Below are 42,888 nucleotides of genomic sequence, written 5' to 3'. Positions count from 1 at the left end.
ACTGGCGCGAAGTATTGAAAGATGCACAGTGGTTCCACTGGACAGGCATCACTCCGGCCTTGTCGCAAGGCGCTGCCGATGCATGTCTGGAAGCCATCAAGGTGGCCAATGAATTGGGCGTAACCGTATCCACCGACCTGAATTACCGCAAGAATCTGTGGAAATACGGCAAAACAGCCTCCGAAGTCATGCCGGATTTGGTAGCCGGTTGCGATATAATTCTGGGCAACGAAGAAGATGCAGAAAAGGTATTCGGCATCAAGCCCGAAGGCTTTGATGTGGCTCATACGGGCGGCGAAGTGAATGCTGCCGAATTTGAATCGGTATGTACCCAGTTGCAGAAGAAGTTCCCGAGAGCCAGAAAAGTGATTATCACCTTGCGCGGTTCCATCAATGCCAACCACAACACTTGGGGCGGTTGCCTGTATTCGGACAAGCTGTATCAGTCTAAGCGTTACGACATTACCCACATTGTGGACCGTGTTGGCGGCGGCGATTCGTTTATGGGCGGATTGATTTACGGGCTAATCAGCTACCCGGCAGATGACCAGAAGGCTTTGGAATTTGCAGTAGCGGCCTCGTGCCTGAAGCACACCATCTATGGCGACTTCAACCTGGTAAGCGTACCGGAAGTAGAAAACCTGATGAAGGGAGACGGTTCGGGACGCGTTTCGAGATAAATTAAAAACAACTAAAAAAATAAAAATGAAAGAACTAAATAAAAGTACGGTAGAAAAGAAAGAACTACCTAAAAAAATTCTACAGTTTGGTGAAGGTAATTTTCTTCGTGCATTTGTAGATTGGATGATTGACAAGGCGAATAATACGGGTGTGATGAATCACGGTGTTGTTGCCGTACAGCCGATTGCCCAAGGTCTGGCCGAATTGCTTCGTAAACAGGATTGTATGTATCATGTTTATCTTGAGGGAATTAAAGACAAGAAGCCGGTAAAAGAGGTGGCTTTGGTAAAAAGTATTGTGGATGCCTTGAATCCCTACGATCAATATGCCGAATACGAAAAATTGTTTCTGAGCGGCGAGCTGGAAATGATTATCTCGAACACAACCGAAGCCGGTATCCGTTACGAAGAAGGAGACGATTTGAATGCGCTGCCTCCTAAATCTTATCCGGCTAAAATGACGGCGCTGTTGTACAAACGTTTCAAAAAATTCAACGGCGACCCGAATAAGGGACTGTTGGTTATTTGCTGCGAATTGATTGAAGACAATGGATCGACTTTGCGCGAATATGTATTGAAACATGCCGAAGCCAACAAGCTGGGCGCGGATTTTATCAACTGGGTGAAAACCTCCATCCATTTCTACGACACGCTTGTTGACCGCATCGTGCCCGGATTCCCACGCGAAAATATCGACGAAATAAAAGCCGAATTGGGATTCAATGATAATCTGGTGGTAAAAGGCGAATATTTCCACGTGTGGGCTATTGGCGGCGACCCGATTATCAAGGAAAAATTCCCCTTGGATAAAGCCGGTTTGAATGTGTTGTTTATGGAGAGCATTAAGGATTTCCGCGCCAAAAAAGTGCGTATTCTTAACGGCGCTCATACGGCGATGGATCCTATTGCATTGCAACTGGGCTGTCAGACGGTGATGGATGCATTCAACATCCCCGAAGTAGAGAAGTATATCAACGAAATGGTTGCAAATGAAGTTCTTCCCGTCATAAACGAAGACCCTGAAGAATTGAAAATCTTTGCCGCCAAAATAGTAGAACGCTTCTACAATCCGTATTTGAAACATTACCTGAAAGATATTTCGCTGAATTCAATATCGAAATGGGAAGCCCGCGATTATCCTACCGTGTATGACAACTACAAGAAGCTGGGCAAGAATGCCAACCTGGCAATCTTCTCGTTTGCAGCCTTGTTGGTGTTGTACAGCGGAAAATCGGAAGTAGAATTTACGCCGAACGATACCCCTGAATTCCTCCAGTTTATCCAATCGACATTCGATGCCAAAGACATTAAAGCTTGGGTTAGCGGTATTGTGAACAACAGGCAAATATGGAAAGAAAACTTTGCCGAAGTGCCTTTCTTCATCGACGAAGTAACGAAGGATGTGGAAGCAATTCTTGGAAAAGGAATAAAGGAAGCTCTGAAAGAGATTATCTGATTCTTGGAAATAAATGACTGTCATCCCGTGCTTGACACGGGATCTCCTGACAAAGGTTCAAAACAGGCGCCTTTGTCAGGAGATTGCGGGTCAGGCCCGCAATGACAGTTCTAATAATTAATAAACTAAAAAAATAAAATTATGGCTATAGGTTGTTTGTATTGTGATAAAAATCAAACGCTGGACGATTTGATGATTAAAATAGCTGATTTGGGCGTGTCAACGGTTTTTCTGTTCAAGGAACAAACCTATCACGGACGGTGTCTGGTTGCCTACAAAGATCACGAGGTAGAATTATTCCAATTAAGTGATGCCGGTTTGTTGGCATACATGAAGGATGTGAATAAGGTAGCGGCGGCTATGAAAAAGGTATTGAACGCCGAAAAAATCAATTATGGCGCTTATTCCGACAAATTGAAACACCTGCATTTTCACCTGATACCGAAGTATGTTGACGGGCCGGATTATGGCGGTGTATTTGCCATGAATCCGCAACAAAAATACTTGACCGATGCCGCATACGCCGACTTGGTTGGTAAAATAAAGAAAGAGCTGGAACATGAGTAAGTATTTGGTAATAAGCCTTTCGGACAATGTTGCTGTTGCAATAGAAGATCTGAAAGAAGGCGATGTTGTAACTGTCAATGCTTCGGCAATTACGATAAAAAATCAGATTGATACCGGCCATAAGTTTGCCATTCGCCCGATAAAAAAGGACGAAAATGTCATAAAATACGGCTATCCTATTGGTCATGCCTTGTCCGATATTGCGGTGGGTGAGCATGTGCATACGCACAATGTGAAAACAAACCTGCACGACAATCTGCAATATTCCTACGTGCCGGTGCATCCCAAACTCAGTATTCCCAAGAGTAACCTGACCATCAACGCCTACTTGCGCGCCGACGGACAGATGGGCATACGCAACGAGTTGTGGATTGTGCCCACGGTTGGGTGCATCAACGGACAAGCCCAGGCAGTTGTTGAACGGGTGAAGAAAGAACTGGATGTCAGCCATATAGACGATATACGCGTTTACACCCACAACTATGGCTGCTCGCAATTGGGCGCCGACCACGAATCAACGAAAAAAGCGCTGGCCGCCCTGACAAAACATCCGAATGCAGGCGGTGTGCTCGTTTTCAGCTTGGGTTGCGAAAATAACCAGCAATCCGATTTCAAAAAAGCAATGGGAAGCTGGGACGAAGACCGTGTGAGGTTTATTATTGCCCAAGAGGTGGAAGACGAGATAGAAACAGGATTCCAGTTGATGAAAGAACTTGTCGAAAACATGAAGAAAGACAAGCGTCAGCAACTGCCTCTTTCGCTGCTAAAAGTAGGACTGAAATGTGGCGGTAGCGACGGCTTTTCGGGAATTACAGCCAATCCGCTGGTGGGACAACTTTCCGACTGGTTGATAGGGCAGGGTGGAACAAGTATTCTGACCGAAGTCCCCGAAATGTTTGGCGCTGAGACAATTCTGATGAATCGCGCCAAGAATGAAACCGTATTTAATGAGACCGTTTCGTTGATCAATAATTTCAAAAACTATTTCCGCAAGTTCGACCAGGAGATATACGAAAACCCATCGCCGGGGAATAAAAAAGGCGGCATCACCACGCTGGAAGACAAATCGCTCGGTTGCACCCAAAAAGGAGGAAATTCGGAGGTAGTAGCAGTGCTGGATTATGCCGATCCCGCAACCGTACAAGGCTTGAACCTGCTGAATGCGCCGGGTAACGACCTGGTGGCCGCTTCGGCTTTGGCCCTGTCGGGTTGCCAGCTGGTACTGTTCACCACAGGACGCGGAACCCCATTCGGCAGCTTCGTACCCACCATGAAAATATCGACCAACTCAAGACTGTACGCCTTTAAGCATAACTGGATAGACTTCAATGCCGGCGTATTGCTCGAAGGTCAAAGCATGGAAAAAGTATTGAACGATTTCGTGAACTTCATAGTAGATGTCTGCAACGGCAAACACCTGAAACACGAAGAAACCGGATTTAAAGAAATTGCCATATTTAAAACAGGGGTAACACTTTGATTAATGGTTAGTGTGTAGATGGGCGCGGAGAGGTTTTTTCGCGCCTTTTTTTGTTGGCTGGCGCGGGGATTGTAGTGTTTGTTGCACAACTGCACAGTAAGGCTTTCAGCCTTAGCAAAACGAACCAAAAAGGCGCGAAGAAAAAATCTCCGCGCCTCCCCGTATAAAATCGTAAATATTAATCAACCGTTAACTTTCACCTGCTTCCCTTCCCATCGGCCAAAGGCGGCGATGGCTATAAAGCATATTAGTGGCAGGACGAATGAGATGCGTACTGATGACAGCGATTCGAACCATGTGGCTTCGTCTATCAACAATCCTTGTAGGGGTGGCATGAGGCAGCCGCCACCGATGGCTAAAATCAATCCGGCGGAAGCCAGTTTGGCATCGTCTCCCATTCCTTTCAGGGCGATTCCGTAAATGGTGGGGAACATCAGCGACATGCAGGCCGAGATGGCTACGAGGCAGTATAAACCTGTTATGCCGTGTATAAAAATGGCGCTCAATGTAAATGTGCAACCACCTATGGCTAAAACAGTCAGCAAGGCGCTTGGTTTGATGTATTTCAACAGGTAAGTGCAGAAAAACCGGCTGGAAACAAAAATTCCCATCGCTACCATATTGTAACCCTGTGCGGTGGCTTTGCTCATGCCCAATTCGGCTTCGGCGTACTGGATGATAAATGTCCACACCATAATTTGCACGCCCACATAGAATGTTTGCGCGATGACCGCCCAAATATATCGTTTATTTTTCAGGAGCCGTTTTGCAGTGGCTTTTGTCGAAGAATCGGTTGCATCATCAGTTGAGTAAACCACTTTCGGCAGCTTGGCGATGGCAAAAATGATGAAGAACAACAGCACAACTCCTCCCAGCATCAGGTAAGGCCCGCCGACTATATCCAGATCGGATTGTTGGATGACTGCGAGCGCTTCGGGGTTTGTATCGCCCAATGCTATTCGCTCGGCTTCGGTGGCCGTATTTAGTTTGGCCAGGATGAACTCCTTGGCTATCAACATCCCCGTCAGCGAACCGATGGGGTTGAATGCCTGTGAAAAATTGAGGCGGCGCGTAGCCGTTTCTTCCGGCCCCATCGACAGGATGTAGGGATTGGAGGTGGTTTCGAGGAATGCCAGTCCGCAGGTCATGATGAAATAGGCAATAAGAAACGCCCAGAAAGCCATGGCATTACCAGCCGGAATAAAGAGAAAACACCCCAGGGCATACAGTCCCAGTCCCACCAGAATGCCTTTCTTGTAATTGAACTTCTGAATAAAAATTGCTGCCGGTATAGCCATAAAACAATACCCGCCATAAAATGCAAACTGAACCAGCGAACTCTCGAAATTGGAGATCAGCAGGATGTTTTTGAACGCGGCGACCATTGGGTTGGTAATATCGTTGGCAAATCCCCACAACGAAAAAAGGGAGGTAACAAGAATGAATGGAAATAAATAGTTTTGCCCATTTTTTCCACGAAAAAAAGATTTACTTTCTTTTTGCATGATAAAGGTATTAGTTCAAGCTGTTGAATTACGCCAACAGTTTTTTTTTATTCGTATAAAATTAACGCTACGAATATACAATCTATTTGCTAGATAGCAAATTTTGTATAGGTCATTTTCCGGTTTTCCTCGTGTTTTGTTGCTACAACAAGGATTCGGTCAATGAAAATATCCGGTCAACAAGTGTCCATTTTTGCTCGGAAGATTGTCCTTTTTCCACCATTTGAAATTTGGAGACAAACTCTTCCCATTCGGCCTGACGCTCGTATGTCGCCAAACGTCCAAAGGCTTCATCCCAATCGAAATCGAGGGGCGTTTCTACCAGCATAAATGCCAAATCATCCATCACATATATCTCCATATCCAAAATACCGGCTCTGCGGATTCCCTGAGGAATTTCTTTCCAGATATTTTTACTGCTGTGCCAGAATTTATATTGCTCCAAGGTCTCCTTATTCAGTTTAAGGAACTGGCAATAACGCTTGACGGCAGGAGAAGCTGCTCTTTTATATCCTGATTTTAGATTCATATCTTCAATGATAGCCCCCTAAGTCCCCCTACGGGGGATTTAGGAGGCTGTTTATTATTTACTTATAAAGTGGCCCATAAGTCTGGCAGGCGCGGTAGTCCGCTCCTTCCTTATCCATGCCGAATGCGCCCCATGATGCGGGACGGAATATGGCGTTTTTATCCACATTGTGCATACTCACCGGAATCCGCAACATGGATGCCAGCGTAATCAGGTCGGCGCCGATGTGCCCATAGCTGATGGCGCCGTGATTGGCTCCCCAGTTATTCATCACCGAATACACATCCAGGAAGTTGGCGTCTTCGGTCAGGCGAGGGGCAAACCAGGTAGTAGGCCAGCCTTTGTCGGTTCGGTCGTCCAATATTTTGTGGGCTGCAGGGTCTATTTCCACTGTCCAGCCTTCCGCTATCTGAAGCACGGGGCCTAATCCTTTTACCAGGTTCAGGCGAACCATGGTGCAAGGCATACCATCACGTGTCAGGAATTTGGAAGAAAAGCCACCCCCACGGAAATATTCGCGATTGGCCGGCACCCAGGATGTAGCATCGAGGCAAGCTTTGGCTTCGGCTTCCGATATATCCCAGAATGGTTTCATGGCCGGTTTGCCGTCCTTGTCGCTCTGACGACCCGAACCATCCAATGAGGCGGCGCCGGAGTTAATCAGGTGGATGATACCGTTTTTAGCCGTACCGGTCAGTTTTTTCCCTGTTACACGTTCCACCGATTCGGGGCTCCAATAGGTGCGCACATCGGCAAATATTTGAGCGGTGTTGGTCAGCAAGTAACCAAATAGCATGGCTGTACCATTCAAGGCATCGTTTTCGGTTGCCAAAACGTATGGCGCACGAATGCCGTTCCAGTCGTAAGATGAGTTGAGCAGCGCTTCGGTGAAGTCTCCATTCGGATAGAAATCCGTCCACTGCCGTTGTCCCTGGAATCCGGCTGCTATGGCATTGTGTCCCAGCGATTCTTCGCCAAATCCCATTTCTTTCAGTTTCGGATTGCCTTCCAACAAGTCGCGGACGATTAGGGTCATTTTAACCACAAATTCCCAGTCGGAATCTTTTCCGGCACGGTCTTTCTGCAAGTCCCCCCGGTTACAAATATCTTCGTATTCTTTGCAGTTGGCTTTGGCCCAGGTCAGGGCTTTTTGGTATTCGTCTTTATCGTAAATGCCCAAGGTCATGCGGCGGATAATTTCCACTTCGTCGATGCCTTCGCAGCGCATACCCAGGTAGTCCTCAAAGAAGTCGGTGTTGACAATCGAACCGGCAATGCCCATACATACGGCTCCTATCGAGAGGTAAGATTTACCCCTCATGGTGGCCACGGCCAAAGCCGCTCTTGCAAACCGCAGGAGTTTGTCGGTTACATCGGCAGGGATAGTAGTGTCGGTTTGGTCTTGTACATGCTGCCCGTATATGCCGAATGCCGGAAGCCCTTTTTGCGCGTGGGCGGCCAGTACAGCTGCCAGATAAACGGCGCCGGGGCGTTCGGTTCCGTTAAATCCCCAAACGGCTTTTACGGTATGCGGGTCCATATCCATGGTTTCGCTGCCATAACACCAGCAGGGAGTAACGGTGAGTGTAATACCTACGTTTTCTCTTTTGAATTTTTCGGCACATGCGGCCGACTCGGCTACACGCCCGATAGTTGAATCTGCGATAACGCACTCAACGGGCGATCCATCGGGGTATTTCAGATTCTTTGATAGTAATTCAACTACGCTTTTTGCCATGTTCATGGTTTGAGTTTCCAGCGATTCGCGTACACCGCCCATGCGTCCGTCGATAGTCGGACGGATTCCTATTTTAGGCCATTGTCCTTGTAATTTTTTTGTTGCCATGATATTTTTTAATTAAGATTATAACCTGTTTAACTATATGACTCAGATTGCTAGCAAAGTTAGAACTAAAATCTGTCAACGACTTTCACTATTTCGATAAATAAATAGCATTATTTCGATATTATATGGCGCTGGAGTTGTTCTATTTGCTAAATATAAGTACATTTACGCGCTGTTGCCATACTATAAAAACGATGTATCTATGCGCTATATTACCGAAAATCCGAACCTGATTTTGTTGAATGTGGGCTATTCGGACATGAATGCCAACTGGAACTGGAAAGATGTTTACAGCCCTTTTGCCCGTATTTATTATGTGAAAGGCGGCATGGCGAGAACCCGAATAGGCAATAAAACCTATACGCTGGAGCCGAATCATTTATACCTGACTCCTCCTTTTACCCTGCACGATGATGAGTGCGACAGTTACTTCTCGCTGTTTTATATCCACTTCTACGAAAAATCAATAAACAAGGAACCTATTTTCGATGTCTATGATTTTCCGATGGGTATAGAGGCTACTATACTGGATTTATTGCTGACCGAAAGACTGCTGGAGATTAATCCCGACAGGCATCTCCGGCATTTCGACCCCGAACTTTACGATAATTTTCCGACTTTCTCCGAATACATTGCCAACAACAGCAAAATGCCTGTTCACACGCTTGTTGAAACGCAAGGTATTTTGCACCAGCTAATGTCGCGGTTTCTGGAGCAAGCAAAAATAAAAGACGGGAAAAAGGACGCCCGTATAAATAAAAGCCTCCTGTATATACACGAAAACCTCGATAAAGATATATCGGTAGGCGATTTAGCCAGCATTTCCTGCATATCGGAAGACCACTTTATACGGGTGTTTAAAAATAACATGAATTGCACCCCAATGAAATACATCAATCTGAAGAAGATTGAAAAAGCCCAATTACTACTCCTCACCACCGACATGCCGATAAGAGACATCGCCATGGAACTCCTTATCGAAAACATTTCCTATTTCAACAAGCTATTTAAACAATATACGGGAAAAACTCCCGGACAGTATCGGGAGGAATATAACCGGTAGAATAATGTGCTGATTTGCTAATGTGCTGATGTGCTAATGTGTTGATGTGTTGATGTGCTGATGTGCTAATGTGTTGATGTGCTAATGTGCTAATATGAATAATATGCTGATGTGAATAATGTAGGGTTGTGGCGTGCCGCCAGTCGTGGTCGGAAGATTGTAAATTTCTATGATATAATTGTTTAAGATGCTGCAATCCCTTAGGATTGCATCGCTCGGTAGCATAGAAGTAACCCAACGAGGACGCATTCCATTCGGAATGCGACCCCTGTTAAGCCTAATTTTTCTACCGAGCGAAGCATTCCTACGGAATGATGCTAATAACATGCAGCTTTATATTTGTATAACAAATAATTACAATCTTCCGACCACGACTAGCGGCACGCCACAATCCTACATTATTCACATCAACACATCAACACATCAGCACATTAGCACATCAACACATCAGCACATCAGCACATCAACACATTAGCACATCAACACATTATTTTTCTTATTGTCCATTTTAACAAATATACCATAAAAAGAAAAACGCTTGCCGGATTCTTGCAAACCCTTTATACTTAACAATATCTTAATGTGTGTAGTACAATATAGTTGTTTTTCTTATTGTATTTGATATGATATATAATGTATTGTGTCTCAATTATTTAATGATTTTTTTGTTTGTTTATCAAAAACAATAAATTATATTTGCCTTGTCGAATTTTAAATGAAACCATGAAAACAAATTTTATTCATACTTATGTTTCGATAGACTGCGTGGTGTTTGGGTTTGATAACGACCAACTCAATATTTTGCTTGTTGAGCGCAACACCGATGAAGTGAGAAGCAGAGACTTGAAACTTCCGGGTAGTTTGATTTTTGATGACGAAGATGTTGATGCTGCCGCCAACAGGGTGCTATCCGAACTCACAGGGATAAAAAATATGACCTTGCGCCAGTTTCGTTGCTTTTCTTCGCCGAACCGCGCGGCCAATCCCAATGACATCAAGTGGCTGAATACGGCATACAAACCCAATATAAACAGGCTTATAACAGTTGCTTATCTGGCATTGTGCAAAATAGACCGCAAACTAAACAACGTTTCAAAATATAAATCGTCCGAATGGCGCCCCATAGGCAAACTTCCTCACATGCCCTTCGACCACAATCAGATAGTAGAAGAATCCTTGGTCGAAATCAGAAGTTGGATTGAACGCGATCCGGCGATTGTTTTCGAGCTGTTGCCCCAAAAGTTTACTATCAGTCAGCTGCATCGCCTTTACGAAGCGATTTATGTGAAAAATATCGACATCCGCAATTTTCACAAAAAAGTGGCCGCCATGTCGTATGTCATTGCTTTGGAAGAAAAACAAAAAGACGTATCGCATCGTGCGGCGCGCTACTATAAATTCGATAAGGTTGCATACAATAAACGGAAAACAAATATTCAATAATCACTTTATAAACTAAAAATCATGTATTTATTAGGGTACGATATAGGAAGTTCATCGGTAAAAGCGTGCTTGGTCGATGCCAATTCGGGCAAAATAGTTGCCTCTGATTTTTTTCCGAAAGTAGAAATGCCGATTATTGCCGAAAAACCGGGTTGGGCAGAACAAGACCCCGAATCGTGGTGGGCAAATCTCAAATTAGCCAACGAATCGGTTTTGAAACAGTCGGGCGTTGCTCCCGAGGATATTAAAGCTATCGGTATTTCGTGGCAAATGCATGGCCTGGTATTGGTCGATAAATACCAGAAAGCGCTGCGTCCGGCAATTATCTGGTGCGACAGCCGCGCCGTTCCTTATGGCGAAAAGGCTTTTGAAGCAATAGGCAAAGAGAAGAGTTTATCGCATTTGCTCAATTCTCCGGGAAACTTCACGGCGGCAAAACTCGCCTGGGTAAAGGAAAATGAGCCACAAGTCTATGCAAAAATCGACAAGTTTATGTTGCCCGGCGACTATATCGGCATGAAGTTGACAAACGATATTGTTGTTACGGTCGAAGGTCTTTCGGAAGGTATTTTCTGGGATTTCAAAGAAAATAAATTATCGACCGATGTATTGAATTACTTTGGCTTTGAACAAAGTTTTGTGCCGGAAATCAAACCGACATTTGGCGTACAAGGCTTGGTTTCGGCTGCCGCTGCGGCAGAATTAGGCCTGAAGGAAGGTACGCCGGTTTGTTATCGTGCGGGCGACCAACCCAACAACGCCCTTTCTCTAAATGTATTCAATCCGGGCGAAATAGCTTCAACGGCGGGCACTTCGGGCGTGGTTTACGGCGTATTGGGACAGGTGAATTACGATCCCCAATCGCGTGTAAACACTTTTGCGCACGTCAATCATACGGCGGAACAAACGCGTTTGGGCGTATTGTTGTGCATCAATGGCACAGGAATCCTCAATTCGTGGATTAAAAAGAATATCGCGCCCAGCGGAATTTCTTACAACGATATGAACAGCTTGGCATCGCAATCGCCAATCGGAAGTAAAGGCATTTCGATAATTCCGTTTGGAAATGGCGCCGAGCGTATGTTGGAAAACAAGGAGACCGGATGTTCTATTCACGGCATCAATTTTAATATTCATAATCAACCGGATATTATTCGTGCCGCGCAGGAAGGCATCGTTTTTTCTTTCCAATACGGAATGGAAGTTATGGCGGGCATGGGGATGGACATCAGCCTGATACGTGCAGGAAACGCCAATATGTTCCTCAGCCCGATTTTCAGGCAAACATTGGCCAGCATCAGCGGCGCAACGATTGAGTTGTATAACACCGATGGAGCTGCCGGAGCCGCCAAAGCTGCCGGAATAGGAGCGGGGATATACGCCTCCAACAAAGAAGCTTTTGCCTCGTTGGAAAAACTGGCTGTGATAGAACCCGAAAATGATAAGAAAGACCAATACGGGGAAGCTTATTTGCGTTGGAAAGAGTTATTAAAATAAAAGAAATCATCAGCATGAAAAATAGCATTGTTGTTCTACTGGGTATAGTTTGCCTTTGCATTTCCTGTTCTAACGAAACAAAAGAAATAAAATGGCTAAGCACAACTGCCGATTCGCTTTTTATCGAAAAAACGGATATTCGGATGTCTTCCGCTGCCGATACGGACAAAAAAGCGGATGTAGCTGTGTTGCTCGATACGCCTCTCCAATCCATTGATGGCTTTGGCGGCTGTTTCAACGAGTTGGGCTGGACTACATTGTCGGCATTGAACGAATCCGACCGCCGGATTATTATAAGCGATTTGTTCGGAAGAGACGGAATGAATTTCAGCTATTGCCGCTTACCCGTCGGCGCGAACGATTTTGCCCGCGATTGGTATTCTTTCGACGAAACGGATAAGGATTTCGGGATGGAACATTTTTCCATTGATAACGACAAGGAAACCATCATCCCCTTTATTAAGGAGGCTTTGGCCGTCAATCCCGGATTGAGGTTGTGGGCCTCTCCATGGAGCCCTCCCACTTGGATGAAGTACAATAAAAATTATGCTTGTCGCCCCAATGCGGATGTCAATGAACTGAAAGGAGACCCCAGCCAGGACTTGGAAGGAACAAATATGTTTATTCAGGATTCACTCTACTTTAAAGCCTACGCCCTGTATTTCCGCAAATTTATCGAAGCTTATCGGGCTGAAGGTATAAACATCGAAATGGTGGCTCCTCAAAACGAATTCAATTCGTGTCAAATATTCCCGTCGTGTACATGGACAGCCGCAGGGCTAAACACATTTGTCGGCGAATACCTTGGGCCACAGATGAAAGACCTGGGCGTCAGGGTGATGTTCGGTACAATGGAGCGAGGCGATCAGCTATTGGTTGATACCATCATGGAAGGCAGGAGCGGTGAATACATTTCCGAAATTGGTTTTCAATGGGGTGGTAAAAAAGCCATCGAAGGCATCCATAAAACATATCCCGACATGAAATTGATGCAGTCGGAAAGCGAATGCGGCGACGGACAAAACAGTTGGGAATATTGCTTCTATATCTGGAATTTGATGAAACATTACTTCAACAATGGAATTTCGTCCTACATGTACTGGAATATTTCCCTGGACATTGATCCGGCCAAGAGCCGTTGGAAATGGCCGCAAAATTCGCTTATATCCGTTGACCAAGAGGCTAAAACCTACAAATACAATCCCGAATATTACCTGATAAGGCATTTCAGCAAGTTCGTGAAACCCGGCGCCGTGTTCCTGGCTTTGGATGGCGAATACAAAAATGCTTTGGCTTTCCGCAATCAGGATGGCTCGGTAGTGGTGATTTTTGCCAACGAAGAAGCTGCTGCCAAGGAATTGACGATTCGGGTTGGCGAGCAATCGGTAACAGTGAACGCGCAAGCTAATTCAATCAATACACTTATATTATAATAGCATAGATGAAAATCCGCAGGCTTATATTCCTCACACTATTTTTAACCGGCATTAGCTCATTAACAGCTCAACCGCGCTACACCGATGCAACTTTGCCCTTGGAACAGCGCATAAAAATACTGTCAGAACAATTAACACTTGAGGAAAAAATAGACTTGTTGTGTGCCAAAGCTCCGGCTATTCAGCGATTGGGCATACCCGAATACGACTGGTGGAGCGAAGGCTTGCACGGTGTTGCGCGGGCAGGAAAAGCCACCGTATTCCCCAAACCCATAGGTATGGGCAGCATTTGGGATGCGAAACTGATTGAACGTATCGGCGAGGCTGTTTCGGATGAGGCCAGGGCCAAATACCATGCGGCATTGCGCAACAAGGGCTATTCGGAACGTTACGAAGGCTTGACCTATTTTTCGCCGACACTAAATATTGCCCGCGACCCGCGTTGGGGACGAACATCCGAATGTTTCAGCGAAGATACCTATCTTACGGCAAAAACCGGCGCCGCTTATATAAAGGGACTGCAAGGCAACGACCCTCGCTACTTGAAACTGGCGGCAACATCGAAGCATTTTGTTGCCAATAACGAAGAAAACAGACGAAACAACGGTTCGGCAACGGTAGATGAGATTTCTCTCCGCGAATATTACTTTCCGGCCTTCCGCGAAAGTATCGAAAACGGAAAAGCGGCCTCGGTTATGGGCGCATACAATGCCTTGAATGGCGTACCCTGTTGCGCCAACAAGTTTCTGTTGACCGATGTGTTGCGCACCGAATGGAATTTCGACGGCGTTGTTATATCCGATGGTTCGGCTATCGGGCGCATCTCCTCCGACCACAAATATTGTAGCAGCTTTGAAGAAGGGGCGGCTCTTGCATTGAAAGCCGGTTGCGATATGGCGCTTCGGGACGAATACCGGCAAGGACTTCGGGATGCATACAAAAAAGGCTACATTGCCCTTGAAGATATTGACAGAGCGATTTACCGGGTGCTGAAATTGCGTTTCCGCTTGGGAATGTTCGATTTGCCCGAAAATGTTCCATACAGCCGCATTCCCGAAAGTGTAATAGAATCTGCCGAACACAGGGAACTGGCCTTGGAAGCGGCACGGAAATCAATTATCCTGCTGAAAAATGACCGGTTATTGCCCCTCGACCCGAAAAAGAAAATACGACTGGCGCTTATCGGACAGGCCTTTGTGCAAAATTATTACGGCGATTATAGCGGTGTGCCCGAGCATAACCTCACATTGAGAGAAGCTATCCGGCAGCTTGCAGGCGAAAATGGCCAGATTCAATGGCTGTCGGATGCAGTTGAAAAACAGGTTATTCCTTCTACTCAACTGGTCAGGGATAGCAAATACGAGTACGATGGCCGGTTGGGACTTACAGCCGCTTATTACGGAACAGCAGATTGTACCGGTTCACCCTTGCTGGAACGCCACGAGTTAACGCTCGATTTATCGCCGATGAAGGATAATACGCTCAAAACAGAGAACATACAATCGGCCACGTGGAACACCTCTTTGTCGCCAAACCTGACGGGAGAATACACCATTTATTACACTGGCGCAGGCGATACCCGCATTGTACTGGGCGGCCAAACGGTATTGGATAAGAACGTAAACGGTACGGAGTCATTCAAAGTAAACTTGGAAGAAGGCAAGTTGTATCCGCTACAAATACGCTCTGGTAATATCCGAAAGAATGATACATACCGCCTGAGTTGGTCGTTGCCGCTGCAAAAAGATGCCTTAACGCCCGAAACTTTGGCTGCCCAATCGGATGTGGCAGTTGTTTTTGTGAGGGACGATGGCGCATCGGAAGGCCGCGACCGCAGCACATTAGCGGTTAGCCCCGAACAGCAAAAACTGATTGAGCGCGTGGCAAAGGCCAATCCGAATACGGTAGTTGTGATGGGAAGCAGTACGCCCTTGATGATAAAGGAGCTAGTCGGTCAATCGAAAGCATTTTTGAATGTCTGGATTGCCGGTCAGGGTGAATCTCAGGCTATTGCTGAAATTTTGTTCGGAAAAACAAATCCTTCGGGAAAAACGCCCGTTACTTTTTTTGAAAGGGAAGAATTATTGCCGCCCTTGGACGATTATAACGTTAAAAACGGTCGCTCGTATCAATATGCTACTGATAATGTGTTGTTCCCGTTTGGCTATGGATTAAGCTATACGCACTTCAACTATCGTGCCCTGAAACTGGATAAGTCGCGCCTCAAAACCGGTCAGACTGCATTCCTGACAATTGATATATCGAATGACGGAGAGTTTGACGGCGAAGAAGTTATTCAATGCTACGCCGATAACCCGGATTGGAAAGCATCGGGATTGCAAAAGAAACTAATCGCTTTCGACCGCGTATTTCTGAAGAAAGGCGAACGGAAAAAGCTGAAACTGGCTGTTGATACAAGCGGTTTATCGCGCTGGAATACAACAAAACAACGCTGGGAAGTTTCGCCGGGTAACTATACCATACAGGCAGGAGGAAACTCGGTGTCGGCAAGCAAAACAAGTGTTTCATTCACTATTCAGTAAAAAAAACAGATGAAAACAAAAAGCAATACATACCGAAAATTAAATTGGATACTTGCCTTGATGGCCGTATTCACCGTTTTTGCAAATGCACAGCACAATCCGTTCATTACCCACATGTACACTGCCGACCCATCGGCGCGTGTTTGGGCCGATGGCCGGCTATATGTATATGCCTCGCACGATATTGCCCCGCCCAAAGGTTGCGACTTGATGGACAAATACCACGTATTTTCGACCGACGATATGGTAAACTGGACAGACCATGGCGAAATTCTGCGGGCAAGTCAGGTATCGTGGGGAAGAAAAGAAGGCGGTTTTATGTGGGCGCCCGACTGTGTTTACAAAGATGGCGTGTATTATTTCTACTTCCCGCATCCCAGCGAAACAAAAACCGATAATAGCTGGAGAATAGGCATAGCAACCAGCACAAAACCGGCAAGCGATTTTACCCTAGTAGGATACATCCCCAACATTGATTCGATGATTGACCCTCATGTGTTTATCGACGATGACGGCCAAGCCTATTTCTATCATGGTGGCGGCGGCGCCTGCAAAGGCGGAAAACTGAAAGCCAATATGCTGGAGATTGATGGCGGAACCAAACTGATGGAAGGTCTGGTCGATTTTCACGAAGCGACATGGGTGCACAAGCGCAACGGCATTTACTACCTTTCGTATGCCGATAATCACGATGCAAAAGATGCCAAAAACAGGATGTGCTATGCTACGAGCAACAATCCGCTCGGCCCTTGGAAATACCAGGGGATATATATCGAACCGACCGATAGCTATACCAATCATGGTTCGATAGTGGAATACAAAGGGCAATGGTATGCTTTTTACCACAACAGCGCCTTGTCTGATCATTACTGGCTGAGGTCGGCCTGTGTTGACAAGCTCTACTACAACGAAGACGGAACAATTAAAACAGTTATACAAACCAAATAAGTTTAATTAAATAATAAAAAATTATGGCTACAAAAGAATTTTTTTCAGAAATTGGAAAAATCAAATTTGAAGGAAAAGACAGTAAGAATCCACTAGCTTTCCGCTATTATGATGCAGAAAAAGTAGTGTATGGTAAAAAAATGAAAGACTGGTGTAAATTCTCCATGGCTTGGTGGCACACACTTTGTGCTGACGGTGGCGACCCATTTGGCCCCGGTACAAAATCATTCCCCTGGTCAAAAGGTGCATCGGCTTTGGAAATTGCAAAACAACGCTTGGATGCAGGTTTTGAGTTTATGCAAAAAATAGGCATCGAATACTATTGCTTCCACGATATAGACCTGATTGAAGAAGGCAACTCGATTGAAGAATACGAAGCCAATGTGAAAGCCATCGTTGCTTATGCGAAACAAAAACAAGCCGAAACAGGCATCAAACTGCTTTGGGGAACAGCTAACGTGTTCAGTAACAAACGCTACACCAATGGCGCTGCTACCAATCCCGATTTCGATGTTGTGGCTCGTGCCGCCGTGCAAATCAAGAATGCCATTGATGCAACCATTGAATTGGGCGGACAAAATTATGTGTTCTGGGGTGGCCGCGAAGGTTACTACTCGTTGTTGAACACCGATATGAAACGCGAAAAGGAACATTTGGCGCAAATATTGACCATTGCGCGCGATTATGGCCGTTCTAAAGGTTTCAAAGGAACTTTCCTTATCGAACCTAAGCCAATGGAACCTACTAAACATCAATACGATGTGGATTCGGAAACCGTTATCGGCTTCTTGCGTGCACACAATCTGGACAAAGATTTCAAACTGAATATTGAAGTCAATCACGCAACTTTGGCCGGTCATACATTCGAGCACGAATTGCAAGCCGCTGCCGATGCAGGCCTGCTGGGTTCTATCGACGCTAACCGCGGCGACTCTCAAAATGGCTGGGATACCGACCAGTTCCCTATCGACATCAACGACTTGACACAAGCTTGGTTAGTTATTCTGCAAGCCGGTGGTTTGGGCAATGGCGGTACAAACTTCGATGCTAAAACTCGTCGCAGCTCTACCGATCTGGAAGATATTTTCATCGCTCACATCTCGGGTATGGATGCATTCGCACGCGCCTTGGAAACTGCCGCTGCTATCCTGGAAAAATCGCCTTACAAAAAATTGCTTACCGACCGCTACGCTTCTTTCGACGCAGGCGAAGGCAAGAAATTTGAAGAAGGCAAATCATCGCTCGAAGACTTGGTGGCTTATGCCAAAAAGAATGGTGAACCAAAGCAAATCAGTGGAAAACAAGAGCTTTACGAAGCTATCGTTAATATGTACATCTAAATAATTGAGAATTGAGAATTGGCTGACGCTTCGTAATAGCCTTTGCATAATTCTCAATTCTCAACTCTTAATTAAATTAACTATCATGGGAAATAAAAATGGTTTTAATTTAGGCTATATCATTCCGATTACTTTAGTCGCCACTTTGGGTGGTTTGTTGTTCGGATACGATACGGCCGTTATTTCTGGAGCCGAAAAAGGGCTGGAAGGTTTCTTTTCGCAGGCTACAGATTTTGAATACACAAAGGGTTTGCACGGTTTTACTGCGGCAAGCGCTCTGATTGGGTGTGTATTGGGTGGTTCAATATCGGGTATTTTTGCCTCCAGATTCGGACGGCGCAACTCGCTTCGCTATGCATCCGTCATGTTCTTTTTATCGGCCTTAGGCTCTTACTGTCCCGAGTTTCTATTCTTTGAAAAAGGGGATGCCTCTTTTAGCCTGTTGATTGCCTTTAACTTGTATCGTATTTTAGGCGGTATCGGCGTAGGTTTGGCTTCGGCTATTGTTCCGATGTACATTGCGGAAATTGCGCCCTCGAATATTCGGGGAACCTTGGTTTCCTGCAACCAGTTTGCCATTATTTTTGGTATGTTGGTGGTGTATTTCGTCAACTATTTAATCCTGGGCGATCATGTTAATAACGTTTCCGACCCATGGGTAGTATCCACCGGTTGGCGTTATATGTTTGGTTCTGAGGCGTATGTAGCAGGAGTTTTCGGACTATTATTGTTCTTCATACCCAAAACGCCTCGTTATTTGGTTTTGATTGGTCAAGTTCCTCAGGCTTTGAGTGTTTTGACAAAAATTAATGGCGAATCGAAAGCAAAAGAAATTCTTGAAGAGATTAAATCAACCTCGAAAGAAAAAACAGAAAAACTGTTTGCTTATGGCGCCGCTGTGGTTATCATCGGTATTTTGTTGTCGGTATTCCAACAGGCCATCGGTATCAATGCCGTGTTGTATTTCTCACCACGTATATTCGATAGCGTAGGAGTGGATGGAATGCTCGGAACCGTTATAATGGGTATTATAAATATCGTGTTTACGGTTGTAGCTATCCTTACAGTCGATAAATTCGGACGTAAACCCTTGCTGATTATCGGTTCGGTTGGCATGGCAATCGGTGCATTTTCTGTTGCTATTTGCGATAATTTTGCAGTGAGTGGTATTCTTCCCGTAATTTCCATTATCGTCTATGCGGCGTTCTTCATGATGTCGTGGGGTCCGATCTGCTGGGTGCTAATCTCCGAAATTTTCCCGAATACTATTCGTGGTAAAGCAGTAGCTATTGCGGTTGCATTCCAATGGATATTCAACTTCCTGGTTTCATCAACCTTCCCGCCACTCTACGATTTCAGTCCGATGGTGGCTTATGGTTTGTATGGTACAGTATGCGTACTGGCCGCCCTCTTTGTGTGGAAGTTCGTGCCCGAAACCAAAGGTAAAACACTGGAAGACATGAGTAAACTGTGGCGAAAATAACAGATTCTATTATTTTAAGTTGATTATATTAGTGAATATCCTGCCGTGTATTAAAATCGCGGCGGGATATTTTTTTTCCGTAGGGGGCGTGGCGTGCCGCGACCATAACGTTGTTTTGGCTCACCAGCAAAACTATGTGTTTAAACCCTCGAAATCATAGCCCATCGGGCTTACATATCAATAGAAAACAGTCTCATCCCCCTCATAAATTGTCCGTAGGACATTCACCTGCTCATTGGTGTATCCCCTACGGGGAAGAATGGCGAATTGTAATGCTATTTTTCTATTGATATGAATGTCCTACGGACTCATGTAAATATGCAGGCGGGGTAGTTGCAGCGACTCATAAATATAAATCACCCCTTGATATTGTTGCGGGCTTATTGGGGTCATATCCAGCGTAGGGTAGGCTATTAAATCGGCAGCATCTAATTTAAAACCGTCATTCTTACAATAAAATGTATAGGGCGCTACATTGTCCATCTTGCACTTGTTCTCGGCGCCAATCCAGGAACTATTGGTATAAATCAGAGTGATGCGCAGTTTGGCGCAGGCGCGCACCAGCATCACGGTGGGCGGATTGCCGGTTGAAGCGCTACTTAAATCGGTATCTAAGGACTGTCCATACATCGGTAATCCTTCACCGGTGGTCAGTCCGTTGGCGGAGGTAGCTTGCGGCGTTTTCAGGGCTTTGATGTCGCTTACCGTCAAGATGGCGTTCAATGCCAGAATGTCGGCACAGTTTGCTATCACATAGATGTCCTTTTTCACCAGCGTAGCAGGGTCTAAAGGCAGGTTTACCAATTTGCAGTTTTTAATAGAAGCGCCGCTGACGGGCGAATACGCCTGGTGAACAAATTTATCGGAAATAGTGTTGGAACCCGCATCGGCCAAAAAAATGCTCAGGTTTTTAATCTCGTATTCTTCGGGCAGATTATCATCGTCATCCGAAGCGCTTGCCCTTAAAGGCGAAAGCAAAAGAGATATGCCGGACGATTCTTCCGGTAAAAATCCCTTATCCTCTTCGCAACCCGAAAGAAAGAAAACGGCGAAAAATAAAATCAGATATAGTTTAGTCGCATTCATTTTATTTCATTCTACACTTCTCACACAACGCGAAACCGTTGAGGAAAAATTATACCGTTGAAACTGCTGATACAATACCTTATCATAGTTAGCAGGGTCGCTGTAATTTAGGATGGATAAGCCTGCTTTTGTCGGCCCCCAGTAATTTTTATTGTCCGGTTTCAGTTTTTCTCCGCAAGTTGCGCAACCATCGGGGCTTGTTCTTTCTGCCGTGTATTTTGTATAGTCGAAATAGGCATATCCGGCTCCCAGGGTTGCTTCCAGCGCCCATTTGTCCGACAGGTTCCAGCGGTAGCCGTACGAAATTCCAGCGCCGGTCAGCCAGCCTTCGTAGCGATAATCATCAATAATGTGCGCCGTGTTGAATTGACCTCCATGCAAGTGCAATCCCCAGAAAGAGCCGGAGAACGATTTGCGTTGCCAATAGCGCAATTCGGGTTGGATGAGCCAGTGTTTGAGTTTCTTGCCACCCGAAAAACTCCATGGATTGTAGTTAAAAGGAATGTCAAGTGTTAGTCTGTTGTTTAAGCGAAACTCGATGCCGAGATTCAATGTGGTGGTTGCATCGTATAACAAGTTGCTTTTTAAGGCTACTTGAGGTGTGCTGAACGTAGTATCTACTTCTGCAACTTGGGCTGGCATACCGGAAATATTATCCAGATTATTCCCCGGAAAACGTACAGGAATTTATGCATCTACCAATAATTTATTAAGATTGTAACTATTCTTAAAAATTCATCACAAACATAACGTATCCGTACTAATTACACAAACTATCTACAAATTAATTCGATAAATTTAGAGTAATTTAACCTTATTACTATTTTGAATGTCCATTTAACGTGTAAACATCGTATAATTGAAAAAGTTCACGGAAATTTGTTCTTTTTTCGGGAATTGTTACCGGCAATTTTCACCATCCGCATAAAAATAGAAAAAGGTTGTCATCGCGACAACCAATCTCCTTTGTTAACCTTAAATCTAATACTATGAAAAACACATCACAAATATAGTGTGTACGCACAAATTATCAAAACTATTTGTAAACTAATTCGATGTGTTTAGAATAGTTTAACCTTGCCGAATGTTAAAATCTAAATTTCTTTAAGAACTTCAATCCGCATCTTCACATCCGTCAAGGGTTTATCGTGTTGATTGACACGGATATTCTGTATTTTATCCACCACATCCATACCCTCAATAATTTCGCCGAAAACGCTGTATTCTCCATCCAGATGCGGCGCGCCGCCAATGCTTGCATAATCGCTTTTTTGTGTTGGGCTGAATGCTGTTTCATCTTTCCTGTTTCCGGCTTCTGCTATGGATTGGGCTATCAGGTTGTTTCGGAATTGGGTTAGCTTTTCTTTTTCGCCGCCACGGTACAATTCTTTGATGGTATCCTTGTGCTGTGCCTGCAATTCGCCCAAAATAGCTTGCTTGAGTTTCTCGAAGCGTTGTTTTTCCAGCAGAGCTAATTCGGCTTCCGAAAACACCGCGCCTGTTACAATGTAGAACTGGGAGGCAGAGGACGCTTTTTCGGGATTGACGTTATCCCCCAAGCGGGCAGCGGCCAGTGCGCCTCTTTTATGGTAATATTCGGGATACACAAATTCTGCCGGCACGGTGTAGTCGGGGGCATTAGCCAGGTCGTCTTCCCGCAGCACGCTGGTTCCCGATGCATAATCGCCGCCTTGTATCATAAAATCTTTTATAACACGGTGGAATAACAAATCGCGGTAAAAATCTTCTTTCACCAGTTTTATAAAATTGTCCCGGTGGAGGGGCGTTTTATTATACAGTTTGGCAACAATGTCTCCAAAATCGGTTTGAATAACGACTTTTTTCTCTTCTTTTTCTGTGTTCATAATGTGGTTTTCAGTTGATGTATGTACGGTATTTAAAAAAACCTTCAAATTTACAATTAATTAGTAATTAAAGATACCGCTATATTGTAAAATTATTTTTACCTTTGCATTTCAGATATTCTTATGAGTTAAAATGTTTGGGTATTTGATAACAAATTGTAATGATTGCAAATTCTTTAAAAATAAAGAAAGGAATGAGTTATTTTCTGAATATCTCATTCCTTTTTTATTTATCTCAAACCTGTGTGATTCGAATCATTTTCTTTTAGGTCAAAATATAATTTTATAGCAAATGCAGACAGACAAGCCTGTTCTATTAATTCTTGATGACGAAACAGTTTTTGAAGGGAAGTCTTTTGGCTCGGAAAAAGCTGTTGCCGGCGAGGTGGTATTCAACACAGCAATGGTTGGCTATCCCGAGAGTTTGACAGACCCTTCCTACCTGGGGCAGATTTTGGTAGTTACTTTTCCGCTGGTTGGTAATTACGGCGTTCCCGAAAACGTGTTCACCAACGGTATTTCAAATTTCTACGAGTCGGAACGAATTCAGGTTACCGGACTTATCATTTCAAATTATTCGCACGAATATTCGCACTGGAATGCAAAGAAAAGCCTGGGAGAATGGCTGAAAGAAAACGATGTGCCCGGAATTTATGGCATTGATACGCGTGAGTTGACAAAGCGCCTGCGCGAAAAAGGCTCGATGAAAGGCAAAATTGTCTTCAAGGATGTCGGCGAAATTGATTTTGTTGACCCCAACCTCGAAAATCTGGTGGCAAAAGCAAGTTGCAAGGAAGTAATCACCTACGGAAACGGCAGTAAAAAAGTGGTGTTGGTTGATTGCGGCGTAAAGCACAACATCATCCGCTGCCTGCTGAAGAGGGACATCACACTGATACGCGTACCCTGGGATTATGATTTCAACCAGTTGGAATACGACGGCTTGTTTATCTCCAACGGACCGGGAAATCCCGATCATTGCGAAATCACCGTCCAAAACATCCGCAAGGCAATGGAAAAAAACAAACCTATCTGCGGAATATGTATGGGAAACCAGTTGCTGTCGAAAGCCGGAGGCGCATCGGTGTATAAGCTGAAATACGGGCACCGCAGCCACAACCAGCCGGTGAAGATGGTGGACAGCAACAAGTGCTTCATCACTTCCCAAAACCACGGGTTTGCCGTAGCCAACTCTTCGCTGGGAAAAGACTGGGAACCCCTGTTTATTAATCTGAATGATGGAACGAACGAAGGTATAAAGCACAAAACAAAACCTTTCTTTTCGGCACAGTTTCATCCCGAGGCTGCCAGCGGCCCCACAGATACCGATTTCTTATTTGATTTGTTTTTCGAAAAGTTATAAAAAATAACCCTTATGGATATAAACATAAAAAAAGTATTAGTACTGGGGTCGGGCGCCCTGAAAATAGGCGAGGCCGGAGAGTTTGATTACTCGGGCTCGCAAGCCTTGAAAGCCCTGAAAGAGGAGGGCATCGAAACCATATTGATAAATCCGAATATCGCGACAGTACAAACCTCCGAAGGTTCTGCCGATAAAATATATTTTCTGCCGATTACGCCCTATTTTGTTGAAAAGGTAATCAAAAAAGAAAAACCCGAAGGCATACTTCTGGCTTTTGGCGGACAAACAGCCCTGAACTGCGGCGTACAACTCTTCGAGTCGGGTATATTGGAGAAGTACAACCTCCGGGTACTGGGAACACCGGTTCAGGCCATTATCGACACCGAAGACCGCGAATTGTTTGTCAGGAAACTGGACGAAATTGAGGTAAAAACCATTAAAAGCATTGCCGTCGGCGCCATTGATGGCGCGATAAAAGCGGCTGCTGAACTGGGCTATCCCATCATTGTGCGTGCTGCATACGCGCTTGGTGGTCTTGGCTCGGGCTTTTGCGACAACGAACAGGAACTGCAACTGCTGGCCGAAAAGGCATTCTCTTATTCGTCTCAGCTCCTGATCGAGAAATCGCTGAAAGGCTGGAAAGAAGTGGAATACGAAGTTGTTCGCGATAAATACGACAACTGTATGACAGTGTGTAACATGGAGAACTTCGACCCGCTCGGTATTCACACCGGGGAGAGTATCGTGGTGGCGCCATCTCAAACACTCACCAACTCGGAGTATCATAAACTGCGCGAACTGTCTATCCGCATCGTCAAACACATCGGTATAGTCGGCGAATGTAACGTTCAGTACGCTTTCGACCCTCAATCGGAGGATTACCGCGTTATTGAGGTCAATGCGCGGCTCAGCCGTTCGTCTGCGCTTGCTTCCAAGGCAACCGGTTATCCTTTGGCGTTTGTTGCGGCTAAATTGGGGCTGGGATATGGGTTGTTTGAACTGAAAAACTCGGTAACAAAATCCACCTGCGCCTTCTTTGAACCGGCGCTGGACTACATTGTTGTAAAAATACCGCGTTGGGATTTGGGTAAATTCCATGGCGTATCCAAGGAAATTGGTTCGAGCATGAAATCCGTTGGCGAAATTATGGCTATCGGACGTAGCTTTGAGGAGGCCATCCAAAAGGGATTGCGCATGATAAACGTGGGTATGCACGGTTTTGTCGCCAATAAAAATCTGGTTCAACAAAATCTGGACGATGCCCTGAAAAATCCGACCGACAAACGTATATTCTGCATTGAGCAAGCCTTTGAACAGGGTTACTCGATTGAAAAAATACACGAGCTGACGAAAATCGACAACTGGTTTCTCCAGAAGCTGCATTACATATTCAAATGCTCGAAAGAGTTGGAGAAATACACCGAAATACAGGCGATTCCGCTCGAGCTTATCCGCTCGGCCAAACAAATGGGATTCTCCGATTTTCAGGTAGCGAAAATCGTTTGCGAGAAGTCCGGTTTGGTAGAACAGGCCGCACAAAACCTGCGCGAAATACGCAAGCAAAACGGAATTGTTCCGGTGGTGAAGCAAATTGATACGCTTGCCGCCGAATATCCGGCACAGACAAACTACCTCTACCTGACTTATAACGGCACCGCCAACGATGTGAATTACCTGGGCGACAAACGCTCGGTAATAGTGCTTGGATCAGGCGCTTACCGCATTGGCTCATCCGTTGAGTTCGACTGGTGTTCGGTAAATGCCCTGCAAACGGTGCGGAAGGAAGGATACCGATCGGTGATGATAAACTACAATCCCGAAACCGTTTCCACCGACTACGATATGTGCGACCGCCTCTACTTCGACGAGTTGACCTACGAGCGTGTGATGGACATTATCGAATTGGAAAACCCGCACGGCGTTATTCTCTCGGTAGGCGGACAAATACCCAATAACCTGGCTGTCAGACTGGACGAAGCCAATGTAAACATACTGGGCACCTCGGCCAAAAACATTGACAACGCCGAAGACCGGCACAAATTCTCGAGTATGCTCGACCGGATTGGGGTTGATCAGCCACGCTGGAAAGAGCTAAGCTCGCTTGACGACATCAAGGGTTTTGTGGAAGAAGTTGGCTATCCGGTGCTGGTTCGCCCCTCGTATGTGCTTTCGGGCGCTGCCATGAATGTCTGCTCAAACGAACAGGAGTTGATTAACTTCCTTCAGTTGGCTGCCGATGTATCGAAAAAGCATCCGGTGGTGGTGAGCGAATTTATCGAAAACGCCAAAGAAATAGAGCTGGATGCCGTGGCAAACAAAGGCGACATGATTATGTACGCCATATCCGAGCACGTGGAGTTTGCCGGAGTACACTCGGGCGATGCCACCATACAGTTCCCCGCCCAACGCCTCTACATCGAAACGGTTCGCCGGGTGAAGAAGATTGCACGCAAAATTGCGCAGGAGCTCCAAATATCGGGGCCTTTCAATATCCAGTTCCTGGCAAAGAACAACGAAATTAAAGTCATTGAATGTAACTTGCGGGCTTCGCGTTCGTTCCCGTTTGTGTCGAAGGTGCTTAAAATAAACTTCATTGACCTGGCAACGAAGATTATGCTGGGATTACCCGTAGAAAAGCCGAACAAGAGCGCTTTCGACCTCGATTATGTCGGAATCAAAGCCTCCCAATTCTCTTTCTCCCGCTTGCAAAAAGCCGACCCCGTACTTGGCGTGGACATGGCTTCGACAGGAGAAGTAGGATGTATCGGCAACGACTTTTACGATGCCATGCTCAAATCAATGCTCTCGGTAGGCTACCGCATTCCCGAAAAAACAGTGCTGTTCTCCACCGGCCCGGCAAAATCCAAAGTCGAATTGCTGGAAGCGGCGCGTTTGCTTTATTCCAAAGGCTACGAGCTGTATGCAACGGGCGGTTCTCAACAATTCTTGGAAGACAACGGAATACCTGCCACCCGGGTATATTGGCCAAATGACGACAAACAGCCCAGCGCATTGGAACTGATTCAGAATAAGAAGATTGACTTGGTGGTGAATATCCCCAAAGATTTCACGACAAACGAATTGGATAACGGCTATAAAATCAGGCGGGCGGCCATTGATTACAATGTTCCGCTGTTGACAAATTCCCGTCTTGCATCGGCGTTTATTCAGGCATTCTGCAAATTGGATGTGAATGACATCGAAATTAAGCACTGGAACGAATACGAATAAAGAACAAATTATGAGAACGACAAATAAACAAACTATGCGATGTTGTATAAATTTGAAGAGGTTTTAAATACGCTAAACGAAGAGATTAGCGCCTTGCGGTTCGGGCAGAATCCCCAATCCTTGTTCGACCCCATAAGCTACATCCTTTCGCTGGGAGGAAAACGCCTGCGTCCGGCGCTAAGCTTGATGTCGTATAACTTGTATAAGGACGATGTGAGAACAGCCTTGCCCGTAGCTTTGGCCATTGAAATTTTCCATAACTTCACCTTGTTGCACGACGATTTGATGGATAGAGCGGATGTTCGGCGCGGAAAAGAAACTGTTCATATCAAATGGAATGACAACACCGCCGTTTTGTCGGGCGATGCCATGCTGATAGAGGCTTACGTGAAAATTGCCGGGGTTGACGCAAAATTCCTGCCGCAAGTCTTAAAACTGTTCTCTACCACAGCAACCGAAATTTGTTGTGGTCAGCAACTCGATATGGAGTTTGAACAACGCCTGGACGTAACCATCGCCGAGTACCTGGAAATGATTCGCCTGAAGACTGCCGTATTGTTGGGTTGTGCCCTGAAAGAGGGCGCTATTCTGGCCGAAGCAAGCGAAGAAGATGCCGATAATTTATACCAGTTCGGGATAAACATCGGCTTGGGATTTCAGTTGATGGACGATTTGCTGGATGTGTATGGCAATCCCGAAACTTTTGGAAAGAAGATAGGAGGCGATATTTTATGCAACAAAAAAACATTCCTGCTTATCAATGCCCTTCGGAATGCAAGGAAGAAAGAGCTATTGCTGCATTGGATCAACAAAACGGAGTTCGAGCCCGAGGAAAAAATTGCCGCTGTAACAAAAATATACGATGAACTGGGATTGAAAGAAATAACCAGACAACTGGTTATTGACTACTACAATAAAGGCATCAACTGCCTGAACAAGGTGAATGCAGCCGCCGACAACAAACAAGAACTGAAGGCATTGGCCGAACTGCTGCTGTCGCGTAACTCATAAAGCTATTTCGGTGAGAATAATAGATACACATGCGCACATTTACCAACCCGATTTTGAGGGAGACGTGGATGCTGTCGTTGCACGGGCAAAGCAAGCCGGTGTAGTCAACATACTCCTGCCCAATATCGACTTGGAGTCTATCGACCGGCTGCATAAATTATCCGACAGTTACGCAGGGTACTGCTTTCCGATGATGGGATTGCACCCAACCAGCGTATCGGGCAACTGGCCATCCGATCTGGAGTTTCTAAAAGCACAATTCGCCCACCGCAACTACATCGCCATCGGCGAAATAGGCATCGACCTCTATTGGGACAAAAGCTTTGAAAAGGAGCAAATACTCGCCTTCGAGCAACAACTGCGCTGGAGCATCGAATACGACTTGCCGGTCGCCATCCATTCGCGCAATGCCACAGCCCAATGCATCAAAAGCATTTGCAACATAGGAGCCGAAAACCTGCGAGGCGTTTTCCACAGTTTTGGCGGAAGCGAAGAAGAATTAACGGAAATACTCGCGCTCGGTAATTTTCTGCTGGGAATCAACGGCGTTGTAACATTCAAAAACTCCACATTGCCCGAAACATTGAAGAAGACAGACCTGTCGCACATCATTATAGAAACCGATGCGCCCTACCTTAGTCCTGTTCCTTACCGTGGCAAGCGCAACGAACCGGCATACACCACAAAAATGCTGGAAAAACTAGCCGAAGTCTATCACACTACTCCCGAAGAAGTAGGAGAGCAAACATCGGAGAATGTGAGAAAGTTGTTTGGGATATAGCCTCTATTTTGCCCGTTCCACAATTTTTTCTATCACCTTCACCGGAGAGGCGTATTTTGTGTAATAGGCTCTTGCATTTTCTTCCAGTCTGGTTCTCAACTCATTATTGGTCAGTAGCCGGTCTATTGCCTGTTCTATTTCGGTTTCATCGTTCGCCAAATAAATGTCTTTGCCGTGTTGGAGTGGGGCGGGGAGCTCGTTTATCAAGCTGGTCGATATGATGGCTTTCCCTATACAAAGAAATTCGCCCAGTTTCCAGCCATGACAATTAAGCACAGCCGACGTATTGAATACAAATATCGAATTTTGTATATTTTTCAGGTACGATTTGTTTGAAAGGTAGCTGTTGAAAATCAGTTTTGATGGAATATTCTGGGGAACAGCGACATTCTTGTTGACGAAAAAGCCGCCATCAAAATTTATTTTGTCGTTCCGTGCACAGGATAATATGTAATGCTGGCGAAAGAGATTGGTGGCATTTTCGCCTGCCCAAAAAGTAGAAACAAAAAAGACGTAATTCCCTCTGTCGGAGGCCGTATGGTTGGTATAACTTTGAAGCGGTTGCCTTTTTAATAGCGATAAATAATTGCGAATCCACCTTTGGGGTCTTAAATGAATATTGGCGCTATGGGTGTGCTTCCAGATTTTTGCTTTCAGGAAATTGCTCACTAATTGAAAGCACAATTCAACCGGATTCCATATTTTTATGGAAAAAGAAGGAGCTATATTTATTAATTTATTGCTGCCATAATGTGGCGTTGACAAATTGATATTAATCTTGGCATACACATCCGACCATTCATAAGCCTGCTCAATTACATCATGCTGGTCCCTGTAGTCGATTATAATTTTTCTGGTGGCATCCTTATCTGTTATAACAAAAGCCATAAGCATATCAATCTCCTCCAATTCGTTGAAAAATCTGGAAGAAAAAGCGACATGCCTTTTTCCAAAAACATCATACAATCCCCGAATGTAATACGACGAATAGTTTATGGTACTCCTCGGGTCAATAAAAACTTTCATAATAATATCTTATAATCAATAAACGAATTAATATCACTCCATACTATTTCTCACTACCCTTTGCTAATCCCAAAATATCAATTATCTTTGCATCCACAAAGTTTTGGAGAGGTGCTCGAGTGGTTGAAGAGGCACGCCTGGAAAGCGTGTAAATGCCTAAAGCGTTTCGTGAGTTCGAATCTCATCTTCTCCGCAATAAACAAGGGGCTGTCTTATAAGCCTTATTCCCGAGCTTGTCATTGCACATTTACTCAGGAGATCCCGTGTCAAGCACGGGATGACAGACTTATAAGACAGCTCGCTTGTTTTTTCAGGGGTTATTTTTCTCCTCAATCGGGCGCTAAATTACTTCAAAATATAATCTATTAAAACTCTTTCCGTAAACAAGGTTGTTTTCCCATAGTCGTGCTCGTAATGTACATATTTTACCAATCCCACATTCTCTGAGAAATATTGGATCATGGTGTGATATGGATTTCCGTTATCATCCAGTCCGCCCGGATGATAGGAAAAGCCCATGCAACGAAAACTTCCTTTGAGTGTTACAATTACCGTGTCGGAGGATGTACAAGTTATTTCTTGTTCATCTATTCTATAATTTGAAATGTCTCCATTTGTATAAACTATTGATTTACAAATCCATTTATCATTAGTCTTAGCATTCTTCTTACAAAAGATAGTCTCATGGACTAATGCATCTTTATCAAAAAAATATTCAATGCAGTTTCCCTCATTATCGTTGTTTACCAATGAGATAGGTTGTCCATCCGCATATTCTGTCGAAGAGAACCCTTTTTGTTTATCAATTGTATAGCGATACTTAATTTCCGTTTTTGTCGTGGTTGTGAAAGGAGTAGCCCCAACATTATAGGTTGTTTGTTCATAAACCCAGGTATTGCCAATGTTTAACGGAAACAAAGGAAGTTGCCTGTTTGTTTCGGTCTCATCCTTTTCGCACGAATAAAACGAAATTCCCAGCAACAAAAAAATAAAAGATAATTTGAGTGTTTTCATGATAACGCATTATTAAGTTTTCTACTCATTCGGTTCTATTATTGAGCAAAGTTAGCATAAAATTATCAATTGCACACAAACGGATAAAAATTGGCGGAGCTACTGGCCTGACAATATTAGCGTAAAGGCCGGGTGTACAAGAAAAATAATTCATAGCATCCTTCAGCATTTAGAACATTGAACCCTAAAGTTTGAACTTTGAATTATTTGACTATCTAACAATTTTTTTATAACTTGCGGCTCTTTTTCGAGTGGATTGGTTGACAATTGTAAATGCACAAAAGAGATTTAACCAACCGGCTGATATTTAACTATTTACAATAACATTAAAAGTTTCTATATAACTATGAGTACATCAACAAAGCAAGAAGAAGATGGTTGCAATCCGTCGTTTTCGACAAGGGTGATTAATTGTGGGTTCCCAACACCCGATGCACATGGCGCCATAAATATGCCGATATACCGGAATGCGGCTTTCGAGTTTGCCAACTCGGAGATAATAGCGGCGGCGTTTCAGTACCGAACCGATTTACATACCTATACACGAATCTCGAATCCGACTGTCAATAATCTGGAGAATAAGATAAAAGCCGCGTCAGGAGCCGAGAATGTAATTGCATTGGCTTCGGGTATGGCGGCCATTTCCAACACATTTCTCACTTTAGCCTACGCCGGAAGCAACATTGTAGCTTCTCCGCATTTGTTTGGCAATACTTTTTCGTTTCTTAAATCAACATTGGCCGAATTTGGCGTGGAGGTTCGTTTTGTGAACACCGATAATCTGGATGAAATAAAGGCAGCCGTTGACGAAAACACCTGCGCTTTCTTCACCGAGGTAATCACCAATCCACACCTGGAGATAGCCAACTTGCCCGAAATATCAAAAATACTGAAAGCGCAAAACGTACCCATGATTATCGATACAACTATCATTCCCTGGTGCGGCATCGATGCCAAAAAAGCGGGCGTGGATATTGAAGTGGTATCGACAACCAAATACATTTCGGGAGGCGCAACCAGCATGGGAGGCGCAATTATCGACTACGGAACCTATGATGGAAAGAATAACAGAAAATTGGCCAGCTTACCCAAACCCAAAGGCATGTCGCGATTTACGTTCAAGCTTCGTGCCGAGATTGCCCGTAACATAGGCGCTACGATGGCTCCCGACAATGCCTATTTACAGTCCTTGGGCATGGAGTCGCTACAATTGCGCTACGAAAAAATGTCGCAGGTGGCTTACGAGTTGGCACAATATCTGGGAGGACACGGTAAGGTAGTGAAATCGAATTATCCAAAGCTGGAAAGTTCGCCTTACAAAGCCATTTCCGATGCCTTGTTTATCAATAATCCGGGCGCGATGTTCACCATTAATTTAGCGTCGAAAGCCGACTGTTATAAATTTATGGACGGCTTGAAGGTTATTCGTCGCGCAACGAACCTCTTCGACAATAAAACCCTGGTTATTCATCCCGATTCTACCATCTACTGCTCTTTTTCGCCCGAGATGAAAAAGGTGATGGGCATAGAAGATACCCTACTCCGCTTTTCAGTAGGATTGGAAGATATTTCGGATTTGAAGAAAGATATAGATGCGGCTTTGGAATTGATTTGAGCCTTGGTTTCGTCATAAGTCGATATTCGATACACAGGAAGAACGCAAATTACGCGGATTCACGCAAATTGTAAAATTATTTGCGTGAATTTGCCTGGTCATTCCTATTTGCCTACATAAGATTAGGATTATTTGCTATTAATTGGGTGAAAAACCGGAAAGAACAAACAAAAAAGTTTATTTTCCGTTATCCCGAATTTAATTAACTTATTGGTTATAAATAGATTAAAAAAGTATTGGTATATACTTGAAAATTTTGTATCTTTGCACTATGAATGAGTCAATTCAGAATCAGTGGCAATCCGCTTGAGTTCCTCAATAACAATCTGTTTCATCTTTCTATTGCTATTTTCGATTGAGCAAAGATAGTTTTTCTTTTTTTGAAAAAAGACAGTTTTTTGGGTAGGGAAAGTAAGTATTGAAATATTTACAATTACAAAAAATAATAACAATCACTCCTAAAATTCCTTATCCACCAAATTCTACGCATTTTTTTACTAAATTTGCAGTTCCGAAAAAGTGATTAATCATAAATGGCTAAACGAAAGGATAAGAATAAACATAATTTCTGGAAACGGATACACTTCAAGTACAAGCTTTCGATTATTAACGAAAATACCTTGGAGGAGGTGATGAATTTTCGCGTTTCCAAGTTTACGGGGGCTGTGTTTTTCCTGGGCTTTATGTTCTTTTTTGTATTTCTGACATCTATTCTGATTATCACAACGCCTATCAGGAACTACCTGCCCGGGTACTTGGACACGGAAATCCGCGCACAGGCCATCAATTCGGCGGTGCGTACCGACTCCATCGAACAGCAATTGCTCTATCAGGCTGCCTATCTGGCCAACTTGCAAAATGTTTTTGAAGGAAGAACCCAAATTGACTCAATCAATTACATCGACACAATTGCCATTAACGAAAGCGATCCGGCCCTGTTAAGCAGCAAACTGGAGAAAAAATACACCGGGAAATTTGAAGACGAAGAGAAATACAACATCTCTGTTTTACCCTCCGAGGCGGCTCCACCTACCGAAAGGATTACGTTCTTCCCGCCCGTAAAAGGGTTGGTGTCGGATAAATACAATCCGTCTATACAACATTATGGCATAGATATTGTTGCTGCTCCCAAAGAAAGTGTAGTGGCCATTCTCGAAGGGACGGTTATCTTTGTAGGAAATGACCCCAATGTGGGAAATGTGGTGCAAATACAACATAAAACCGGATTTGTATCCGTATATAAGCACAACGCCGCCGTACTGAAAAAAATCGGGGACAAAGTGCGTACAGGAGAGGCAATAGCCATCATCGGAGATACAGGGAAGTTGTCGAATGGCGAACACCTGCACTTCGAGCTTTGGTATAAAGGAAATCCGGTAAATCCCGAACTATATATTTCATTCTGATAAGATGAAACGCAGACTCGCTATATTAGGTTCAACAGGTTCGATAGGAACACAGGCGCTGGATGTTGTACGCCAGCATCCCGAAGAGTTTGAGGTGTATGCCCTGACAGCTAACACACAAGTCGATTTGTTGATTGCTCAGGCTTGCGAATTTCAGCCCGAAGTGGTTGTTATTGCCAACGAAAGCCTTTATCCACAGCTAAAAGATGCTTTGGAAGATCTTCCGGTGAAGGTTTGGGCAGGAAGTGAAGCTATTGCCCAGGTGGTTGAAAGCGAACCGATAGATATTGTACTGACAGCTATGGTTGGCTATGCAGGGCTGAAACCAACCATCAATGCCATAAAGGCAGGAAAAACAATCGCGCTGGCCAACAAGGAAACGCTTGTTGTGGCAGGTGAACTGATTATGAATCTGGCGCTCGAAAAACGGGTTCCGATTTTGCCTGTCGATTCGGAGCATTCGGCCATATTCCAGTGCCTGACCGGCGAACGCAGCCCTATCGAAAAGATATTGCTGACGGCTTCGGGCGGCCCTTTCCGAAACTGCCCGGAGGAAACGTTGAAGAAAGTAACCAGGTACGAAGCGCTTAAACACCCCAACTGGAGTATGGGCGCTAAAGTAACGATTGATTCGGCTTCGTTGATGAATAAAGGCTTTGAGATGATTGAGGCAAAATGGCTTTTCGGCGTAACACCCGATCAGATACAGGTGGTCGTCCACCCGCAATCAATCATTCACTCCATGGTTCAATTTCAGGATTCGTCCGTTATCGCCCAAATGGGTTTGCCGGATATGCGCATTCCTATTCAGTACGCCCTGTCGTACCCTTACCGGTTGAAGTCGGATTTTGAACAGCTCGATTTCTTCAAATTGGGAAGCATGACTTTTGAGGAAGCCGACACAAAGAAATTTCGTAATCTGGCATTTGCATTTGAATCGGTACGCACAGGAGGCAATATGCCCTGTATATTGAATGCAGCCAACGAGATTGTGGTGGCCGCTTTTTTACGCGAACAAATCGGATTTCTCGAAATGAGCGATGTCATAGAAAAAACCATGCAAAAAGCATCGTTCGTGCCATCACCCTCTTACGAAGACTATGTAGAATCGAACAATGAAGCTCGGAGGATTGCGGAGAATATGATATAAAAGCCCCCCCACCCCCCGTAGGGGGGATTCAATGATCCCCCCTACGGGGGGCAGGGGGGGCTTAATTTGTAACTATAAATAAACAATAATATATGGAAATTTTTTTGATAAAAGCATTACAATTAATATTAAGCCTTTCGATACTGGTTATCGTTCACGAATTTGGGCATTTTCTTTTTGCCCGCATATTCAAAATCAGGGTCGAAAAATTCTATTTGTTCTTTAATCCGGGCTTTTCCCTTTTCAAGTATAAGCCCCACAACAGCGAAACCGAATATGGTATCGGCTGGTTGCCTTTGGGCGGTTATGTGAAAATAGCCGGAATGATTGATGAGTCGATGGACAAAGAGCAGCTGAAACTGCCTCCCCAACCCTACGAATTCAGGTCGAAACCTTCGTGGCAACGGCTTTTGGTGATGGTGGGCGGTGTTGTGTTCAATTTTATTTTGGCGCTCTTTATCTACTCCATGATTCTGTTCTCCTGGGGCGACTCGTATGTGAAGATGGATAGCGTGGAAAACGGGATGAGCTTCTCGCAAACAGTTAAAGATGCGGGCGGATTCCAGGATCACGATATTATCCTTAGCCTTGATGGCGAAGAAATGAGGCAGCGGGCGGGAATAACATCCATCAACACCTTGATGCAGTTTCTGAATGCCGACACTATCCGCGTATCGCGCAATGGCGAAGAGCTAACATTGAACATACCCCATGATTTTGCCGACAAAGTAATTGCTTCGGAAGAAAAAATACCCCCATTCACTATTTGGGGATCGACCAAAATAGACAGCGTTGCCGTAGATTCGCCGGCTGACCGTGCCGGATTGCAAAAGGGCGACAGCATTGTTGAGGTCAATAAAGTACCTGTAACATCTTTCGCCGAATTTACAGCGCAAATACGAAACGACGAGTATAAAAAAACACGCGTACCCATTGTTTTCTACCGCAATTCGGTGAGATACATCGCTACGGTATATATCAACGAACAACAAATAATTGGTGTTATCGGCACAACAGGCAACTACGAAACAGGAGAAGATGAATACGGCTTTTTTGCTTCGATACCGGCAGGCATATCTTTTGGCATGGAAACGCTAAAAGCCTATATTGCCCAAATTCGTTTCATATTCACCGAAAAAGGCTTTAAAGGGCTCGGCGGTTTTGGCGCTATCGGCGGATTGTTTCCTGCCGAATGGGACTGGCACGCTTTCTGGATGATGACCTCGTTTTTATCCATCATTCTTGCCGTGATGAATATCCTGCCTGTTCCGGCTTTGGACGGCGGGCATGTTATGTTCTTGCTTTACGAAGTAATCACGCGACGCAAACCCAACGACAAATTTGTGGAACGCGCACAGGTTGTGGGAATGGTACTGCTGTTTGCACTGCTTATATACGCCAATGGAAACGACTTGTTTAAGGCAATATTTAAATAATCAGCATTGAAATGGACAAAATAACAGACCTCATTAACAAATCAAAAAAGACAGCTTTTTCGTTCGAAATACTGCCTCCAATGAAGGGCAACAGTATTCAGAAAGCTTATAATATTATTGATAAACTGATAGAGTTTGACCCGCAATATATTAATATTACAACGCACCATAGCGAATATTTATACAAGGATATGCCGGATGGAAGCGTGAAGAAAATAAATGTTCGCAAGCGTCCGGGCTCGGTGGCCATTGCGGCTGCCATACAGCATAAATACAATGTAGTGGCTGTTCCGCACATGATATGTAAAGGATTTACGCGGGAAGAAACCGAATATGCGCTCATTGACCTGAACTTTCTGGAAGTTCATAACCTGCTGCTATTGAGGGGAGACGACAAAAATCTGCAAGCCGACCAATTGGCTGGGAATGTGAATAATCACGCTACCGACCTTCAGCATCAGGTAAATGAATTTAATAAAGGACTTTCTGTAGATGGCTCCAATTTCGAAGCCTTTGAAATTCCTTTTTCTTACGGAATGGCTTGCTATCCCGAAAAGCACGAAGAAGCTCCCGACTTGGAATCGGATATTCGCTATGCAAAAATGAAAGTTGAGAACGGCGCCGAATACCTTGTTACACAGATGTTTTTCGATAACAGCAAATATTTTGCCTTTGTTGACAGATGCCGTGCCGAAGGCATTACAGTTCCTGTTATTCCGGGTATTAAACCCATTGTGCTACTAAGCCAACTGGAAGCGCTTCCTCGAATTTTCAGCTTAGAAATTCCCGAAGAGCTGGCTTCCGAACTTCGCAAATGCAAAACCGATCAGGAATCGGTTGAAGTGGGCATAGAATGGGGAATTAAACAATGCCGCGATTTAATAGCGCAAGGCGTTCCAAGCATACACTTCTACTCGCTGATGGCTTCGGAAAGCATCAGGAGAATAGCGAAGGAAATATATTGAGAATACTTTCTTACCCTCAGTTGCGTATCAAAATTTTCTGAACGCAATTCTGTTTGTCTGTACTCACATGCAATAAATACATACCGGCAGTACATAATCCCCAACGCACAAATGACGGTATTTGTCTATAATTGCCTTTGCCTTGTCCGATAAAGGTATTTTTGCGCTTTTGGGAAATTTTGTCCGCTCATAGATGATTACTCCATCCTGAATACAGTTCCATGTCAGGTAACAGGCATCAACGTTCGCCATTCCCCCTGCATAAAAACAAAACAGGAACAAATCAATGTGAAAGCGTTCAAGCCGGGAAAAGCAACTTTTATCCATGTCCTCTATTTTGGAGATAATCTCGTAGGGAATCGTTTTGGGAGTTGTATTCTTATTTCTCTTATAGTGTTTCTTGACACACTGAAATAAGGATGTATCGGTATCGGGCTGTCCTTTTTTATTCGAGTAGTAAAATATGCCGTAGAATTGCCGCAACCGCTCGCCAAGACCGCCTTTGTTGCCTTTTTTTGCGCCGCGTTCCTGTAAATACAAGGCATAATCAAGCAAAAACTGCTCGTCAATATCCCTGAAAAAATACGTCGAAAGACCGCTTGACTTGGCGATAAAGCATTGACTTTCCTTATCCCAGTCCCTGTACAAGCCGACTGTGTATATTACTCTACATAAGAATAGGGCTGTTTCCACTTTTAGGGTTGAATTGCGGATTTTTATTATCATATCCGTTCTACCTAAAACCAATTAACATATTCACTGTCTGTTACTTATGAATACATATCACTATATGTATTTTAAAAGAGGCTGTCCGAAAATCAGACAGCCCCATTTGTAGAGGTAAGGTACGCCCAAAGATAGCCGGAATTTCTTCCGGCCACTTCCGGTTCTCGCCCCCCCTCAATGAATAATTATCATATATTTTACCGTATGATAACCTTTTCTGTTTGAACGTTGTTGTCCGAATATATGCGCACAAAATACACTCCGCTTGCCAGCAGCCTCGTGTCAATCTTGACCGTTTTGTCGGGCTGTTCTACCCGCTTCAACAGGCGTCCGTTTACATCGTACACCGCTATTTCCCTGACTGCTTGCGTCGTGCTTATCGTCAGATTGCCGGTTTTGAGGTCTTGTTTGATGCTGAATCCCTTTGTTGACGGTGTTTTATTTAAAGAAGCAAAAGCGCCCTCCGCTGAGATACTAAATTCTACTTTATTGGAAACGGCATCGTAACTGTCGTTTGTAAACAAATAAGCGTAATAATTTCCTTCGGGCAGGTTGTGATTTTCCCACTCTACGCTGCCCGATGTTTCGCCATAAACATACAAGTAATGAGTAAGCTCATTAACGCCATATGTGTCTCCCTCTTTGTAAATCCCCACATAATCCTTCGGTGTGCCGGGTCCGCCTCCGAACAGGAAAGTGATTTTCTCATTCGCTTGATACACATCTTGGGTAAGAGAGAGGGTCGAAATGTCGTCGCCGATTTGTATATACACTCTTTCGCCGGGTTCAAAATACTTGTCTTGCATCAGGTAAGTAACAAAGTAATATCCTTTTTTCAGGTTGCTGCTTTGAATGTTCAATGAGTTTTCGGAGCCGACATACGCCCAAGCCGTAGAAGTTACCGTACCGGCTCCTGTGCCGGGAATGTCCCCCATTTTGTAAATGCCTATCCAGTCCTTCGACAGCTTCGGCGCATTGGTAAAATTGACGGTTATGGCTTCGCCTACATTGTATTTCCGCTTGTCCGTACCCAGTGCAGGAGCGCTGCCGATGTAGAACAGGTCTGTTTTTGCAATAACGGTATATTCTCCATCTTTGAAAAGAGCGGCATAATACACGCCGGGAGTAGTGTAATTAAATGTTTGGGCGCCGGACTCTCCCGCTTTGTATGCCCATGTTTTTGACGGACTGCTTAAAGTCGGCGTTTGCGTTTCTAAGTAAACGCCTATCCATTGCCCGCTCAAATTTGTTGCATTGGCAAACGAAAAGGAGAGCTGCTCGCCGGAAGCGTATATTTTTTTCGCCGACACAATGCTGGGATTGCCGGCCAGTCCGTTGACGGTTTCAAAGAATACAGGGTCCGACCAGTCCGACCATTCCATATTGCGGTCGCGATGGCGGACACGGATGTAATGACCACCGTTGAACAGCTGGGTTTTTTCGATGGTTTGCTGGAAAATATCAACTCCCTGATTCAGGTCGGTGAGTACGCAATCGGCAGGATGCGCTCCATAAATATTTTCAAAGTCGCGGATAAGGTCAAATTCCAATTTGGCAAAATCATCGGATGCTGATACCTGGAACTGTACGCTGTTATATTCATAGCCGGTTGTGGTTGAGTAAGGGCTGCTTACAAAGGTGTACGGCAGTTCTACCGGGCTGGTATCGACAGCTTCCACCGAAGGCTTGGCCGGTTTTGCCTGGCCGAAAGTTCGGAAGAATTCATCCACCAAAACAGGTGCGGAAAATGTTTCTACCTGATTGCCTATCACATACGTTTCGACGTGCATGGTATGCGTTACAGGGTTCAATTCCACAATGTTGAACGGCCAGTAGTCGATGGTCTTTTGCACATCATCAAAATCTTTTTCGGTCGATTGCCCCCAGCGCTGGTCCCATGCGGCTCCGCCATTGATAATGTGATAGGTGGGGTAATCTCTCAATGTGCCTCTGTGATACAAGTGGTGGTGTCCCGAAACGTTCATCACCGATTTTTCGGTGGTGTTGAGCAAAGGCATCACTTTGTCCCGCACCCAAGCTGAAATGTCTCCGATATATTGTTCGGCCTGTATTGGGCGGTGATTGTAGCTGAAAATCCAGTCAATATCAGGGTCTGCTTTGGCTGCATTAATAACTTGCGTCGCCCAAGCCAATTGCGTATTGTTCGTATGTGCGCTTTCGCTGCTCAGCATCAGGAACAAGGCTCTGCCTGCCTGAAAAGCGTAATAAAATTCGCTTCCGCTCGAAATGCCTTTGTACGAAAGTTCATCATAAAAGAAGTGTGCATTGTAAGCGTCTAATTTCAGCGTACCATACGTTTCGTGATTTCCGACAATGGTCATAATGGGCAAATTGGGTGAAAGGGTTTCCGACCTGCCGAGATGCACTTGTTCGTAATGTGTCAGCGTACCGGTATCTACTTGGTCGCCCACATTGGTCAGCAGATTGATGTAATCTTCTATCGGCGTTCCGTACTTCGCTTCGCAAATGCTTTTAGCCGCTTTCATCAATCGCTCGTAGCGGTCGTCAAAAAGCTGGTGGTCGCCCAGAATAAGGAAGCGGTAAATGCCTTGCGAGCCATTTTCGGGCTGTGTTTTGAAACTGTAAACATCCGATTCGAGACTTCCGCTCACCACCTTATAAAAATAGCGGGTGGACGGCTGCAAGTTCGTAAGTTTTACCCCGTGGAAGTAGTAATTTTTCGTATAATTATCACCCGGGTCTTTTAAATCCTGTGTCGAACCTTCGACTTCATTCACCAGATTACCGGCGGATAAGCCATAATGAACTTTGCTTTCCAATGACGCTTCGGTGCGCCATGTTACCCAGATTGAATTGGAGGTTGGCGTTTGCAGATAAGGGACAGGTTTTTGAGCCATTGTGGATAAGGCTCCCAACATACATAAAAATAACAGTGAAATCTTTTTCATAAATTTAATATTTTATTTCACTGCAAAGGTAAATTGCCAATGTTGCAAAAAACAGAAGAAAAAAAATCATTTTGGTTTTATAATTTAAGCAACATGTTTCAAAGTTATGTTTTGCAGGATTACTGTAAACCCTAAAGAGGGCAGACACGTAGGTCTGCCCCTACGGTTCCTTACGAGGGCAGGCAACCCCTGCCCCTACAATCGAGGCCATTAACCGTTAACCACTAACCATTAGCTAACAAATCCCTGACTAAGCGCTTCGCCGCCGCGCATACCGCCTTCGGGACCCATTTCGATGATGTAATCGGCACATTTTATTATATCGAGGTTGTGTTCTATCACGATAATGGTGTTTCCTTTGTCAACCAGTTTGTTGAGTACGTCCAATAGCACACGGATGTCTTCAAAGTGCAGGCCGGTGGTTGGTTCGTCCAAGATGTAGAGGGTGTTGCCCGTGTCTATTTTGGATAGCTCGGTGGCCAGCTTCACCCGTTGCGATTCGCCGCCCGAGAGTGTGGTGGACGGCTGTCCCAGTTTGATGTAGCCCAGTCCCACTTCCTGCAACACCTTTACTTTATTCAATATATGGGGCGTATTCTCGAAGAACTCGACAGCCATGTTGATGGTCATATCCAGCACATCGGCAATTGATTTACCTTTGAATCGCACTTCGAGGGTTTCCCTGTTGTATCTTTTGCCCTGACATTCTTCGCAAGGAACAAGCACGTCGGGCAGAAAATTCATCTCAATGGTTTTGTAGCCGTTTCCACTGCAGGCCTCGCAGCGTCCACCCTTTACGTTGAACGAGAAGCGTCCGGGTTTATAGCCCCGGATTTTGGCTTCGGGCAGGCCGACAAACAAATTGCGGATGTCGGAAAAAATGCCGGTATAGGTTGCCGGATTGGAGCGGGGAGTTCTGCCGATGGGCGATTGATCGACGCTGATAACTTTGTTGATGTTGTCAATACCCTCAATGGCTTGGTAGGGGAGCGGATCGGCCAGCGATTTGTAGAAATGCTGGCTGAGGACAGGCTGCAATGTGCCGTTCACCAAGCTCGATTTCCCGCTTCCCGATACCCCTGTGATGCAGATGAATGTACCCAGGGGGAAAGTTACGTCCACGTTTTTCAGGTTGTGTCCGGTGGCGCCTTTCAATACAATGTTCAGGCCGTTTCCTTTCCGTCTTTTTTCGGGGATTTCTATTTGCTTTTTCCCGTTTATGTAGTCGGCTGTCAGGGTATTGGCTTTGAGCATTTGGGCGGGCGTTCCGGCAAAGACCACTTCTCCGCCTTTTCTACCGGCAAAGGGACCCATATCAATTACATAATCGGCTTCCAGCATCATGTCCTTGTCGTGTTCCACCACAATAACCGAGTTGCCCGAATCCCGCAGTTTTTTCAGCGAATTAATCAGCCTGAAGTTGTCTCTGTGGTGCAAGCCGATGCTTGGCTCGTCCAGGATGTAGAG

Annotated in this window: 32 protein-coding genes and 1 tRNA gene (1 of these 33 cut by a window edge); 22 read left to right on the top strand and 11 right to left on the bottom strand. The window is 44.8% G+C overall.

The genetic code is table 11. The features are described 5' to 3' along the window. From ACYPWY_RS03745 to ACYPWY_RS03730, 4 genes are all read left to right on the top strand, one after another. Positions 1 to 680: PfkB family carbohydrate kinase (locus ACYPWY_RS03745; RefSeq protein ID WP_459684095.1), on the top strand; the 680-nt coding region annotated here is incomplete at its 5' end. A gap of 25 nt (positions 681 to 705) precedes the next feature. Further along, positions 706 to 2,136: a tagaturonate reductase gene (locus tag ACYPWY_RS03740; protein WP_459684094.1), complete on the top strand. Its 1,431-nt coding sequence runs from the start codon at positions 706 to 708 to the stop codon at positions 2,134 to 2,136. Positions 2,137 to 2,277: 141 nt separating this feature from the next. Next, a complete protein-coding gene (locus ACYPWY_RS03735) occupies positions 2,278 to 2,703 on the top strand; it encodes an HIT family protein (protein WP_459684093.1) in 426 nt (141 codons plus the stop codon). Further along, positions 2,696 to 4,183, top strand: coding sequence for a UxaA family hydrolase (locus tag ACYPWY_RS03730; RefSeq protein WP_459684092.1), 1,488 nt, complete (start codon positions 2,696 to 2,698; stop codon positions 4,181 to 4,183). The genes ACYPWY_RS03735 and ACYPWY_RS03730 overlap by 8 nt, the downstream gene beginning before the upstream one ends. A gap of 182 nt (positions 4,184 to 4,365) precedes the next feature. Here ACYPWY_RS03730 and fucP read toward each other — a convergent pair whose 3' ends face one another. The 3 genes from fucP to fucI all read right to left on the bottom strand — a co-directional run bounded on the left by fucP (position 4,366) and on the right by fucI (position 8,063). Next, positions 4,366 to 5,688 carry an L-fucose:H+ symporter permease gene (gene fucP / locus ACYPWY_RS03725; protein ID WP_459684091.1) on the bottom strand — a complete coding sequence of 441 codons (1,323 nt, stop codon included), beginning with the start codon at positions 5,686 to 5,688 and terminating at the stop codon, positions 4,366 to 4,368. 142 nt (positions 5,689 to 5,830) lie between these two features. Continuing rightward, entirely contained in the window at positions 5,831 to 6,217 is a 387-nt protein-coding gene (locus ACYPWY_RS03720; RefSeq protein ID WP_459684090.1) for an L-rhamnose mutarotase, read from the bottom strand. Positions 6,218 to 6,275: 58 nt separating this feature from the next. Next, positions 6,276 to 8,063, bottom strand: a complete 1,788-nt coding sequence (fucI, locus tag ACYPWY_RS03715; protein WP_459684089.1) for an L-fucose isomerase — start codon at positions 8,061 to 8,063, stop codon at positions 6,276 to 6,278. A 202-nt stretch (positions 8,064 to 8,265) separates the two neighbouring features. On the opposite strand from fucI, the gene ACYPWY_RS03710 reads away from it, so the two are divergent. The 8 genes from ACYPWY_RS03710 to xylE all read left to right on the top strand — a co-directional run bounded on the left by ACYPWY_RS03710 (position 8,266) and on the right by xylE (position 19,816). Further along, positions 8,266 to 9,126, top strand: coding sequence for a helix-turn-helix domain-containing protein (locus ACYPWY_RS03710; RefSeq protein WP_459684088.1), 861 nt, complete (start codon positions 8,266 to 8,268; stop codon positions 9,124 to 9,126). 723 nt (positions 9,127 to 9,849) lie between these two features. After that, on the top strand, positions 9,850 to 10,569 hold the full coding sequence (locus ACYPWY_RS03705) for an NUDIX hydrolase (RefSeq protein ID WP_459684087.1): 720 nt from the start codon (positions 9,850 to 9,852) through the stop codon (positions 10,567 to 10,569). Positions 10,570 to 10,590: 21 nt separating this feature from the next. Then, the gene (locus ACYPWY_RS03700; protein WP_459684086.1) at positions 10,591 to 12,066 is read left to right on the top strand and encodes a xylulokinase; all 1,476 of its coding nucleotides are present in this window, start codon (positions 10,591 to 10,593) and stop codon (positions 12,064 to 12,066) included. Positions 12,067 to 12,080: 14 nt separating this feature from the next. Continuing rightward, a complete protein-coding gene (locus ACYPWY_RS03695; RefSeq protein WP_459684085.1) occupies positions 12,081 to 13,499 on the top strand; it encodes a glycoside hydrolase family 30 protein in 1,419 nt (472 codons plus the stop codon). Between the two features lie 8 nt (positions 13,500 to 13,507). After that, positions 13,508 to 16,045 carry a glycoside hydrolase family 3 protein gene (locus ACYPWY_RS03690; protein ID WP_459684084.1) on the top strand — a complete coding sequence of 846 codons (2,538 nt, stop codon included), beginning with the start codon at positions 13,508 to 13,510 and terminating at the stop codon, positions 16,043 to 16,045. A gap of 60 nt (positions 16,046 to 16,105) precedes the next feature. Next, entirely contained in the window at positions 16,106 to 16,993 is an 888-nt protein-coding gene (locus ACYPWY_RS03685) for a family 43 glycosylhydrolase (RefSeq protein ID WP_459684100.1), read from the top strand. 23 nt (positions 16,994 to 17,016) lie between these two features. After that, complete coding sequence (gene xylA, locus ACYPWY_RS03680; RefSeq protein WP_459684083.1) at positions 17,017 to 18,333, top strand: xylose isomerase; 1,317 nt, start codon at positions 17,017 to 17,019, stop codon at positions 18,331 to 18,333. A gap of 82 nt (positions 18,334 to 18,415) precedes the next feature. Beyond that, the gene (gene xylE, locus ACYPWY_RS03675; protein ID WP_459684099.1) at positions 18,416 to 19,816 is read left to right on the top strand and encodes a D-xylose transporter XylE; all 1,401 of its coding nucleotides are present in this window, start codon (positions 18,416 to 18,418) and stop codon (positions 19,814 to 19,816) included. Positions 19,817 to 20,116: 300 nt separating this feature from the next. Here the strand turns inward: xylE and ACYPWY_RS03670 are convergent, their stop codons facing one another. The 3 genes from ACYPWY_RS03670 to ACYPWY_RS03660 all read right to left on the bottom strand — a co-directional run bounded on the left by ACYPWY_RS03670 (position 20,117) and on the right by ACYPWY_RS03660 (position 22,767). Next, positions 20,117 to 20,902, bottom strand: a complete 786-nt coding sequence (locus ACYPWY_RS03670; protein ID WP_459684082.1) for a fimbrial protein — start codon at positions 20,900 to 20,902, stop codon at positions 20,117 to 20,119. Positions 20,903 to 20,908: 6 nt separating this feature from the next. Further along, the gene (locus ACYPWY_RS03665) at positions 20,909 to 21,544 is read right to left on the bottom strand and encodes a DUF3575 domain-containing protein (RefSeq protein ID WP_459684081.1); all 636 of its coding nucleotides are present in this window, start codon (positions 21,542 to 21,544) and stop codon (positions 20,909 to 20,911) included. Positions 21,545 to 21,996: 452 nt separating this feature from the next. After that, positions 21,997 to 22,767 carry a peptidylprolyl isomerase gene (locus tag ACYPWY_RS03660; protein WP_459684080.1) on the bottom strand — a complete coding sequence of 257 codons (771 nt, stop codon included), beginning with the start codon at positions 22,765 to 22,767 and terminating at the stop codon, positions 21,997 to 21,999. Between the two features lie 292 nt (positions 22,768 to 23,059). On the opposite strand from ACYPWY_RS03660, the gene carA reads away from it, so the two are divergent. The 4 genes from carA to ACYPWY_RS03640 are packed head-to-tail and all read left to right on the top strand — an operon-like array spanning position 23,060 to position 29,153. Continuing rightward, positions 23,060 to 24,130 (top strand): glutamine-hydrolyzing carbamoyl-phosphate synthase small subunit, encoded by a 1,071-nt coding sequence (carA, locus tag ACYPWY_RS03655; RefSeq protein WP_459684079.1) that lies wholly within the window; start codon positions 23,060 to 23,062, stop codon positions 24,128 to 24,130. Positions 24,131 to 24,142: 12 nt separating this feature from the next. After that, on the top strand, positions 24,143 to 27,361 hold the full coding sequence (gene carB, locus ACYPWY_RS03650) for a carbamoyl-phosphate synthase (glutamine-hydrolyzing) large subunit (protein ID WP_459684078.1): 3,219 nt from the start codon (positions 24,143 to 24,145) through the stop codon (positions 27,359 to 27,361). 42 nt (positions 27,362 to 27,403) lie between these two features. Further along, positions 27,404 to 28,372 carry a polyprenyl synthetase family protein gene (locus tag ACYPWY_RS03645; protein ID WP_459684098.1) on the top strand — a complete coding sequence of 323 codons (969 nt, stop codon included), beginning with the start codon at positions 27,404 to 27,406 and terminating at the stop codon, positions 28,370 to 28,372. A gap of 10 nt (positions 28,373 to 28,382) precedes the next feature. Then, positions 28,383 to 29,153 carry a TatD family hydrolase gene (locus ACYPWY_RS03640; RefSeq protein WP_459684077.1) on the top strand — a complete coding sequence of 257 codons (771 nt, stop codon included), beginning with the start codon at positions 28,383 to 28,385 and terminating at the stop codon, positions 29,151 to 29,153. A 3-nt stretch (positions 29,154 to 29,156) separates the two neighbouring features. On the opposite strand, the gene ACYPWY_RS03635 is transcribed toward ACYPWY_RS03640, so the two are convergent. After that, positions 29,157 to 30,179: a glycosyltransferase gene (locus ACYPWY_RS03635; protein ID WP_459684076.1), complete on the bottom strand. Its 1,023-nt coding sequence runs from the start codon at positions 30,177 to 30,179 to the stop codon at positions 29,157 to 29,159. 105 nt (positions 30,180 to 30,284) lie between these two features. Here ACYPWY_RS03635 and ACYPWY_RS03630 point away from each other — a divergent pair. Continuing rightward, positions 30,285 to 30,372, top strand: a tRNA-Ser gene (locus ACYPWY_RS03630). 152 nt (positions 30,373 to 30,524) lie between these two features. Here the strand turns inward: ACYPWY_RS03630 and ACYPWY_RS03625 are convergent. Further along, a complete protein-coding gene (locus ACYPWY_RS03625) occupies positions 30,525 to 31,193 on the bottom strand; it encodes a hypothetical protein (protein WP_459684075.1) in 669 nt (222 codons plus the stop codon). A 346-nt stretch (positions 31,194 to 31,539) separates the two neighbouring features. Here ACYPWY_RS03625 and ACYPWY_RS03620 point away from each other — a divergent pair, with 346 nt between their 5' ends. From ACYPWY_RS03620 to ACYPWY_RS03600, 5 genes are all read left to right on the top strand, one after another. Then, positions 31,540 to 32,808, top strand: coding sequence for a PLP-dependent transferase (locus tag ACYPWY_RS03620; protein ID WP_459684074.1), 1,269 nt, complete (start codon positions 31,540 to 31,542; stop codon positions 32,806 to 32,808). A 533-nt stretch (positions 32,809 to 33,341) separates the two neighbouring features. Further along, positions 33,342 to 34,214 (top strand): M23 family metallopeptidase, encoded by an 873-nt coding sequence (locus tag ACYPWY_RS03615; protein ID WP_459684073.1) that lies wholly within the window; start codon positions 33,342 to 33,344, stop codon positions 34,212 to 34,214. A 4-nt stretch (positions 34,215 to 34,218) separates the two neighbouring features. Beyond that, positions 34,219 to 35,364 carry a 1-deoxy-D-xylulose-5-phosphate reductoisomerase gene (locus tag ACYPWY_RS03610; protein WP_459684072.1) on the top strand — a complete coding sequence of 382 codons (1,146 nt, stop codon included), beginning with the start codon at positions 34,219 to 34,221 and terminating at the stop codon, positions 35,362 to 35,364. A gap of 92 nt (positions 35,365 to 35,456) precedes the next feature. Further along, positions 35,457 to 36,800: an RIP metalloprotease RseP gene (gene rseP / locus ACYPWY_RS03605; protein WP_459684071.1), complete on the top strand. Its 1,344-nt coding sequence runs from the start codon at positions 35,457 to 35,459 to the stop codon at positions 36,798 to 36,800. A gap of 11 nt (positions 36,801 to 36,811) precedes the next feature. Next, positions 36,812 to 37,765: a methylenetetrahydrofolate reductase gene (locus ACYPWY_RS03600; protein ID WP_459684070.1), complete on the top strand. Its 954-nt coding sequence runs from the start codon at positions 36,812 to 36,814 to the stop codon at positions 37,763 to 37,765. Between the two features lie 63 nt (positions 37,766 to 37,828). On the opposite strand, the gene ACYPWY_RS03595 is transcribed toward ACYPWY_RS03600, so the two are convergent. The 3 genes from ACYPWY_RS03595 to uvrA all read right to left on the bottom strand — a co-directional run. Then, positions 37,829 to 38,491 (bottom strand): site-specific integrase, encoded by a 663-nt coding sequence (locus ACYPWY_RS03595; RefSeq protein ID WP_459684069.1) that lies wholly within the window; start codon positions 38,489 to 38,491, stop codon positions 37,829 to 37,831. 197 nt (positions 38,492 to 38,688) lie between these two features. Further along, the gene (locus tag ACYPWY_RS03590) at positions 38,689 to 41,421 is read right to left on the bottom strand and encodes a fibronectin type III domain-containing protein (RefSeq protein WP_459684068.1); all 2,733 of its coding nucleotides are present in this window, start codon (positions 41,419 to 41,421) and stop codon (positions 38,689 to 38,691) included. A 231-nt stretch (positions 41,422 to 41,652) separates the two neighbouring features. After that, positions 41,653 to 42,888: the final stretch of an excinuclease ABC subunit UvrA gene (gene uvrA / locus ACYPWY_RS03585; RefSeq protein WP_459684067.1), read on the bottom strand. It continues 1,539 nt past the right edge of the window; the window shows 1,236 of its 2,775 coding nt (coding positions 1,540–2,775); the start codon falls outside the window, past its right edge; its stop codon occupies positions 41,653 to 41,655.

The sequence above is a fragment of the Viscerimonas tarda genome (assembly GCF_054601255.1).
The sequence above is the reverse complement of the archived record's forward strand: the minus strand, read 5'-3'. Positions and strand labels throughout refer to the sequence as shown.

Excerpts from the sequence above, each read along its gene's own strand:
- ACYPWY_RS03590 (WP_459684068.1), bottom strand. The coding sequence starts at position 41,421 with ATGAAAAAGATTTCACTGTTATTTTTATGTATGTTGGGAGCCTTATCC.
- ACYPWY_RS03625 (WP_459684075.1), bottom strand. The coding sequence starts at position 31,193 with ATGAAAACACTCAAATTATCTTTTATTTTTTTGTTGCTGGGAATTTCG.
- ACYPWY_RS03595 (WP_459684069.1), bottom strand. The coding sequence starts at position 38,491 with ATGATAATAAAAATCCGCAATTCAACCCTAAAAGTGGAAACAGCCCTA.
- ACYPWY_RS03685 (WP_459684100.1), top strand. The coding sequence starts at position 16,106 with ATGGCCGTATTCACCGTTTTTGCAAATGCACAGCACAATCCGTTCATT.
- ACYPWY_RS03690 (WP_459684084.1), top strand. The coding sequence starts at position 13,508 with ATGAAAATCCGCAGGCTTATATTCCTCACACTATTTTTAACCGGCATT.
- ACYPWY_RS03615 (WP_459684073.1), top strand. The coding sequence starts at position 33,342 with ATGGCTAAACGAAAGGATAAGAATAAACATAATTTCTGGAAACGGATA.
- ACYPWY_RS03700 (WP_459684086.1), top strand. The coding sequence starts at position 10,591 with ATGTATTTATTAGGGTACGATATAGGAAGTTCATCGGTAAAAGCGTGC.
- ACYPWY_RS03730 (WP_459684092.1), top strand. The coding sequence starts at position 2,696 with ATGAGTAAGTATTTGGTAATAAGCCTTTCGGACAATGTTGCTGTTGCA.
- carA (WP_459684079.1), top strand. The coding sequence starts at position 23,060 with ATGCAGACAGACAAGCCTGTTCTATTAATTCTTGATGACGAAACAGTT.
- ACYPWY_RS03695 (WP_459684085.1), top strand. The coding sequence starts at position 12,081 with ATGAAAAATAGCATTGTTGTTCTACTGGGTATAGTTTGCCTTTGCATT.
- ACYPWY_RS03670 (WP_459684082.1), bottom strand. The coding sequence starts at position 20,902 with ATGAATGCGACTAAACTATATCTGATTTTATTTTTCGCCGTTTTCTTT.
- ACYPWY_RS03720 (WP_459684090.1), bottom strand. The coding sequence starts at position 6,217 with ATGAATCTAAAATCAGGATATAAAAGAGCAGCTTCTCCTGCCGTCAAG.
- ACYPWY_RS03710 (WP_459684088.1), top strand. The coding sequence starts at position 8,266 with ATGCGCTATATTACCGAAAATCCGAACCTGATTTTGTTGAATGTGGGC.
- ACYPWY_RS03705 (WP_459684087.1), top strand. The coding sequence starts at position 9,850 with ATGAAAACAAATTTTATTCATACTTATGTTTCGATAGACTGCGTGGTG.
- ACYPWY_RS03735 (WP_459684093.1), top strand. The coding sequence starts at position 2,278 with ATGGCTATAGGTTGTTTGTATTGTGATAAAAATCAAACGCTGGACGAT.
- rseP (WP_459684071.1), top strand. The coding sequence starts at position 35,457 with ATGGAAATTTTTTTGATAAAAGCATTACAATTAATATTAAGCCTTTCG.
- carB (WP_459684078.1), top strand. The coding sequence starts at position 24,143 with ATGGATATAAACATAAAAAAAGTATTAGTACTGGGGTCGGGCGCCCTG.
- ACYPWY_RS03620 (WP_459684074.1), top strand. The coding sequence starts at position 31,540 with ATGAGTACATCAACAAAGCAAGAAGAAGATGGTTGCAATCCGTCGTTT.
- fucI (WP_459684089.1), bottom strand. The coding sequence starts at position 8,063 with ATGGCAACAAAAAAATTACAAGGACAATGGCCTAAAATAGGAATCCGT.
- ACYPWY_RS03740 (WP_459684094.1), top strand. The coding sequence starts at position 706 with ATGAAAGAACTAAATAAAAGTACGGTAGAAAAGAAAGAACTACCTAAA.
- ACYPWY_RS03635 (WP_459684076.1), bottom strand. The coding sequence starts at position 30,179 with ATGAAAGTTTTTATTGACCCGAGGAGTACCATAAACTATTCGTCGTAT.
- ACYPWY_RS03610 (WP_459684072.1), top strand. The coding sequence starts at position 34,219 with ATGAAACGCAGACTCGCTATATTAGGTTCAACAGGTTCGATAGGAACA.
- fucP (WP_459684091.1), bottom strand. The coding sequence starts at position 5,688 with ATGCAAAAAGAAAGTAAATCTTTTTTTCGTGGAAAAAATGGGCAAAAC.
- ACYPWY_RS03600 (WP_459684070.1), top strand. The coding sequence starts at position 36,812 with ATGGACAAAATAACAGACCTCATTAACAAATCAAAAAAGACAGCTTTT.
- xylA (WP_459684083.1), top strand. The coding sequence starts at position 17,017 with ATGGCTACAAAAGAATTTTTTTCAGAAATTGGAAAAATCAAATTTGAA.
- ACYPWY_RS03660 (WP_459684080.1), bottom strand. The coding sequence starts at position 22,767 with ATGAACACAGAAAAAGAAGAGAAAAAAGTCGTTATTCAAACCGATTTT.
- ACYPWY_RS03665 (WP_459684081.1), bottom strand. The coding sequence starts at position 21,544 with ATGCCAGCCCAAGTTGCAGAAGTAGATACTACGTTCAGCACACCTCAA.